The organism is Micromonospora sp. NPDC005298 (assembly GCF_040607375.1).
Classification (GTDB): domain Bacteria; phylum Actinomycetota; class Actinomycetes; order Mycobacteriales; family Micromonosporaceae; genus Micromonospora.
Genome location: NZ_JBEXGP010000025.1, coordinates 1 through 55,339, shown reverse-complemented (window position 1 = coordinate 55,339; position 55,339 = coordinate 1). Strand labels below are relative to the sequence as shown.

Sequence of the window (55,339 nt, the reverse complement as noted above, 5' to 3'; positions counted from 1 at the left end):
GAGCTGAGCGGGCAGCGGCCACCCGGACCGGACCCCGATCTGCGGATCTTCACCGACGAGCCGGCCGAGGCGAACGCCGTGGCCGCGCGCTGCCGGTCCCTGATCGACGCGGGCACGCCGGCCAAGGAGATCGCCGTGCTGTTCCGGGTCAACGCGCAGTCCGAGGCGTACGAGAAGGCGCTCACCGAGGCTGAGGTGCCGTACGTGGTGCAGGGCGCGGAGCGCTTCTTCGAGCGGGTCGAGGTGCGCCAGGCGATGGTGGCGCTGCGTTCGGCCACCCGCTCCATCCCGGGGGAGACGCCGCTGCCGACCGCCGTCGTCGAGGCGCTCACCGCCGTCGGGTGGTCCCCGGACGCGCCCCCGGCCGGCGGCGCGGCCCGCGAACGCTGGGAGGCGCTGGCCGCGCTGGTCCAGCTCGCCGAGGAGTACGCGGCAACCCCCGAGGTGGTGCCGATCGGCGAGGCCGCCTCGGTGGAACGCCCGGTCACCCTCACCGACTTCACCGAGGAGCTGGCCAACCGTGCCGCCCAGCAGCACGTGCCGACCGTGGACGGGGTGACGCTGGCGTCGCTGCACTCGGCCAAGGGTCTGGAGTGGGACGCGGTCTTCCTGGTCGGTCTCGCCGAGGGCACCCTCCCCACCACGTACGCCAAGACCGTCGAGCAGGTCGAGGAGGAACGCCGGCTGCTCTATGTCGGCATCACCCGGGCGCGGCAGTGGCTCTGGTTGTCGTACGCCGCCGCGCGCTCGCCGGGCGGGCGGGCCCGGCGTCCGTCGCGGTTCCTGCCCCAGTTGGACCGTTCCGGCGGCACCGAGCGGGCGGCCGGCGGCGCCGGTCCCGCCCGCCGCCCCGAGCGGCGGCGCACGCAGATCGTGTCCTGCCGGATCTGCGGCGCCACCCTGCTCGCCGGCCCGGACCGCAAGCTGGGCCGCTGCCCCACCTGCCCGTCCGACATCGACGACGAGCTGCACGAACGGCTGCGCGAGTGGCGGCAGCGGGTGGCCGGGGCGCAGAAGGTCCCGGCGTACGTGGTCTTCACCGATGCGACGCTCACCGCGCTGGCCGAGCGGCGTCCCGGCCGGCCGGAAGAGTTGATCGCCATCGCCGGCATCGGCCCGCGCAAGTTGGGGCTGTACGGGGAGTCGGTGCTGGCGCTCGTGGGAGGCGCCGGGGTGGACGATGTCTGCCCGGAGAAAACTTTCGAAATCCAGTCGTAAATTCGTTTGCCCTCGCCCCCAGGCGAGGAATAGCCTCAGAACACACCACGCGAGCGGCGCCATTCCGGCTGCTCACGGGGGTTGGTCCAGTCGATTCGAGGAACGTGAGGGAGGTGGCCACCGTGGAGATCTTCACCTATGAGCGTCTGACGGCGATGCCGTCTGTCCACGCTCCGCTGTCGGCTGTCCGGGTGGCCCTCGCGGCCGCACGACCGTCGGTTCCGCAGGTGCACCAGGTTCAGGCCGAGCTGACCCTGGCCGTCGCGCCCACCGGATTCAACGGGACCAGTGGCATCACGGGCATGGACATCAATGGCGTCAAGCGGCGCACGGATGTCCGCGGCGTTCCACCTCGAGGTAAACCGGTCTGATCATCAGACACCGGCTCACCTCGAGGCCGCGGAACCCGCTTACCGGGATCCGCGGCCTCAGTTTTTTGCCCCGCCGAAGTACGTCGGAATGCGATCCACGAGATCGAAGTGAGAGAGAGGTGACCGGGAGATGAGTCTGGCGTTGGCCCCCCTCGATGTGAGCGTCGAGCTGGAGGCGAACCTGCCCTGCCGGAAGTTCGACCCCGACCTGTGGTTCTCCGACTCGCCTGCCGAGCTCGAGCTGGCCAAGTCGCTCTGCGGGGACTGCCCGCTGCGCGTCGAGTGCCTGGCCGGGGCGGTGGAGCGGGCGGAGCCGTGGGGCGTCTGGGGCGGCGAGATCTTCGAGCGTGGCGCGGTCGTCCCGCGCAAGCGGCCCCGTGGCCGCCCGCGCAAGGAGGACGTCGCCCGTGACGCCGCGCTCCGGGTCGAGGCCGAGGCGCGCCTGGCGGCCAGTGGGCTGTCCGAGGTGCGTGGCGCGGTCCGGCTGGCAGCCTGACATGTTCCCGTTCCGTACCAACGACGCCGGTGGCACACCGGCAGTTAGTGAGAAGACGATGTTGAACGTCCCGACTGGAGCCTTCGAGATGCAACTACTCCACGAAGCGTTGTCCCGGGCTCGAATGCGCCGGCCTCAGGCCGGTCGTACCACCACGAGCACTGAGGCAACCCGATCCGCCCGTACCGTCGCCTTGAACGGCCGTAACCAGTCGGCACGCGACCTGGGCGTTCTCTAGTACCACTCCGCGAAGAAGGGCGGGTGCCGACCGGCACCCGCCCTTCGTGACGTTCAGGCCACCGGGGCGAAGCCGGGCAGCCAGCGTTCCAGGATGCCCCGGTACGGGGCCTTCGCCTCCAACTGGCAGAGCACACCGATCGACCCGAGGGTCACCCGGTGGATGAGCAGGTACGACGGTGGCAGGTTGAGCTGCCGGCTCAGCTGGTACGTGGGGGAGCGGGGGCTGGCCAGTCGTGCCGCCTCGCCGCGCAGCCACGCCCTGGTGAAGCGGAACCCGTCGGTGGCGATCGGCTCCAGCATCGGGCGGATGAACTCCAGCACCCCCTCGGCGTCGATGTCGTCGGTGGCGCCGATGAAGCCCTCGGACCGCAGGCCCTGCACCACGCCGGCGGCGTCGTTGCGCAGCGCCAGCGCCGCGATGCGGCCGATCGGCTCGGGTGTGCCCTCCGGCATCCGGGCCACCGCGCCGAAGTCGATCACCCCGAGCCGGCCGTCCGGCAGCAGCCGGAAGTTGCCCGGGTGCGGGTCGGCGTGCAGCAGCCCGGCCCGCTGCGGGGCGGAGAGGTGCAGGGTGGCCATCAGCCGGCCCGCCTCGTCCCGCTGCTCCTCGGTGCCCTCCCGGATGATGTCGGCCATCGGCGTGCCCGTGACCCACTCGGTGACCAGCACCCGGGGCGCCGCGTGCACCACCGCCGGGATGTAGATCTCCGGGTCGTCGGCGTACGCGGCGGCGAAGGCGCGCTGGGACTCGGCCTCCAGTTCGTAGTCCAGTTCCTCGGTGATCCGTTCGCGCAGCTCGACCAGGAGCGGTTTGACGTCCAGGCCGGGCTGGATGGCCCGGAACATCCCGCCCAGACGGGAGAGTTGCTTGAGGTCGGCGAGGAGCGCGTCGCCGGCCCCCGGATACTGGATCTTGACGGCCACGTCACGGCCGTTGGGCGCACCGGAGGCGTCGGAGCCCGGTTCCCGCCACCGAGCCCGGTGCACCTGGCCGATGCTGGCGGCGGCGGCCGGGGTGTCGTCGAACTCGACGAACCGGTCCCGCCAGTTGGGGCCGAGCTGCTCGGCCAGCACCTTGTGCACACTGGCGGCCGGCAGCGGCGGCGCCGCCTCCTGGAGCTTGGTCAACGCCTGGCGGTACGGCGCGGCGATCTCCTCCGGAAGGGCCGCCTCGAAGACCGACAGCGCCTGGCCGAACTTCATGGCACCGCCCTTGAGCTGGCCAAGGACGCTGAACAGCTGCTCGGCGGTGCGTTGCTGGATCTCCGCCGAGATCACGTCGGAGGCGAGCCCGGTGACACGCTTTCCCATGCCGAGGACGGTCCGGCCGGCGAAGCCGAGCGGCAGAGCGGCGAGCTTGGCGGTCCGGGACACGGCCCGGCGCGGGATGTCGGTCACCCGGTCATTGTTACCGACCGGAGGGGTCCGCTGCTGCCGTGCGGCCGGGCTGGTGCACACACTCGGCGCTCTGAGCACCCGCACGCCGGATGTGGTGGCCAGCCCCGACGGCGGAACCGGCCGGCGCCGGCGATCTCCATCGCGCCGCCGAGCGTCTCCGGGCTGCCGCCGTCGAGATGCGTCAGCGCCTCGGTGAGCGCGTACCCGGTCGCCGCGAGCAGTGTGCCGGTCGCACCGGCGGGGGCCGGCGCGGCGGTGGCGAGTTGGGCGGCGAGCCGGGGCCAGGCCGGGTCGCGGTCGGCCCGGTGCAACTCGACGCAGTGCAGGCAGGGGCCGACGGGCGGGCGGACCAGCGGCCCGACGACCGGTACGCCTTCGCGCAGGGTGACCAGCAGGTGCGGCTGGCGGCGCTGGGCGAGACCGGCGGCGAGCAGCGCGGGAGGACGATCGGTGCCCAGTTGGATCACCAGGTCGACACGGGCGGCGCGGCCGGGGTGGGTGCCGGTGCCCGGTGCGACCCGGTCGAGCGCGGCCCGTACCGCCGGGGCCAGCGGGCGGCCCAACTCGCTGGCCGGGATGCCGGTGCCGACCAGGTCGACGGGGCGTACCGGGCCGGTGAGGTGCGGAATCACCTGCCCGACGCCGGACTGGGCAAGCCCGACGGCCAGCGCCGCGCCGAGCGCGCCGGCACCGGTGAGCAGCACCCGCGCGGTTCGTCTGCGTCGCAGCACCTGCGCCGGGGTGCCGGGCAGTCGGGCCGCGGCCAGGGCCAGCGCACCCGCCTCGGCGGCGAGCCGGGCTCGGAGCGGGCCGGCCAGGTCGCGGGGCAGCAGGCTGTGCGCGGGCACGAGCAGGCCCGCGGCCCGCAGAGCGGCCAGCAGGGTACGGGCATCGTCGGCGGCGACCTGTGCGGTGGCCGCCTGTGCCAGCACCTGCCGCTCGCTACGGGTGCCGTCGAGCAGGTCGAGCAGACCGGCGGCCCGGGGGTTGGCCAGCTCCAGCAGCACGGCGGGCCGGGGACCGACGCCGAGTTGCAGGGTGTGCCTGTCGCGCCAGAGCCGGTGCAGGCCGGGCAGCAGGGTCGGGCGGGGCAGCGCGGTACGACTCATGATGACTGATCGTGACCGCGTCTCTGCTCTCGGTCGATCGTTGTCCACAGGTGGCCGGGCTGCTGTCCAGCGTTGTCCACAGGATTTGGCGGGTTATCCACAACTCGTCGGTAGTGATGTCCTGGACCCGACAGTGTGTCCACGCCCGAACGGCGGACGGGGGCGGGGTGGCCGTCGGCCACCCCGCCCCCGTCCGCCCGAACGGGTCAGACCTTGGCCTTGCCCAGGATGCGGTTCACTGTTGTGCCGCACACCGGACACTTGCCCTTGGCCATGTTCATACCGGTCTTCGAGACCTCGACGTGTCCCTCGAAGTCCCGCTTCTCCTTGCACTTCACGCAGTAACCGTTGTAGCTCTGGGCCTGGTCGGCCACGGTGCCCCTCCTCGTCTCGTCCACCGGTCTATACGATCCCGGCGGGGTGCCCTGCGGCGGACCACACGGGGCGCCGGCGCTGGGTTTCACTCCACGGCCACCCTCGTGACCGCTGGTCCGCGGACCCTACCCAGGTCTGGGCAGTTCCATGTCAGCTGTGCATCGACACTGTGAGCAAGTCGACGTCGAGAGTGTGCATGGCGAAATAGGTCGGATAAGTCAGTTTGGCGGGGACACGCCGACCAAACCCTCTCAGCCACCCGTGCGGGTGCCCCCGCGCGCGTCCACGACGGTGATCACCTACGGTGGAGGCGGTACGCGCCCGCCCGGTGTTCACGAAGGGTGACGGGTGCGCGGGACGGCGCCCGGTCAAGAAATTTTCAGGACGCTGGACGACCAATCACCATTTTCTGGGCGCGTGTCGTGCGGTTGACTCTTGCGGACCCCTGGTCAGTACGCATTAGCTTTCTGTCGTGACACGTAGCCGAGGCTGCGCGGGCCAGTGATGGCGGGGACGCGCAAGCCGGTCGTCGAGGTACGGCGCAGCCAGCGCCGACGACGCACGGTGTCCGCGTACCGCGACGGTGAGCGTGTCGTCGTCCTCATCCCCGACCAGTTCTCCCGCGCGGAGGAGAGCGAGTGGGTCGACCGGATGCTCGCCCGGCTCGCCGCCCGGGAGGGCCGGCTGGCCCGCTCCGACGCCGAGCTGCTGGCCCGGGCCACCCGACTGATCGACCTCTACCTCGGCGGGTACGGGGCGCGTGCGGTGCCGGCGAGCGTGCGGTGGGTCACCAACCAGAACGGCCGATGGGGCTCCTGCACGCCCGCCGACCGCAGCATCCGGATCTCCCACCGGGTGCAGGACATGCCCGAGTGGGTGATCGACTACGTGCTGCTGCACGAGTTGGCGCACCTCATCGTGCCGAGCCACAACGCCCGGTTCTGGGCGTTGGTGGGTCGCTACCCCAAGGCGGAACGCGCCCGCGGCTACCTCGAGGGCGTGGCCGCCGCGTCCTGCGCCCCCGTACCCTCCTGACCCCCGGCCCGACGACGCCGGGTGGGCGCGGTGTCCGGCTCCGGTGGGGCGCTAGGGTCGGAGCATGGCGCGGCGAGTGGTGGTGGCGTTGCTCGGGCCGGTCCACTGGTCGCCCCCCGGCGTCGACCTGGCGGACTGGCGGGCCGCGCTCGCCGAGGACGTCGTCGACCTGATCGCCACCCTCAACGAGGTGGAGGTCGCCGTCGCCGTGACCCCGGCCGACCGCGCCCTCGCGGACGCGCTGGTCTGGCCGGGCACCACCGTGTACGAGGTGCCCGAGCCGACGCCGAACGCGGTGTTCGCCGCGCTGGACGGCTACGACCAGGCGGCGGTCCTCGCCGCCGACGTGCCCGACGTTCCCGCGCTGACCATCGGCAAGTTGCTGCGCCCGCTCACCACCCGGCCGGTGGCGGTGGCCCCGGTCGAGGGCGGCGGTCCAGGGCTGCTCGGAGTGGCCGTACGGCTGCCGGCGCCGGCCTGGCTGCCCCCGCTTGACCTGGACACGGCCACACCCGCCGACGCGCGCTCGGGCGCGCCCCGCCCAGCGGACGTCGCCGTCACGGCCGGCTGGCGGCGGATGCGCGGCGCGGCCGACCTCGCCACCCTGGACCCGGCCTTCGAGGGCTGGGAGGCCACCCGGGCCCTGCTCTCCGGCTCGGGCCGTCCCGCCTGACCGGTCCGGGTGCCCAGCGCCGGACGGCGCGGGCACCCGGTCGAGGCGTCAGGGCTTGGCGTCGCCCTCGTCGTCGGTCTCGTCGGGCTGACCGGGAGCCTTCTCCTCGACCCCGCCCGGAGCGGTGAAGTCGAAGCTGTCCAGCTCGCTCAGGTCCATGTCGTTCATCGCGAAGGCGACCGGGTCGGCGAAGTCGTCGTCCGACGGGAGCAGGTCGGGGTGCCCCCAGACGGCGTCACGGCCCTCGATGCCCCGGTGCGTGGTGAGCGCGGCCCACAGCGCCGCGGCCTCGCGCAGCCGGCGCGGACGCAGTTCCAGGCCGACGAGCGCGGCGAAGGTCTGCTCGGCGGGACCACCGGCGGCCCGGCGACGACGGAACGCCTCGCCCAGCCGCACGACGTTCGGCAGCCGGTCGCTGGCGGCGCTGTCCACCACGTGGCACACCCAGCCCTCGACCAGGGCCAACGCGGTCTCCAGGCGGGCCAGGGAGGCCTTCTGCGCCGGCGTGTCCTCCGGCGTGAAGATGCCCTCCAGGGCGATGGCCTGCATCGACTCCGGGTCGGTCGGGTCGACCCGGCCCATCGCCTCCTCGATCGCCTCCCGGTTGACCCGGATGCCCGAGGCGTACGTCTCCACCGCGTTGAGCACGTGCCCGCGCAGCCACGGGACGTGCTGGAACAGCCGCTGGTGGGCGGCCTCACGCAGGGCGACGTAGAGGCGTACCTCGTCCTCGGGCAGCTCCAGGCCCTCGCCGTACGCCCGGATGTTGGCCGGGATCAGCGCGGCCGTGCCGGCCGGGCCGAGCGGCAGGCCGATGTCGCCGGCGGAGAGCACCTCCGCGGCGAGCGACCCGAGGGCCTGACCCAGTTGACCGCCGAAGAGCGCCCCACCGAGGGTGGCGACCATCGACTGCATCGGGCCGAGCTGGGCGCGCGCCTCCGGCGGCACCAAATCACCCATCGCGCCGACCATCCGGCTGGCCACCGGGTCGCAGAGCTTGCGCCACACGTCGAGCGTCTTGAAGATCCACTCATTGCGGTTCCAGGCGACCGGGGTCTGGATGCCCGACGGCCACGCGGAGGCCGGCTCCAGCCACAGGTCGGCCAGGCGTAGCGCCTCCTCGACCGCGTGGCGCTCGTACGGCGACACCGCCGGGTCGCCGGCGGCCGCGAGCTGGCTGGCCGCGACCTGACGGGCCAGGTCCCAGTTGACCGGCCCACTGCCCGGCGCGGACAGCAGGTGCTGCAACTGCGACATGAACTGCTGCATCTGCGCGGGATCGTTGGGGTCTGGTGGCTGCCCACCCGGGAGCGCGAAACCGAACGGAATATCAGGCACGACGTCTACGGTACGCGCGCCACGCCCCAGGTCGTCGCCGCTGGCGTTGCGCTGAGGGCGAAGTCGCGTGGCGCATCCGGCAGGCGGGCGTCGACCGGTCGGTACGCTCTGCCGCATGAGACGTCGTGGCCTGACGGTCCTGCTCGGTGCCCTGTTCACCGCCCTGCTGAGCATCGGCGTGCTCCGGGTGCCGATCCCGTACGTGGTTCTCGGGCCTGGTCCGACGGTCAACACCCTTGGCACGGCCGACGGCAAGGAGGTCATCAAGGTCTCCGGAAGGGACACGTCCACCTCCGCCGGCCAGCTCCGGTTGACCACGGTGGGCGTGCAGCCGACGGTACGGCTCCGGTCGGCGATCGCCGGTTGGTTCTCCGACGACGAGGCGGTGGTGCCGCGCGAGCTGGTCTACCCGCCCGGCGAGTCGACGGAGCAGGTCGAGCAGCGCAACGCCGAGGACTTCAAGGTGTCGCAGACCAGCGCGGAGACCGCCGCGCTCCGCGAGCTGGGTTTCCCGGTGCAGGTGGTGGTCAAGACCGTCGCCGCGGACGGGCCGTCCGCCGGTGCGCTCAAGGCCGGTGACGTGGTCACCTCGGTCGACGGTCAACCGGTGCCGGTGGGCGCGAAGGTCACCGAGCTGGTCCGGGCCAAGCCGGCCGGTACGGCGTTGACCATCGGCTACACCCGCGACGGCGCGCCGGCCACCGCGACGGTGACGAGCCGCGAGCAGGACGGCCGGCCGCGGATCGGCGTCGAGATCGACCAGCAGCAGCCGCACCCGTTCACGCTCGACATCGAGTTGGAGGACATCGGCGGGCCGAGCGCCGGGCTGATGTTCGCCCTGGGCATCGTCGACAAGCTCACCCCGGCCGACCTCACCGGCGGGAAGGTCATCGCCGGCACCGGCACCATCGACGACGAGGGCGCGGTCGGCCCGATCGGCGGGATCGCGCAGAAGCTCGTGGGCGCGAAGCGCGCCGGGGCGAAGGTCTTCCTCGTTCCGGCCGACAACTGCGCCGAGGCCGTACGCAATCCGCAGCCCGACCTGCCGCTGCTGCGGGTGGGCTCGTTGGACGAGGCATTGACCGCCCTGGACACCCTTCGTTCGGGGGGCCAGCCGACCCGCTGCTGACCGGTGTGACCGTGCCCCGACACGTTCAGGAAGACCCCGTACTCTGGGTGCCTGGTCGGAGCCGATCACATCGAGCGTGCGGAGCCAACAGTGGTAATGCGTAGCAGCAGCCCCCTCCCGAGGATGAGTCGGCGCGGCCGCGTCACCATCGCTGTCCTGGTCGGGGTGTTCGTGCTCTTCACCCTGCTGGGCTGGGGCGTCCAGGCCTGGACGGACTGGCTCTGGTTCGAGGAGGTCCGCTACACCGAGGTCTTCACCGGTGTGCTGCTGACCCGGCTGCTGCTCTTCCTGGTCATCGGCCTCGGCATGGCGCTGGTCGTCGGCGGCAACCTGTGGCTGGCGTACCGGCTGCGGCCCCGGCTGCGGCCGCACTCGGTCGAGCAGGCCACCCTGGAGCGGTACCGGATGGCGCTCACCCCGCGCCTCGGCACCTGGATCGCGCTGGCCTCCACCGTGATCGGGCTGTTCGCCGGCCTGTCCGCGCAGAACCGGTGGAACCAGTGGCTGCTGTTCCGCAACGGCGGCGACTTCGGGATCAAGGACCCGGAGTTCGGGGTGGACCTCGGCTTCTACGTCTTCCAGCTGCCGTTCTGGCGCTACCTGCTCGGGGTCGCCTTCACCGCCGTGGTGCTGGCCGTGATCGGCGCGCTGGCGGTGCACTACCTGTTCGGCGGGGTCCGCCTCCAGGGCGTCGGGGACCGGATGAGCAACGCGGCCCGCGCCCACCTGAGCAGCCTCGTCGCGGTCTTCGTGCTGCTCAAGGCCGTCGCGTACGTCCTCGACCGGCGCGCGATGCTGCTGGAGTACAACGAGGGCGCCAAGCTGTACGGGGCCGGCTACGCCGACGTCAACGCGCTGCTGCCGGCGAAGGAGATCCTGGCGTACATCTCGATCGTCGTGGCGATCGCGATCATCGTGTTCTCGAACGCCTGGATGCGGAACCTGGTCTGGCCGGGCATCTCGCTGGCCCTGCTCGGTGTGTCCGCGGTGGCCATCGGCGGCATCTACCCCTGGGCGGTGCAGACCTTCGAGGTCAAGCCGAGCGCCAAGGACAAGGAGGCCCCGTACATCCAGCGCAGCATCGACGCGACGCGCGAGGCGTTCGGGTTGGCGGTCACCGAGACCACCCCGTACGCGGCGAACAACCTCACCCCACCGGCGAACCTGGCCACCGACACGTCGGTGGTGTCGAACGTGCGGCTGCTCGACCCGCAGTTGGTGAGCGAGACGTACACCCAGCTCCAGCAGGTGCGGGGCTTCTACGACTTCGGCCCCAAGCTGGACATCGACCGGTACGGGGTGAACGGCAAGACCTCCGACTACGTGGTGGGCGTACGCGAGATCAACTACGGCGAGCTGACCGACCAGCAGAACACCTGGATCAACCGGCACACCGTCTACACCCACGGGTACGGCCTGGTGGCCGCCCCGGCGAACCAGGTGGTCTGCGGCGGGCAGCCGTTCTTCGTGTCCGGCTTCCTGGGCGAGCGGACCCAGGAGGCGTGCTCGTCGCAGACCGAGCAGATCCCGGCCAAGCAGCCGCGCATCTACTACGGCGAGCGGATGGCGGCCGACGACTACGCGATCGTCGGGCAGTCCGACCCGAACAAGAAGGCCGAGTTCGACAGGCCGGTCGGTGAGGGTGGCGGCGAGTCCTACACCTACACCGGCGAGGGCGGCGTCAAGATCGGTTCCTTCGCCCGGCGGCTGCTGTACGCCATCAAGGAGCAGGAGTCGAACTTCCTGCTCTCCGAGGCGGTCAACAAGGACTCCAAGCTGCTGTACGTGCGTAACCCGCGGGACCGGGTGGAGAAGGTCGCGCCGTTCCTCACCCTGGACGGCGACCCGTACCCGGCGGTGGTCGACGGCCGGGTGCAGTGGATCGTCGACGGCTACACCACGGCGGCCACCTACCCGTACGCCGAGCGGGTCAACCTCCAGACCGAGACCACCGACGAGCTGACCAACCGGGGCACCTTCCAGCTGGCCCGGGAGAACGTCAACTACATGCGCAACTCGGTGAAGGCCACCGTCGACGCGTACGACGGCACGGTGAAGCTGTACGAGTACGACGACACCGACCCGGTGCTCAAGGCGTGGAACAAGGCGTTCGGCGGTGACCTGGTGCTGCCGAAGGCGGAGATCCCGGTCGAGCTGACCGAGCACCTGCGCTACCCGGCCGACATGTTCAAGGTGCAGCGCAACCTGCTCACCAAGTTCCACGTGACCAACCCGGGCGACTTCTACTCCGCGCAGGACTTCTGGCAGGTGCCGAACGTGCCGGACGCGCCGGACAGCGGCCAGAAGCAGCCCCCGTACTACCTGTTCACACAGTTCCCCGGGCAGGAGGGGCCGCGCTTCCAGCTCACCTCCGCGGTCACCCCGAACGGTCGGCAGAACCTCGCCGCGCTGATCTCCGGGTCGTACGTCGACGGCAAGCCCCGGCTGGAGGTGCTGGAGCTGCCGGACCAGACCCGGATCTCCGGCCCGGTGCAGGTGCACCAGCAGATGACCAACAACGCGAACATCCGCCAGCAGCTCAACCTGCTCTCCAGCAACCAGGCGCAGGTGCAGTACGGCAACCTGCTGTCGCTGCCCTTCGCCGACGGCATGCTCTACGTCGAGCCGGTCTATGTGAAGAGCAACCAGCAGGACGCGTACCCGCTGTTGCAGAAGGTGCTGCTCTCGTACGGTGACGGCGGCTCCTTCGTGGCGCTGGCCGACAACATCAACGACGGCATCAAGCAGTTGGTCGAGCAGGGCAAGCGGGCAGGGGCAGCGACACCGCCCCCGACCACCGGGGGCAACCCGACCACGCCGACGCCGACCGGCACGCCGTCGCCCACGCCGACGCCGAGTGGCACCACCGCGCCGGCGCCGACCGGTGAGCTGGCCACCGCCGCGGACCGGGTGCAGGCCGCCATCACCGAGGTCCGCGCCGCGCAGGCCTCCGGCGACTTCGAGCGGTACGGTCGCGCGCTCAAGGCGCTGGACGAGGCGCTTACCGCGTTCCAGCAGGCGCAGCAGGCCGCCAATCCGGCGGGCGCGCCGAGCGGCGGGCCGACGCCGAGCCCCGGCGGCTGACCCGCCAACGGGAGCATCCTCGGAGCCCCCGCCGTACGGACCGCATCGGTCCGTACGGCGGGGGCTCCGCCGTTTCCTCGCCTGTCGCGTCCCCGACAGCGGCGGCGGGCCCGCAACCTGCGGCAACGGCCCGCCGTCCTCCTTGCGACGGGGCGCGGACGAGGGGGACCAGTCGTGAGGGACGCGCAGAGCTTCGACGAGTTCTACCGCAGCACGGCCCGGCGGACGATGCGGTACGCCTACGCGGTGGCCGGTGACCACACCGAGGCGCAGGACCTGGTGCAGGAGGCCTTCACCCGGGCCTGGCGGCAGTGGGGGCGACTGTCGGAGCATCCGGCGCCGGAGGCGTGGCTGCGTCTCGTGGTGGCCCGGCTGGCGACCGACCGCTGGCGGCGTCTGCACCGCTGGCGCTCGGTGCTGAGCCGTACCGGGCCGCAGCCGGACGCTCCGCCGCCGAGCGAGGACGGCGTGCTCCTGGTTCGCGCGCTGCGCCAGCTGCCGGCCACCCACCGGCAGGCGTTGGCCCTGCACTACCTCTTCGACATGTCGGTGGAGGAGATCGCCCGGGAGACCGGCGTCCCGGTCGGCACCGTCAAGTCCTGGCTGTCCCGGGGGCGGTCCCGACTGGCCGCGCTGCTACCCGACCTCTCCGTCGAGGCGCTGGAGGCGAACGATGTCAGCTGAAATCTCCGACCTGTACCGGTCGCTCACCGTCGACGCCGACGGCGTGCAGGTGGCCCGCCCCGAGCTGGTCCGGCGGCGTGCCGACCGGCGGGCGCGGCTCCGGATCGCCGGCACGGCGGTCGCGGTGGCGGTGCTGCTCGGCGGGGTGGCCGTCGGTGGACGGCTCGCGTTCCCGGCGGACGGGTCCGCGCCGTTGCCCCCGCCCGCGGACACCCCCGGGCCGCTGCCGACCCCCTCGACTCCCCGGCCGTCGCCGTCCGTTTCCTCGACCCTGCCGTCGGCAGAGTCGCCGACTGCGGCGAACAGCCCGTCGGGCGGCGGGCCGCCCGCCTCGGCGACCGGCGCGGCGGCGCCCCGGCAGCCCACCTCGATCCCCGATCGAGCCTTCTTCACGCTGGCCCCGGCCAACGACAGAGACATGGAATCGTGGGCGAAGTCGGCGATGTTGCCGGCGCTCTGCGGGGCCCGCTATCCCAGCGACTCGGCCGTGGTCCAGCGGCGCGGCCGGTTCCTGGCCTACAAGACGCCGCAGGCGCCGGCGGGGAGTGTGCCGGACGGCAGCTACCGGCACACCATCACCATCTACCGCACCGGCCGCGCCGACGACGCGCTGCGCGAGCTGCGGCAGGCCGTACGCGACTGTCCCACCCAGAAACTGTCCGACGACGCCCGGACGTGGCGGCAGCGGCTGTTGACCTCGGGGGAGTACGGGGACGAGTCGGTGCTGTTCGAGATGCGGTCTCCGTACCCGGACGGGATGGGCGAGCCGGGAGCGGACGAGGTGCGGCTGGTCCGGGCCGTCCGGATCGGCGACGTGGTGACGGTGCTCTGGGAGCAGGGTTGGGAGTACACCACGGCCCAGCGCGCGCAGGTCGACGCCGACAGCCGCCGGGCGGTGACGGCGATCGAGAACTGGCTCGACTGAGAGCGGAATCGGAGTCGCTTTGCGGTGTCCCGGGTCGGTGCGCTACGGTTAGCGAACCGACGCGGGGTGGAGCAGCTCGGTAGCTCGCTGGGCTCATAACCCAGAGGTCGCAGGTTCAAATCCTGTCCCCGCTACGAGAACGAAAAGCCCGTCTCCGGTTCGCCGGAGGCGGGCTTTCGACATTCCGGAATTCGACGTCCGGCCGGGTCGACCCCGCCCGATCATCGTCGAAAGGGATGGGTTAGGGTTAACCAGTCGACGCGGGGTGGAGCAGCTCGGTAGCTCGCTGGGCTCATAACCCAGAGGTCGCAGGTTCAAATCCTGTCCCCGCTACGAGAACGAAAAGCCCGTCTCCGGTTCGCCGGGGGCGGGCTTTTCCGCTTTCCGCCCGGTCCCGCCGTCAGCGGTGACGATCAGGGGTACGCCGGCGCGCGCTCGACGTCCACTGTGAGTCACCGTCACCGCGTCGTGGCCCGCCCGGTCCCGTGAATTCGGCAGCGACCGACGTGCCGAGGTTGCGCCCTTCGGCGAGGATGGGCACATGTCTTCATTCGGTAGGTGGTGGGGCCGGCTCAGCGCGGTCCTCGGTACGGTCGTGCTGGCGGTCTTCGTGCCCGTCGCGGCCTGGGCGTCCACGGGCACCGGCGAGCTGGTGGTGGAGGCGGCCCGGCGGCGGTCCCGCGGCGGCGGCTTCGGATTCCTCGGACTGCTCTGCTGCCTGGTGGTGGTGGGGTTGATCGTGTTCCTGGTGCTGCGCCTGACGCGCAACCGCCGGGGTGGCCCGCCGCGCTGACCGGCCCGGTGCTCAGTCGGCGAGTGCCGCGATGGCCTGGGACAGGAAACGCGCGGTGGCCTCGCGGGTGCCGTCACGCTTGACGCGGATGCGTTCGGCGGCGGTGACCAGCAGGGTGCGTACCCGGGCGTGTCCCTTGGGCGGGGGCGCCGGCGCCGGCCCGAGCTGGTCGGCGAGGCTGGCGCCGAACGTGGCGGCCCGCCGCTGGGCGGGGTCGGTGATGCTGCCGTCGGCGTAGCGGCGGACGGCGAGGCTGGGGTTCAGGCCACGCTCGTGGCCGAGGACGGTGCCGGCCTCGCCGTTCGTGGTCAGGAAGTTGATGACGTCGGCGACGGTGTCCGGGTGGCGGGTGCCCCGGAACGCCGTCCAGTACATCGACGCTCTCGCCCACTGCGCTCCCGGCGGGCCGGGGAAGCCGACCACGCCCAACTCGGCCCCGGTGAGTCGTTGCAGCTCCGGCAGCTGGTGCGACCAGGCGAAGGACGCGGCGGTCAGTCCGGTGACGACCAGTTGCCGGGCCAGCTCGCCGCTGTCGGCCTGCTCGATCAGCGCCGCGCCGGGCGTCGCCCGGTCGGTGCGGGCCCGCTGCCAGAGTTCGAACCAGCTGATCAGCTCGTCCGCGCCGAAGCCCAACTGCCGCCCCCGGTAGAACTCGCCGCCCTGGGAGCGCAGCCACAGCCAGAGCGCCCGGTAGTCGCCGGACGCGTCCATGGTGCCGGCCACCCGGCCGTCACCCGCCTCGGTGACCTGCGCCGCCCAGGAGATGTACTCGGGCCAGCTCATCGCCGCGCGCGGCTCCGGCACCCGCAACTCCCGCAGCAGGTCCCGGTTGAAGACCACCGCCGCCAGGGTCTGCCCAGCGGCGACGGCGGTCGTCCGGCCGTCCACCGTGCCGTAGCGGATCAGGCCCTCCGGCAGGCCACTCAGGTCCACCCGGTGGTCGGCGACGCGGTCGGTGAGGTCGAGGATGATCTGGCGCTGGGTGTACTCGGTCAGCACCGAGTCGTCGATCTGGATCAGGTCGGGCACGTTGCCGCCGGCCGCCTGGGTGGCCAGCCGCTCGTAGTAGCCGTCGGCGCCCTGCCAGGTGACCCGGAAGGTGACCCGGGGGTTGCGCGCCGAGTAGAGCCGCAGCGCCTTCTCGGTGAGTTCCGCCCGCCTCGCGCCGCCCCACCAGAAGACCGACAGCTCGACCGGCCCGTCCTGGCTGGACGTGGTGGCGCCGTCGCTGCACCCGGCCAGCCCGCCGGACGCCAGCAGGGGAGCGCCGGCCAGCGCGGCGAGCAGGCGGCGTCGGCCCGGGTCGGCGCCGAGCGGGGGTCGAACAACGGGCACGGGGGTCTCCTGGCACCTGCGTGGGCGGCGGTCGGACCATTCACGCAGGCGGCGCAGGAGGGTGTCAACGTCCGTCCGGTCACCCCGGGCGTCGACCCCGGCGCGGGTGGTCGAATCAGCCTCCCCGATGCCGCGTGGTGTACTAGGGCGCGTGGAACTTCTGCACTCGGGCAAGGTTCGGGACGTCTACGCCGACGGCGACGACCTGATCCTGGTCGCCTCGGACCGCATCTCGATCTACGACGTGGCGCTGCCGACGCCGATCCCGGACAAGGGTCGCCTGCTCACCGCGCTCTCGCTCTGGTGGTTCGAGCAGCTCGCCGACCTGGTGCCGAACCACGTCATCTCCGCCACCGACGTGCCCGCCGAGTTCGCCGGGCGGGCCATCCGCTGCCAGCGGCTGGAGATGGTCCCGGTCGAGTGCGTCGCCCGGGGCTACCTCACCGGCGGCGGCCTGCGGGAGTACGAGCGCACCGGCGCGGTGTCCGGCGTGACTCTGCCCCGAGGGCTCGACGAGGCGTCGATCCTGCCCGAGCCGATCTTCACGCCGTCGAGCAAGGCGCCGATGGGCGAGCACGACGAGCCGATCACGTTCGAGGACGTGGTGGCGAAGGTCGGTCAGGACACCGCCGAGCGGCTGCGGGAGATCACCATCGACATCTACCGGCGCGGCGCCGAGCTGGCCGCCGACCGGGGCATCCTCATCGCCGACACCAAGATCGAGCTGGGCTGGGCGCCGGACGGCACCCTGGTCCTCGCCGACGAGCTGCTCACCTCCGACTCGTCGCGGTTCTGGCCGGCCGAGTCGTACCAGCCGGGCCGGGTGCAGTTCTCCTACGACAAGCAGTACGTGCGGGACTGGGCCACCGGCAGCGGCTGGGACAAGCAGCCCCCGGCCCCGGACGTGCCGGACGAGGTGGTCCAGGCGACCCGCGCCCGCTACGTCGAGGTGTACGAGAAGCTCACCGGCAACCGCTGGGAGTGACCCCGCCCTCAGTCCACCCAGTCGAGGGTCCGCTGTACGGCCTTGCGCCACTGGCGGAGCTCCTGCTCGCGTAGCTCCGGGGCCATGGCTGGCGTCCACTGCGCGTCCGAGCGCCACTTCGCGCGCAGGGTGGCCAGGTCGGGCCAGAAGCCGACCGCCAGGCCGGCCGCGTACGCCGCGCCGAGGCAGGTGGTCTCGGTGATCCGGGAGCGGATGACCGGTACGTCGAGCACGTCGGCGAGGAACTGCATGAGCAGGACGTTCGCGGTCATCCCGCCGTCGACCCGGAGTCGGCGCAGCGCCACGTCGGAGTCGGCGTCCATGGCGTCGACCACCTCGCGGGTCTGCCACGCCGACGCCTCCAGCACCGCCCGCGCCAGATGCCCCTTGGTGATGTAGCCGGTCAGGCCGGCGATGACGCCGCGCGCGTCGCTGCGCCAGTGCGGGGCGAACAGCCCGGAGAACGCCGGCACCACGTAGCAGCCGCCGTTGTCGTCCACGGTGCGGGCCAGGGCCTCCACCTCGGCCGCGGAGGAGATCAACCCGAGGTTGTCCCGCAGCCACTGCACCAGCGAGCCGGTGACGGCGATGGCGCCCTCCAGGGCGTACGCCGGGGGTTGGCCCTTGATCTGGTAGGCGACCGTGGTGAGCAGGCCGTGCGTCGAGGGGACCGGGGTGGCGCCGGTGTTGAGCAGCAGGAAGCTGCCGGTGCCGTAGGTGCACTTCGCCTCACCCGGCTGGAAGCAGGTCTGCCCGAACAGGGCGGCCTGCTGGTCGCCGAGCGCGCTGGCCACCGGCACCCCGGCGAGCACGCCGTTGGCCGTGCCGTACACCTCGGCGGAGCAGCGGATCTCCGGGAGCATCGCCGCCGGTACGCCCATCGCGTCCAGCAGTTCCGGGTCCCAGTCGAGGGTCGTGAGGTCCATCAGCATGGTCCGGCTGGCGTTCGTCACGTCGGTGACGTGCGCGCCGGTCAGCTTCCAGATCAGCCAGCTGTCCATGGTGCCGAACAGCACCTCGCCGCGTTCGGCGCGCTCCCGCAGGCCGTCGATCTCGTCGAGCAGCCAGCGCAGCTTCGGCCCGGCGAAGTAGGTGGCCATCGGCAGGCCGGTGCGGGCCCGGAACCGCTCCTCGCCGTACGTCGAGGCCAGCTCGCGCAGCAGCGGCCCGGTGCGGGTGTCCTGCCAGACGATGGCGTTGGCCACCGGGCGGCCGGTGGCCCGGTCCCAGACGACAGTGGTCTCCCGCTGGTTGGTGATGCCCACGGCGGCGAGCCGGGCCGCGTCGGTGCCGGCGGCCCGCAGCGCCTCGGAGACCACCTGCTGGACGTTGTCCCAGATCTCCTCGGCGTCGTGCTCCACCCAACCGGGGCGGGGGAAGATCTGCCGGTGTTCCCGTTGGGCCACGGCGACGATGTCCCCGGCGGAGTCGAACACGATGCACCGCGATGAGGTGGTGCCCTGGTCGATGGCGGCGACGTACTCGGGGGTCACCGCAGCACCGTACCCGGACCGGCGGTGCGGTGCGACCGCCGTCACGTCGGCCGACGCGTCGCCTACGATGTGCGAACGTGCGTGACATCGCCGTTTTCAGTGGAACCGCCCATCCCGACCTCGCCGCCGAGATCTGCGCCCATCTGGGGGTACCGCTGCATCCGGTGCGGGTCTCCCGGTTCGCGAACGACTGCCTGGAAGTCCAGTTGCAGGCCAACTGCCGGGAGCGGGACGTGTTCCTGATCCAGCCGCTGGTGCCGCCGGTGCAGGAGAACCTGGTCGAGCTGCTGCTCATGATCGACGCTGCCCGGGGCGCCTCCGCGGGCCGGATCACCGTGGTGCTGCCGCACTACGCGTACGCCCGCTCGGACAAGAAGGACGCACCCCGGATCTCGATCGGCGCCCGGCTCGTCGCCGACCTGCTCACCTCGGCCGGCGCGGACCGGGTTCTCGCGATGACCCTGCACTCGCCGCAGGTGCACGGCTTCTTCAGCGTCCCGGTGGACCACCTGCACGCGCTGCGGGAGCTGGCCACCCACTTCCGCCGCTACGACCTGAGCGACACCGTGGTGGTCTCGCCCGACCTGGGCAACGCCAAGGAGGCCGCCGCCTTCGCCCGGTTGCTGGGCACGCCTGTGGCGGCCGGGGCGAAACAGCGGTTCAGCGACGATCTCGTCAAGATCAGTGCGGTGATCGGCGAGGTGGCCGACCGGGACGTCATCGTTCTGGACGACGAGATCGCCAAGGGCAGCACGGTGGTCGAGCTGATGGAGCACCTGCGCGGTCTGAAGGTCCGCTCGATCCGGCTGGCCTGTACGCACGGCCTCTTCTCCGGCGACGCCCTGCACCGGCTCAGCGACCAGGACGGCGTACTGGAGATCGTCTGCACCAACACGGTTCCCATCGCCGCCGACAAGCGGGTGCCGAAGCTCCAGGTGCTCTCGGTCGCTCCCGCGCTGGCCGAGGCCATGCGGCGGATACACAACGGGGAGTCCGTCTCGGCGCTGTTCGCCTGACCCGCCCTCGCCCCTCGCCCGTCAGCGGGCGGGGGGTGGCGGTCGGTCAGCGCGAGGTGCGGTCGTGGTTGGTGAGGCCGGCCATGATGCGGACCGTCGTGCCCGCGGTGCCGGTGGCGACCTCCATGGCGTCGGTCAGCTCACGGGCCAGCCAGAGGCCCCAGCCGCCGGCGGTGTCCGGGGCCGGCCGGCTGCGGTCGCCCAGCCGTTGCGGGCTGATCCCCTGCCCGTGGTCGGCGACCTCGCAGACCAGTGCCCCCGGCTCCTGCCAGAGCCGCAGCCAGCCCCGCCCGCCGCCGTGCCGCACCGCGTTGGTGATCAGTTCGTTGATCGCCAGCACGAAGTCGTCAAGGCGTTGGCCGGTCAGCCCGCAGGCGTGTGCGCAGGAGGTGACCGAGTGTCGAATCTCGGTCACCTGGGCCTGGTCGAAGGCCTCGGCGATAAGGACGGCGGGTTCGATGGGCACAACCGTACGCGGTGCGTGCGGATCTGCGTTCGTCATGGGCCCGTCCCGACGGCGAATCTCGGAGTATTTCGCGGCATTTCCACCGTACGTCAGGGTTTCCCGAACCGCACTCGCCGGCTGCCGCGCGCCCGGCCCCGCTATGGCATCCTGACCGCCATGTCGTCACCGCCGGGTGGTTTCGAGGTGCCGCTCTGGCGTGCCCTCGCGGTGTTCCGGGTGGCGTCCCTCGGGTACGTCTGCGTGCTCTCGGTACGCGACGCCGACCGCTACGCCCACCCGTACGCCGCCGGCGCCCTGGTCCTGCTCATGATCGCCTGGACCACCGCGACCGCAGTCGGCTACGCCCGCCCGGCCTGGCGGCGCTGGCCACTGCTGCTGGCCGACCTCGCGGTGGTGGTCGCCATCGTGCTCTCCACCCCGTGGGTGGTCGGCCGGACGGCGCTCGCACACGGCGTACCCACCCTGGGGGTGGCCTGGATGGCCGGCCCGGTGCTGGCCTGGGCCGTCTCCGGCGGCCGGCGGCGCGGCACGGTGGCGGCGCTGGTCGTCGCCGGCGCGGACCTGGCGACCAGGGAACGGATCGGCCAGTCCTCGTTCACCGGCGTGATCCTGATGCTGCTCGCCGGTGTGGTGGTCGGGCATGTGGCCCGGCTGGCGGTGGCCGCCGAGGAGCGGCTGCAACGCGCGGTCGAGCTGGAGGCGGCCACCCGCGAGCGGGAGCGGCTGGCCCGGGACATCCACGACTCGGTGCTCCAGGTGCTGGCGCTGGTGCAGCGACGCGGCGCGGCCCTGCCCGGCGAGGCCGGCGAGCTGGCCCGGCTCGCCGGCGAGCAGGAAGCCGCGCTGCGCGCGCTCATCGCGGGCGCCGCCACCCCCGGCGGATCGGACAGCGACGCGGTGGACCTGCGGAGCCTGCTCGGGCGGTACGCCTCGTCGGCGGTGTCGCTCTCGGCCCCCGCCACGCCGGTGTCGCTGCCCCGCCAGGTGGCCGGGGAGCTGGCGGCGGCGACCGGAGCGGCCCTGGACAATGTCGGACGCCACGCCGGTGGGCGGGCCTGGGTGCTGATCGAGGACGAGGGGACGACGGTGACCGTGTCGATCCGGGACGAGGGGCCGGGCATCCCGGACGGCCGGCTGACCGAGGCCGCCGAACAGGGCCGGCTCGGCGTGAGCCAGTCGATCCGGGGGCGGGTCACCGACCTGGGCGGGACGGTCCGGATCATCTCGGCGCCGGAGGCCGGCACCGAGATCGAACTGACCGTGCCGAGGGCGCGGCGATGACGCAGGTGCGGGTGATGGTCGTCGACGACCATCCGATGTGGCGCGAGGGGGTGGCCCGCGACCTGACCGAGGCCGGCTTCCTGGTGGTGGCGACAAGCGGCGAGGGGCGGCAGGCGGTCCGGGTGGCCGCCGCCGCCCGCCCCGACGTGGTCGTCCTCGACCTGCAACTGCCGGACATCTCCGGGGTCGAGGTGATCCTCGGGCTGCGCGCGGCGCTGCCCGACGTGCGGGTGCTCATGCTCAGCGCCAGCGGCGAACATCAGAGCGTGCTGGACGCGGTCAAGGCGGGAGCCACCGGTTACCTGGTGAAGTCGACCGCGCCGGCCGAGTTCCTCGACGCCGTCCGCCGCACCGCGGCCGGCGACCCGGTCTTCACCCCCGGCCTGGCCGGGCTCGTCCTCGGCGAGTACCGCCGGCTGGCCGCCGGGCCGGTGGCCGAGCCCGGCGACGGTACGGCCGAACCGGGCGCACCCCGGCTCACCGACCGGGAGACCGAGGTGCTGCGACTGGTGGCGAAGGGGATGTCGTACAAGCAGATCGCCCAGCGGCTCGGGCTCTCGCACCGCACCGTGCAGAACCACGTGCAGAACACGCTGGGCAAGCTGCAACTGCACAACCGGGTCGAGCTGACCCGGTACGCCATCGAACGCGGACTGGACGACTGACCCGGCCTCACACCGAGCGCGGCGGCTCCGTCTCGTGGATCGCCAGCTCCTCGGCGCTCGCCCCGCCACCGGCCGAGCCGGCGTCGTACGCCACCGAGTCGGTCTCCTGGTCGGTGTGCGCCCCCTCGTCCGGTTCGACGAGCCGGCCCACCGTCGCGTCGGCCACCGTGCCGAGCTGACCGTGGTCGTAGAGGGAGACCGGCGAGTTCGGGTCGGAGGTGGGCCCCGGGTCCATCACGTCGGCGTCGAGCTGGGCCTCCGCCGCGGCTTCCAGATTGTCCGCCTCGAAGGCGATCTTCGGGTCGATCGTCCCGGCCAGCGGGTCGTCCGCCGGCCGCTCGTAGACCTCCCGGTCGAGCTTGTAGTCCAACGACTCGCCGTCGAGCTGCTCCTCGGCGGTGGTCCCGAACCGGTCCACCGCGACCGGCGTCCGGTCACCGGGTAGCTGGGCCGGGTCCGGGCCGTCCGCCTCGCGCCCGGTGAGGACGTCGTCGTTGGCGGTCGAGTCGTCATCGGCGGTGTCCGGCAGCCCCTGGGACTCGGTGTCGGACACGGGGGTCGGGTACTCGTTGTCGCGCATGTCTGATCACTACCCGCTGCCCTCCCGCCGTAACCGGGGCAGGTCAGCCGGCCTCGTCGTCGGGGTGCAGCACACACCAGACGACCTTGCCGTCCGGTATGGCGCTGCTGCCCCACCGGCGGGCCACCGTGTCGATCAGCAGCAGACCCCGGCCGCCCACCCGGTCCGGCGGGGACAGCCCGGCGAACGTCGGCCGCCGCGGGGAGTGGTCACGGACCGCCAGGTGCAGGGTGCTGTCGTGCGGGGCCAGCCGTACCGTCATCGCGGTCCGGGCGTGCGCCACCACGTTGTTGACCATCTCGGTGACCGCGATGCACGCCGGGTCGACGAGGGTCGGCATGCCCCAGCGCTCGCAGCCGGTGGTGACCAGCTCGCGGGCCTCCCGGGCCGCTCCCACCGCCGGGTCCAGGTCGGCGGTGAGCACCGCCGCCAACGGTGTCGCCGCGAGCGCCGCCAGCGCGCCGTCCAGGGTGGGCCAGGCCGGGACACCCGCCGGCGCGGCGTCCGGCCGGTCGGGACCGGCGACCGTGGGATCGCAGAGCAGCAGGTCGGCGGCCGGCCAGTCGGCGACCTCCCGGCGCACCTCGGCGAAGACCTCCCGGGCGGCCGGATCGGCGATCCGCACTCCGGTCAGGTCGACCACCACCGGGCCGGGACGGTCAGCGAACCGGGTGAGCAGCGCCGCGCGGACCGTTGCCACCGCGCCACCGTCGAGCACACCGGTCAACCGGACCACCGCCGACGACTCGTCGATCTCGACGAGGCAACGCGCAGCGGTCGGCATGATCGCCCCATTGTGCGCGCCGGTGACGAGTGCCGCATCCGGTCGGTCGACGCCCGACATCAGCGGACCAACCGGGACCGGCGGTTGATGGCCGCCATCGTGCCGACCGCGGTGCCCGCGGCGGCCAGGCCGAACGCGGCGGTCATCCGCACCAACTGGCGACGCCGGCCGTGCCAGCCGCCGTCCCGGCGCGCCTCGGCGTCGGCGTGGAACACGTTGCCGCTGCCGTCCATCCGCGCGCCCGGGCCGAACTGGGTGCGGTGGGCGTACCAGGCGAGGGTGCGTTCGACCAGGGCGGGCACCAGCCGCCACTGCAGGCCGATGAGCCGGGCCGCGCCACCCGCGTACGCCTCGCGGCGGGGCCGGCGCAGCAGCCGGACGATCGTCTCGGCGACGACCTCCGGCGGGTACACCGGCGGAGGTGGCGCCAGTTCGCGGCCGGTGTGGTTGGCCGCGTGCCGGAAGAACGGGGTGTCGATGGTGGCGGGCAGAACCGTGCAGACGGAGATCTGACCCCGCCCGGTGACCCGTAGCTCCTGCCGGACCGTGTCGGCGAGCCCCCGGATGCCGTGCTTGGTGGCGTTGTACGCCGACTGGTACGGCATCGCCACCTCGGCCAGCACCGACGCGTTGTTGACGAGGACACCGCCGCCGGCCGCCCCCAGGTACGGAAGCGCGGCCTTGATGCCGTGCACCGCGCCGAGGAGGTTGACCTCCAGCACGCGGCGGAACTCGGCGATCGGGATCTCGTCGAACAGGCCCACCGCGCTCACCGCGGCGTTGTTCACCCAGGCGTCGATCCGCCCGAACTCGGCCGCCGCCCGGTCCGCCATCTGCCGTACCGACTCCAGGTCGGTCACGTCGGTCGGTACGACGAGCGCCCGGCCGCCCAGCTCCTGGCAGCGTATGGCCACCTGCCGCAGCGCTGGTTCACTGCGGGCGGCCAGGACGACGGCGACGCCCCGGCGGGCCAGCGCGTACGCGGTGGCCGTGCCGATTCCGCTGGACGCGCCGGTGATCACCACGATCGATTCGTCGAGACTGCGGGTGAGCGGCATTTCTCAGCGGTACCCCCGGTCGGGCCTGCTCATACCACCGGCCGGCACCTGATCATGCGATGCCCTGTCGACATGCTTGTCGCGGCGCAAGCGTCGGCGGCACCTGCGCGGACTGTTCCCGATCTGCCAGGTTTCGACTCCCGGCCGTTCGGTTAATGGGACGCTCTGACCGGGAGGACCACCGCCGAGGTAAAGAACGCAGGGAGGTGACCCATGCGCGTCGGCCTCGTCTGCGCGCACACCAGCTCGTACCGGCACGCCGACGGCCCGCCGGTCGGTACCCAACAGCACATCGCGCGGGTTGCCGCCGAGCTGGCCGGCCGAGGCCACGACGTCCGGATCTACGAGCGTCGGGACGACCCCGGGCTGCCGGTGGTCACGGACATCGACGGCTACCAGGTGCACCGGGTGTCCGCGGGGCCAGCCACCCCGCTGCCCACCGCCGAGCTGATCCCGCACGTCATGGAATTCGGCCGCTGGCTGACCGACGAGTGGACGGGCGCCTGGCGACCCGAGGTGGTGCACGGGCACTACTGGGTCGGCGGCCTGGCCGCCGCGAACGCCGTCCGGGAGACCGACATCCCGGTGGTGCAGACCTTCCACTCACTCGGGGTCGAGCAGTTGCGCCACCTGGGCGGCCGGTACGACGGCCCGGGGGAGCGCATCCCCCTGGAACGCGCGCTGACCCGGGCGGTGGACATCGCGGTCGCCCAGTGCAACGACGAGGTGGACGAGCTGACCCGGATGGGTCTGCAACGCAGCTCGGTGGCGATGGTGCCGGCCGGAGTGGACACCCGACAGTTCCACCCCGACGGTGAGGCCGCGCCGCGCGAGCAGCGTTCGCGGATCCTCTCCGTCGGCGGGCTCTCCCCGGGCCACGGCCAGGAGGACCTGATCCGGGCGATGCGGCTGGTCGGCGCCGCCGAGCTGGTGATCGCCGGCGGTCCGCCCGCCGAGGCGTTGGCCAACCACGCCGAGGCGCGCCGACTGCGGGAGCTGGCCGAGCAGGTGGGCGTGGCCGACCAGGTACGCCTGGTGGGCGCGGTGCCGCACGACCAGATGGCCACCTGGTACCGGTCGGCGGACGTGGTGGCCTGCACGCCGCACTACTCCTCGGCGGGCCGGGTGTCGCTGGAGGCGATGGCCTGCGGGGTGCCGGTGGTCGGCTACGCGATGGGCGGCCTCGCGGACGCCGTCGTCGACGAGGTCACCGGTCGACTGGTGCCGCCCGGCGACGTGCGGACGCTCGGGGTCTCGCTGCGGCGGCTGCTGTCCGACAACGCCGGCCGTTTCGCGTACGGTCACGCGGCGGTGGACCGGGTCCGCAGCAGCTACACCTGGGATCGGACGGCCGGCGCGTTGGAGCGCCTCTACGAGCGGGTGGTGAGCCGGCGCAAGCCGGTCGAGGCGTGACGCGGACGGGCGCCGGTCAGACAGGCCGGCCGGCGCCAACCATTGCCGGGTCCCGGCGGCGCGGCGCCGCGCGGTGCTGCTGGGGCTGCGCGTACCGGGTCAGCCCGATCACCGCGGCAAGGGTGACCAGAAAACCCGCCGCGGCCAGCCACTCCCGCCCGGGCCAGATCTTGTCGTTGAGCAGCAGCAGACCGACGATCGCCGCCGGCACGGCCCCGGCCGCGTCCATCGCGGCGACCGCGGCGGTCGTCGAGCCCCGCTGCATGGCCAGCCCGAGCAGCAACTGCCCGACGATCGAGTGGACGATCAGCAGGTAGAGCAGCGGGTCGGCGAGGAACGCCTCGGCGGACGGCGCGGAGGCCAGCGGACGGGCCGCCACCGCCGCCGCCGAGAAGGCCAGCCCGGCCAGCGAACCGAGCGCCACCGACCCCGGTGCCCCGTGCAACCGGACGGCGAAGACGCCGAGCACCGCGATGACGCCCAGCGCCACCAGCAGCGCCACCGAACCGGCCGTCCCGAGCTGCTTCGACGGCGCCGGTCGGGCGGACAGCACCAGGGCGGTGATCCCGGCGAAGAGCAGCGCCAGCAACGCCACCTCGGCAACCGGCAACCGCCACTTCAACACCACCACGCCGAGGATCGCGGTCACCCCGAGCCCGGCGGCCACGCTGGCCTGCACCAGGAACAGCGGCAGGTCCCGCCGGGCCAGGAAGGCGAGCACGAAACCGCCGATCTGGCAGGTCAGCCCGACCAGGTACGTCCGGTGCCCGGCCAGCCGCAGCAGCAGGCCCGGATCGAAGGTGTGGTGCACGGTCGTACGGGCCGCGGCCACCGACTGGAGCAGGTTGGCGAAGCCGTACGCGACGATCATCGCCGCGAGGAAGCACCAGCCGGAGGAGACCACCTGGCGAGGATAGAGGTTGCCGGGGGTCAGCGCTCGGCTGGTCGATCCAGCCGGGCGAGGATGTCGGCGTGCAGGGAACCGTTGGTGGCCACCACGCTGCTCTCGGTGCCCGGCGCACCGGTCGGCGACGGTCGACCGTGCAGATCCGTGACCGTGCCACCCGCCTCGGTGATGATCGGCACCAGCGCCGCCACGTCCCACAGCGACAGTTCCGGCTCGACCATCACGTCGAGTGCGCCCTCGGCCAACAGCATGTAGCCGTAGAAGTCGCCGTACGCGCGGCTGCGCCAACTGGCCCGCATCAGATCGAGCATCGCGTCCAGCCGGCCGGCGCTCTCCCATCCGGTCAGCGACGAGTAGCAGACGCTGGCGTCGGCGATCCGACGTACCGCCGACACGCCGATCCGCACGCCAGCGCCCGGCCCCGGACCGGCGTACGCGCCCCCGCCCGCGCTCGCCCACCAGCGTCGGCCCAGCGCCGGCGCGGACACCACACCGACCGCCGGGCGCTCCCCGTCGTACAGCGCGATGAGGGTGGCCCACACCGGCACGCCCCGCACGAAGTTCTTGGTGCCGTCGATCGGGTCGACGATCCACCGGCGGTCACCCGGCCCGCTGGCCGGTTGTGCGCCGTACTCCTCACCGAGCAGCCCGTCGGCCGGCCGGTGCTCGGCCAGCAGCGCGCGGATCTCCCGCTCCACGGCGGTGTCCGCGTCGGAGACCGGGGTCAGGTCAGGTTTCGCCTCGACGCGCAGGTCGAGTGCCCGGAAACGGGCCGTGGCGATGGCGTCGGCCCGGTCGGCGAGCAGATGGGCGAGGGCGAGGTCGTCGGCGTACCCGGTCATGCCGGCAACCTAGCCGACGCCCGGCGGGTCACTCGTCGGGCCCGCGCCGGTCACCCTCGCCGGGGCCGCGCTGGTCGCTCTCGCCGCGCGCGTCGCCGTCGCCGGCACGGGAGGCGAGCAACCGGCGGTACGACGCCAGCCGACGCGGGTCGGCCCTGCCAGCGGCCACCCAGGCGTCCAGCCCGCAGTCGGCCTCGTCGGCCGTGTGCGGACAGTTCGGCGGGCAGTCGACGGTGCCCTCGACCAGGTCGGGGAAGCCGTGCAGCAGGCTGTCGGCCGAGACGTGGGCCAGCCCGAAACTGCGGATCCCCGGAGTGTCGATGATCCAGCCCGGGTCGGTGTCGACGCCCGGCACCGGTGGCAGCCGCAGCGCCACCGCGCTGGTCGAGGTGTGTCGGCCCCGGCCGATCGCGCTGACCACGCCCACCGCGCGCAGCGCGTCCGGGACGAGGCGGTTGACCAGCGTCGACTTGCCCACCCCGGAGTGCCCCACCAGCACCGACACCTTGCCGCTCAGCAGCGCGCGGAGCGCGTCGAGGTCGGAGTCGGGGCGGTTCAGCACGTACGGCAGCTCCAGCTCGGTGTAGTAGCCGAGCACCTCCTCCGGCCCGGCCAGGTCGGCCTTGGTGAGGCAGAGCAGTGGCTCGACGTCCGCGTCGTACGCGGCGACCAGGCAGCGGTCGATGAACCCGGTGCGCGGCGGCGGGTCGGCCAACGCACTGACGATCACCAACTGGTCGGCGTTGGCCACGACCACGCGTTCCAGCCGGCCCTCGGCGGTGGTGTCGTCGTCGTCGGCGGTGCGGCGCAGCACCGAGCGGCGCTCGGCGATCCGGACGATCCGGGCGAGGGCGCCCTCCGCGCCTGACGTGTCCCCGACCAGGCTGACCCGGTCACCCACCACCACCGACTTGCGGCCCAGTTCACGCGCCCGCATGGCGGTGATCGTGGGCAGGTCGGCGCCGACCACGCCGCGCTCGGCCCCGGACAGCACACACTGGTAGCGCCCCCGGTCGACGGCGATGACGAAGCCGTCCACGGCGTCGGCGTGCTGCGGGCGGGTGCGCGTACGCGGGCGCGACGACTTTCCGGGTCGGACCCGTACGTCGTCCTCGTCGTACTCCCGCCGTCTGGTCGCCAGGACCTGTCCCCTTCTCGCGTCAGCTCTTGCCGGTCACCATCGCTGACCATAGTGCCGGGAACTCGGGCATGGTCTTGGAGGTACACCCCACGTCGTCCACCTCGATGCCGGGCACGGCGAGCCCGGCCACCGCGGCGGCGTGCGCCATCCGGTGGTCGTGGTACGTGTGGAACACGCCGCCACGCAGCGGCCGGGGCCGGATCTCCAACCCGTCGGGCGCCTCGGTGATGTCGGCGCCGATCGCGGCGAACTCCCGCGCCAGCGCGGTCAGCCGGTCGGTCTCGTGACCCCGGATGTGCCCGACGCCGGTGAAGACCGACGGCGAGTCGGCAAGCATGGCGAGCGCGGTCAGGGCCGGGGTCAGCTCGCTGACGTCGGACAGGTCGGCGGTCAGGCCGTGCACGACGCCGGTGCCCCGCACGGTGAGACCGTCGGTGGAGAGGGTGACCTCGCCGCCCATGCGTTGCAGCAGCGAGCGGAGCCGCTCGACCGGCTGCGCGCTGCTGTGCGGCCAGCCCGGAAGGGTCACCTCGCCGCCGGTGACCAGGGCGGCGGCGAAGAACGGCACCGCGCCGGAGAGGTCCGGTTCGATCTCCCAGCAGCGGCCGGTGAGCGGGCCGGGCTCGACGGTCCACAGGTCGGGGGTGGTGTCGTCGACCGCCGCGCCGGCGGCCCGCAGCATCTGCACGGTCATCCGCAGGTGTGGCGCGGACGGCACCGGCGGGCCGACGTGGCGTACCACGACACCCCGGTCGAAGCGCGGGGCGGCCAGCAGCAGCCCGGAGACCAGCTGGCTGGAGGCGGACGCGTCGATCACCACCTCGCCGCCGGTGATCCGGCCGGCACCGACCACGGTCAGCGGCAGGCTGCCGGTGCCGGTGACGTCGATCCGGACGCCCAGCGAACGCAGCGCGGCGATCAGCGGGCCGAGGGGCCGGGTGCGGACGTACGGGTCGCCGTCGAAGGTGACCTGCCCGTCGGCCAGCCCCGCCACGGGCGGCACGAACCGCATCACCGTGCCGGCCAGCCCCACGTCGACGTGGGCGGGGCCGACCAGCGGGTGCGGCCGGACCAGCCAGCGTTCGTCGTCACTGATCGACACGTGCGCGCCCATCGCGCGCAGCCCGGCGGCCATCAACTCGGTGTCGCGGGCGCGCAGCGGCCCGACCAGCGTCGACGGGCCGGAGGCGAGGGCACTGAGCACCAGGGCGCGCGCGGTCATCGACTTGGAGCCGGGCAGGCGCAGCGTCGCCACCACCGGGTCGGACGCGGTCGGTGCGGTCCACGGCTGTGGCGGCCGGGTCGCGGTCAGAATCCCCACGGTCACATTCTGCCGTGTCGGCTGGTGGACGGCGTAAACCGGCGTTCGTACTCCCGGTTGGCGGGACAGCCGAACGGGCACCGGACGCACTAGCGTGTGTGCCATGTGTGGCAGGTACGCGACGACCCGGAGTTCCGGCGAGCTGAGCGCGCTGTTCGAGTCGTCCGACGACACCGACGGCGGGGTCGGGCCGGATCACAACGTCGCGCCCACCGACCCGGTGCCGGTGGTGCGGCTCACCGCGGAGGGGCACCGCAGCCTGTGCGTGGGCCGCTGGGGTTTCCTGCCGCACTGGTCCCGGTCGGCGGCCGGGGCGGCCCGCATGATCAACGCGCGGGCGGAGACGGTGGCCACCAGCCGGGCGTACGCCGGGGCGTTCGCGCGTCGGCGCTGCCTGGTCCCGGCCGACGGCTGGTACGAGTGGGTCCGGCTCCCCGACGGTGGCCGGCAGGCGTACTTCATGACGCCCGCCGACGGGTCGGTGCTCGCGCTGGCCGGCATCTGGTCGGTCTGGGAGTCCGGCACGGGCAGCCGGCTCACCTTCAGTGTGCTGACGACGGCGGCGCTCGGTGAGCTGGCCGAGGTGCACGAGCGGATGCCGGTGCTGCTGCCCGCGGAGCGCTGGTCGTCGTGGTTGGCGCCGACGGACGAGCCGGACCGGTTGCTCACATCGCCGTCGGCGGACTGGCTGGCCGGTCTGGAGATCCGTCCGGTGGGTCCGGCGGTCGGAGACGTCCGTAACGACGGTCCGCAGTTGACCGCCCGGGTGCCGGTGGGGCCGGCGCCGCAGGAGCTGACGTTGTTCTGACATTCAGGCATCGTCGGGCGCCGATTTGGCAGGTTTGCGCGCGATTCGTCTCCCCACCGTTCAGTCATGTTCGCGGCAGCCCCTTGTCCCGGCGCGCACAAGTGCGATAGAACACAGCGCCGGTAGTGGGTGCCGATTCGCACGGGGCGGACGATATCCACCGATCTTGCCGGTCCCACGGGGGAGGTGGGTGGATGACACGGGCACGTATGCCCCGCCCGCACGAGGTGGCAGCGGCGCGGCGAGATCCGAGACTGTTGCGAGCCTTGCGCGAACGCCGACAGGACGACGCGTGGCGAACCAGAGGCACCTGCCAGAGCGTCGATCCGGAGACGTTCTTTCCGGCGCCGAACGAACCGGCGGACGCCGCCGTCGCACTGTGCCGTACATGCGACGTGCAGGGGTCCTGTCTGGCCTGGGCGCTGGAGGTCGGTGACTGCCACGGCGTGTGGGGAGGCACCACACCCCGCGAGCGGCGGGCGATGCTCGTCGCGTGGCGGGACGAGGTCGCACCGGACCCGGCCGCCGTCGACGACGCCGGCCCACCGGTACGCGACCGGCTGCTCACCCTGGTGCCGCTGAGCTGACCATCGGCCCGGTCGACGCACGGCCGCCGGCACAGCGGCGCAGAATGGGCCGGTGCCGCTCAGCGAACCGATAGACACCCCGCGCGGCCCGGCGCGGATCGACACCGACCTGCCGGCCGGGCCGGCCGCCGCGCTACTGGTGCTCGGGCACGGTGCGGGCGGCAGCGTGGACGCGCCCGACCTGCTCGCGGTCCGCGACGCGGTGGTCTCCGTCGGCGTGGCGGTGGTCCGGGTGACCCAGCCCTACCGGGTCGCCGGCCGCCGTGCGCCGGCGCCCGCCGGTCACCTCGACGAGGCCTGGACGGCGGTGCTCGCCGCCGTCCGGGACCGGCACCCGGACACTCGGGTGCTGGTGGTCGGTGGCCGATCCAGTGGCGCCCGGGTGGCCTGCCGGACGGCCCACGCGGTGGGCGCGGCCGGTGTCGTCGCGCTGGCGTTCCCGCTGCATCCGCCCGGTCGGCCGGAACGCTCCCGGGCCGCCGAACTGGTCACCGGCCTGCCGACGCTCGTGGTCAACGGCGACCGGGACCCGTTCGGGGTGCCGCAGCCGGGGCCGTCCGTGCACGTGGTGACCCGACCGGGGGAGACGCACGACCTTCGGCGGGATCCGGCCGGCACGGCGGACGTGGTGCGGGACTGGCTGCGCAGCCGGGGCTGGACGGCCCACTGAACCGGCCCGGTGCCACCGCCGGCGGGCGGGAGAACCGTGTCCGGTGCCGGGCGCGGGTCGTTGCATCCGATGGTGCCGCCGGACCGATTCGGACGGGAGGCGCCAACCCTCCCAGGCCCTTCCTGGTCCCAGCGCCGGCCGCCCGTCGGGGCCGGGACCAGGAACGGGGAGAGTCGGGCCGGAATGCCCCACCCGCCATCTCGCGTTACTACCCCCGGACGACTTTTGTGAGGGGGGTGACCGGTGCCGACCGAGACACGGATCCGGGAACGGGACGAACGGGACGCCCGGCAGCTGAAGCGGCTGCTGGACGCTCCGGACTGGCCCGCGACGGTGGAACCGGGCGGGGTGGGAGCGGTGAGCACGGGCACACCAGCCGGAAGTGAATCTGTGGTCAGGTCTGTGCGCGTATCCTCGGCGGGAAAGCATCCGACCCGAGGGGATGTGCGGTTGACCACCGAGAAGACGGACGAGCGCAGGGCCCGTTTCGAGCGGGACGCGATGCCATTCGTCGATCAGCTCTACGCCGCTGGGCTGCGGATGACACGCAACCCGGCGGATGCCGAGGACCTGGTCCAGGAGACGTACCTGAAGGCGTACGCCGCCTTCCACCAGTTCGAGCAGGGCACGAACCTGAAGGCCTGGCTCTACCGGATCCTGACCAACACCTACATCAACTCCTACCGCAAGCGGCAGCGCCAGCCCATCCAGGCGCCCACCGAGGAGATCACCGACTGGCAGCTCGCCGAGGCCGAGTCGCACACCTCCAGCGGTCTGCGCTCGGCGGAGACCGAGGCGCTCGACCGGCTGCCGGACAGCGACGTGAAGGAGGCCCTCCAGCAGTTGCCGGAGGAGTTCCGCCTGGCCGTCTACCTGACCGACGTCGAGGGCTTCTCGTACAAGGAGGTCGCGGACATCATGGGCACGCCGATCGGCACCGTGATGTCGCGTCTGCACCGTGGCCGTCGTAATCTGCGGAAGCTGCTCGAGCGCTACGCCTCGGAGCGGGGCTTCAGCGCCGCGCGGTCGTCCAAGGGCTCGACCGCTGCCGCTGCCGGCCGGGAGGTGTGACGTGAGCTGTGGGGAGCCGCACGAGACGGACTGCCGCGAGGTGCTCGCGGAGGTCTACCTCTACCTGGATCTGGAGTGCGCCGACGAGCGGCGCACGCTGATCCGGCACCACCTCGACGAGTGCGGGCCCTGCCTGCGCGAGTACGGGCTCGAGCAGGAGGTCCGCGCGCTGGTCGCCCGTTGCTGCGGCAACGAGACCGCGCCGGACGAGCTGCGCGAGCGGTTGCGGGTCAAGCTCACCGAGCTGGTGGTCTTCGAGACCAGTGACTCCCGCGAGCTGGCTGACTGAGCGTCGCACCAGTCTGACGGACGAAAACCGGTGGCCCGGGTCGATGTCGACCCGGGCCACCGGCGTACCCGGTGTCCGCCGGGTTCGGGCTGATCGGTGACGGGCCGTGCGGCCCGCCGCGCCGAATCAGGAGTTGGGACGCTTGCCGTGGTTCGCGGCGCTCTTCTTACGGGCCTTCTTCTTGCGGGACTTCTTCGCCATGCTGACCTCCTCGTGATGGGTCGGATCCCCTCGTGCGCACAACCTCGGCGCCCGTGCACCCTCCGGCCGCCCGGCGTCGGGTCCGACCCGCTGATGGTACGGCGGTGGGCGCGCGTGACCTTCCCCAGGGCGGGCCGGCGACCGGGCCGTACCACTCCGCACCCGCGTCCCACCGTCGCATGATTGGATACGTCGGCAGGCACATCGCACAAAGGGAGGGCCCGGACATGGCCGAGGAGATCCGCGCCGAGATGGTGGCGAACGTCTGGAAGGTCGTCGCGTCGACCGGTGACACCGTGTCCGAGGGTGACACCCTGGTGATCCTCGAGTCGATGAAGATGGAGATCCCGGTCATCGCCGAGTCCGACGGCGTGGTCCAGCAGCTCGCCGTCAACGAGGGTGACGTCGTGCAGGACGGCGACCTCATTGCGGTGATCGGTTGACCGGCCTGCTGGTCCGGCGGGCCGAGCCGGCCGACTTCCCGGCGGTGGCCCGGCTGACCGTGGCCGCGTACGAGGCGGACGGTCAGCTCAAGGACGAGGACGGGTACGGGGTGGTGCTGGCCGACGTGTCGACCCGGGCCACCAGTGGCGAGGTGCTCGTCGCGGTGGACGAGGCGACCGGCGCGGTGCTGGGCTCGGTCACGTTCGTGCTGCCGGGCACCCCGTTCGCGGAGCTGTCCGGGCCGGGCGAGGCGGAGTTCCGGATGCTCGCGGTCGACCCGGCCACCCAGGGGCGTGGCGTCGGCGCGGCGCTGGTCCGGGCCTGCGTGGACCGCGCGACCGAGCTGGACTGCGTGGCCGTGGTGATCTGTGTCCGGGCCGGGATGGCCGCCTCGGCGCACCGTCTCTACGAGCGCTTCGGCTTCGTCAGGTTCGCCGAGAAGGACTGGTCGCCGTTCACGGGCGTGGATCTGCTCGGCCTGCGGTTGGAGCTGCCCCGCGGCTGACCGGCCCGGCCGGTCAGCTCTGCGTGCCGCCCGGGCTGGCGGTGGCCGCTGTCCCGTCGGGCTCCCCGCCGATCGCGGCCAGCAGCTCGTCGGCGACGTCCAACGCGAGTAGGCGGCGGTCCGCGTCGGTCAGGTTCGGTGCGCGTACGGCGAACCAGCTGGTGTGTACGGCGAACAGCGACAGGACGGCGCGCAGTTGGGCGGCGGGGGAGTCGTCGCCCCGGCAGAGGGCGTTGGCGAGCTGCATCATCCGGCCGCGCATCTGCTGGCCGGAGGAGAGGCTCTTGAGCACGGTCTGGTTCTGCTCGAAGAAGCGCATCACCGAGGGCATGTCGCCGCCGAACATCGTGTCGGCGTAGCGGGAGATCAGCTCGCGTCGGGTGGCGAGGGTGGGCGGCTGTGACTCGCCCCAGGCGGTCAGGTCGTCCATCTGCTTCAGCCGGTCCTCGACGAAGCTGGCGACGATGTCGTCCTTGCTCTTGAAGTGGTAGTAGAGGGCGGCCTTGGTGACGTTGAGCCGTTCGGCGATCTCCCGGAGCGAGGTCTTCTCGTACCCCTGCTCGGTGAAGAGCTCGAGCGCGACGGCCTTGATGCGCTCTCGCGTCCCGCCTGTGCTCTCCCTCACCCACGACCTCCAATGTGCTTGACCGGTTCTTGCTATTGAACTTACCGTGCGGCTAGTAAGGTGACTAGCCGGGCGGCAAGTAAGTGCGGCAATCCTCGGGGGGAGCTTACCCATGACTCAGGCAACCCAGGCCGGCGCACGACCCAACGTACGGGTCGTGCTGTTCGGGCTGATGATCGCGATGATGCTCGCGATGCTCGACAACATGATCGTCAGCACCGCGCTGCCGCGGATCGTCGGCGAGTTCGGCGGCCTCGACCACTTCACCTGGGTGGTCACCGCGTACGTCCTGGGCACCACCGTCTCCACCCCGATCTGGGGCAAGCTCGGCGACCTCTACGGCCGCAAGTCGGTCTTCCTGACCTCGGTGGTCATCTTCCTGGTCGGCTCCGCGCTGTGCGGCATGGCCGGATCGGGGATGTTCGGCGGCCCGCAGGACGGCATGGTCCAGCTCATCGCCTTCCGGGCGGTGCAGGGCCTCGGCGCCGGCGGTCTCATGGTCGGCGTGATGGCGATCATCGGCGACCTGGTTCCGCCGCGCGAGCGTGGGCGTTACCAGGGCATGATCGCCGGCATCATGGCCATCGCCATGGTGGCCGGCCCGCTGGTCGGCGGCTTCATCACCGACCACCTCTCCTGGCGGTGGGCGTTCTACGTGAACCTGCCGCTGGGCGGTGTCGCGCTGCTCGTGCTGATCACCACGATGCACCTGCCGAAGTACCGCACCGAACACCGGATCGACTGGCTCGGCGCCGGGCTGCTCTCGGTCGGCATCACCGCGATCGTGCTGATCACCACCTGGGGCGGCAGCCAGTACGACTGGTCCTCGCCGCAGATCCTCGGCCTGGCCGTGCTGGCCGTGCTCGCCCTCGTGGCGTTCGGCCTGGTCGAGCGCCGGGTTCCGGAGCCGATCCTGCCGCTGGGGCTGTTCGCCAACCGCAACTTCGCGTTGATCTCGGTGATCGGCTTCCTGCTCGGCTTCGCGATGTTCGGCGCGATGAACTTCCTGCCGCTCTACCAGCAGACCGTGCAGGGGGCCTCGGCGACCAACAGTGGCCTGCTGCTCCTGCCGCTGATGTTCGGCATGCTCGTCGTCTCGCTGGTCATCGGCCGGGCGATCACCAAGAACGGCCGGTACCGGGCGTACCCGATCATCGGCGGCGTGGTCATGACCACGGGCATGGGCCTGCTGACCATGCTCGACACCGACACCAGCAAGCTGGAGTCGTCGCTCTACATGGTCGTGCTCGGCGTCGGCATGGGCTTCCTCATGCAGACCTCCATGCTGATCGCCCAGAACAGCGTGGAGCAGAAGGACCTGGGCGCGGCCAGCGGCGCGGCGACCTTCTTCCGGTCGATCGGCGGCTCGTTCGGCATCTCGCTGTTCGGCGCAATCTTCGCCAACCGGCTGGCCAGCTCCTCCGCCGGTGGTGCGCTCGGAGGCAAGTCCGGCTCGGAGATGGACCTGGAGATGCTCAAGGACCTGCCCGCCCAGGCGCGGGGGCTGGTGCTCGGTGGTCTCGCCGACGCCATCTCGCACGTCTTCCTCTGGGCCGTGGTGTTCACCATCGCGATCCCGGTGCTCGCCTGGTTCATCAAGGAGATCCCGCTGCGGACCGCGAACGAGGCCCCACCGCAGGCCTCCCCGGAGGAGGAGGCCGAGGTCGCCCTCGGCAGGGCCCCCGTGGCCTGACCGTCCAACTCCGGGAGCGCCGCGTCGACCCGCACGGGTCGGCGCGGCGCCCCCTTTCACCCGCGATCGTGCACGCGTCCGTCCCCGCAGAGGGCGGTCAGCGGCGGCGGATGAGGCGGTGCCAGAGGCGGCGTAACGGGCTGCGGGGGCGGGGGAGTGCGGGGTGGGACGAGCTGTCGCCCAACAGTTCGGTGGCCAGGGCGACGGTGGCGGGGTCCAGGGTCGGGGCGGCCAGCGCCAGGTGCGCCAGCGAGACGGCGATCGGGACCGGCCTGACCCGGGCCACGGCGGCGACGTCGGCCAGCCGCTCGGCCACCACGCGCGCCACGTCCGCGCGCACCTCCGGGGCCACCCAGGCGGCGGTGACCAGGGCGAACAGCGCCGCCTCCGTCACCCAGTCCTCCACGCCCCAGACCAGGTCCAGCAGCACCCGGCGTCGCGTCGAGGTGTCCCACGGCTCGTCCGTGCGGTGGTGCAGCAGTCCCAGGCAGGCCCACACCTGCACGCCGCGTACCCAGACCGACGGGTCGTGGGCGGCCAGCAGCCGGCCCACCGCGTTGGCCGGTGCCGCCGGCGGGTGCACCAGCAGACCGAGCAGGTCCGCCAGATCGAGGCCGGCCAGGCCCACCGCCGCGTCGTACGCCGCCGGGGGATGCGGCCACGCCGGGTGGGCGACCTGCCCGATCCGCTCGACCGCCGCCGGCGAGGGCTCCGGCAGTACGGGAGTCGGGACGCTGTCCGCGTAGTCCCACAGCCGCTGGGCGGACGCCCGTCGCGGCTCGCGCGGGTCCGGCTCCGGCGCGCCGGTGATCTCGATCCGCAGCCCGGGTGCCGTCGAGGTGACCGTCCGTACGGCGCTCGGCGGTGCCGCCGCCGCCAACCGGACCGCGCTGCCGACGCCGTTGTCGTCGTCCGCCACCGCCCGGCGCATCGCGTCGATGAGCGGACCGCCGGCCGGTGTGAGCTGCCCGAGCCACGGTCGCCCCCGGCAGCACTGGGCCAGGTCGCCGTGCTCGTGGCTGTCGTCCGGGTGGTCCCGGACGAAGTCGGCGAGCGCGACGAGATGGGCCAGGTCTCCGTCGCGCAGGTGCCGCAGGCGGTGCGCGGTGTGCACCGCGCAGTCGAACGAGGGGTCCCGGGCCAGGGCCCGCTCGGTCCACTCCAGCGCCTCGTCGAGCCGGCCGGTCTCGGCCAGAGTGCCGGCGATGTCCGCGTAGACGGCCAGGTCGTCCGGGTCCAGCGCGACGGCCCGGTTGAGGGCCGCGAGGGCGTCGCGGGTGCGGCCCGCGCTGCGGTACGCGTACCCGAGCCAGACCTCGCCCATCTTCGACGGTTGGGCGCGTACGCCCCGGGCGGCCCACCGGATCGCCAGCGCGACCTCGCCGAGCCGGCGGGCCAGCGATGACGCCGCGCCCAGCAGGAGACCGTGTTCGGGGCGGACGGTGACCGCGTTGCGGGCCAGCGTGAGGTACGGCGCCAGGGGTGCCCGGCCGATCCGGGGCACCGGGTCGGGAAGCGCGGAGCAGATCTGCATGAGGATCCGGGCGATGTGGTCCGGGTCGAGCCGTTCGGGCAGGTCGGGTGCGGTCACCCAGGGCACGGCGGCCCATTCGGTGCCGGGGGCGTACCCGGTGGCGGCGGCCAGCAGTTCGAGCCCTTCGGCGGGACGGCCGGTGGCGGCGAGCAGGTGGGCCCGGGCGACGACCGCGCCGACGAAGGTGTGGTGGTTGATCGGGAAGAGGTCGAGCCCGCCGCCGCTGGCGGCGGCCAGCCGGGCCAGCGTCTCGTGCACCTCCGGCAGGGTGGGCGCCTGGGCCAGCGCGCCGGCGAGGTGGCCGGCGGCGTGGTGCAGGTCGCCCTCGTCCAGTGCCAGCCGGGCAAGGGCCAGCTCCTCCGTGGCGGAGAGCGCGGGGTCGTCCCTTCCCTCGGGCACGGTGTCCTCTCGTCGCAGCTACAGCGGATGGAGCGGGCCAACTGTAGTTGATATTGGGATGATTAGGTGATCAACTGCGCACTACTGCTCGTTCAATTGCTTAGCCGCTTCGAAAGGTGCAAGACTGAGCAGGAAACGCGCGGCAACCGCGCAGGAGGGGAGTGTCCGTGACACGTGCAGGGGCCGGAATGGCCGCCGACATCGACGAGCAGCCGGCCGGCTACGAGCGTCTGCTGTCCGCCGCCAACGCCCGGGAGATCGCCCGCGTCGCGGCGGTCGTGGCCGAACGCCGCCCGCGGCACGTGGTCTTCACCGCCCGCGGCACCTCCGACCACGCCGCCCTCTACGGGGCGTATCTCACCGAGATCCGGCTCGGCCTGCCCGCCGGGCTCGCCTCGCCCAGCGCGGTCACCCTCTTCGGCGCCCGCCCCGACCTCTCCGACGCGCTCGTCGTCGGGGTCAGCCAGAGCGGCGGCTCACCCGACCTGGCCGAGGTGCTGCGCACCGCCAGGGACTCGGGCGCGCTCACCCTCGCGGTGACCAACGCCCCCGACTCGCCGCTGGCCGGGGTGGCGGAACTCAGCATCGACATCGCCGCCGGGCACGAGCGGGCGGTGGCCGCCACCAAGACGTACACCGCCGAGCTGCTCGCCCTGCTGATGCTCGTGGAGGGCGTCCGGGCCGGCGACGGCGTGCTCCCGGCGGCCGAACGGGAGGCGCTCGCCGCGCTACCCGACCTGGCCGCCCGCACCCTCGCCGACGACACCCCGGCCCGGCTCGCGCCGCGCTACCGCTTCGCCCGGCAACTGGTCACCACCGGCCGGGGGTACGCGTACCCGACCGCCCGGGAGGCCGCGCTGAAGCTGATGGAGACGTCGTACCTGCCGGCGCTCGCCTTCTCCGGCGCCGACCTGCTGCACGGGCCGCTCGCGATGACCGATCCGGAGGTGCCGGTGCTCGCCGTGGTCGGCTCCGGCCCCGGCGGCCGGTCGATGGGGGAGGTGCTGCCCCGCCTCGGTGAACGCCGCGCCGACGTGGTGGTGGTGGGTTCCGCCGACGTGCCGGGTGCCACCCGGCTCGCCGTTCCCGAGGTCGACGAGCGGTACGCCCCGATGCTGGACATCCTGCCGTTGCAGCGCCTGGCGCTGTCGCTGGCGCTCACCCGGGGCGAGGATCCGGACGCGCCGCGCGGGCTGAAGAAGGTCACCGCGACGATGTGAGGCGTGGCGTGGCACCCTGGTCACCGTGTCCACGCTGCGCGACCTCGCCGAGGAGCACACCCATCTCCGTCCGGCCGACATCGACCACCTGCACCGGATCGCCGGCGACTGGCAGCTGCTCTCCGACCTGTCCTTCGCCGACCTGCTGCTCTGGGTGCCGGTCGACGCCGACGGCACGTTCCTCTGCGTCGCCCAGGTCCGCCCGACGACCGCCCCCACCGCGTACCAGGACGACCAGGTGGGGCGGATCGTCGGCGGGCCGGAGGTGGCGCACCTGGGGGTGGCGTACTCCCAGGGCCGGATCTGGCGCGAGGGCGACCCGGTCTGGTACGGCGACGTGCCGGCCCGGCACGAGGCGATCCCGGTCCGGCTGCGGACCGCCGAGGGCGAGGCCGGCGAGGTGATCGCCGTGGTGGGGCGGGACACCAACCTCTCCACCGCGCGTACCCCCAGCCAGCTGGAACTCAACTACCTGACCACCGCCGACGACCTGGCCCAGATGATCGCGGACGGCACCTTCCCGCCGCCCCGGCACCCGGGCGAGACCACCTCCGCGCCCCGGGTCGGTGACGGCCTCGTCCGGCTGGACGCCGGCGGCAAGGTCACCTACGCGAGCCCGAACGCGCAGTCCGCGTACCGCCGGTTGGGCTACGCCTCCCACCTCGTGGGCGAGGATCTGGCCGCACTGCACCGCAGGCTGGCCGGTGACCCGTTGGACGGCACCGAGGCGGCCAACGGCATCCTGGCCGCGCTGCGCGGTGAGGCGCCGCCCCGGCGGGAGATCGACGCGCGCGGCGCCACGATGCTCACCCGGGCGCTGCCGCTGATGCCCGCCGGGGTGCCGATCGGCGCGCTGGTCCTGGTCCGGGACATCACCGAGGTACGCCGCCGGGACCGGGCGCTGATCACGAAGGACGCCACCATCCGGGAGATCCACCACCGGGTGAAGAACAACCTCCAGACGGTGGCCGCCCTGCTGCGGTTGCAGGCCCGCCGGGTGTCCATGCCGGAGGCCCGCGTCGCGCTTGAGGAGTCGGTCCGTCGGGTCGCCTCGATCGCCCTGGTGCACGAGACGCTCTCCATGTCCAGCGACGAGGCTGTCGAGTTCGACGGCATCGTCGACCGGGTGGCGAGCGCGGCCACCGAGGTCGCGGCGACCGAGGTGAGCGTCGGCATGCGCCGGCGGGGCAGCTTCGGTGTGCTGCCGGCGGAGATCGCCACCTCGCTGGTGATGGTCCTCAACGAGTTGCTGCTCAACGCCGTCGAGCACGGCTTCCCGCCGTCGGACGAGGCGGACGAGCCGGCCGGGTCCGCCGCGTCGGGCGTGGTGCCGGCCGTCGTCCCCGAGACCGACCCGTCGGTGCGGCCGGAGGTGGTGGTCTCGGCGCACCGGTTCCGCAAGATGCTGCACGTCTCCGTCACCGACAACGGGCGTGGGCTGCCCCCGGACTTCGACGCCGAACGTGGCAGCCGACTCGGCCTCCAGATCGTCCGGGCACTGGTCACCGGGGAGCTGCGCGGCACCATCGAGCTGCGCGCGGGCGCCAACGGTGGCACCGAGGCGGTGCTCGTCGTCCCGCTGGCCCGCAACGCCCACGACGGCCGCTCGCAGCCCTGACCGCCGCACCCGGCGCTGGCGAGCGGTCGGGTCAGCGGTCGGGGCGGCTGGTCAGCAGGGCGACGGTCAGGCCGGGGCGCTGCCACACCTGCGTGACGGTGAAGTCCGTGCGGAGCGCGTCACCCTTCGCATCCGGCACGGCGGCCAGCGGCTCGGCGTGCCGGCCGGAGACGACGAGCCACACACGTGTCGTAGCGGCCAGGCACTGTGCCGGCTGGGGGCACTCGGCGGCCCACAGGTCGCCGCGGCGCACCTCGTCCTCGGTGACCAGCACGTCGCGTGGTGGGTCGCCGAGGTGGTACTCGATGCCGAGGTCGAGGAAGAGCCAGCTGTGCCGGGGCGAGTAGACCACCGCGTCCCCCGGTCGTTGACCGTCGGCGATCACCCGGGCCGCCCCGGCGTAGTCCACCGGCGCGCTGCGCGGCCACTCGTGGGTCCGTCGCAGCGCGGCCTGGTCGGGTAGGCCGAGCAGCCCGGCCAGGACCACCACGACGAGCGCGGCCGGCGCGGTGACGGCGGCCAGCGCCGCGCCCGCCAGCAGACACGCGAAGGGCACCACGAAGACCAGGTACCGGGGCACCCACAGTGGTACGACCGTGCCGGCGGCGAAGAGCAGCAGCACCGGCAGCAGCACCGCGCTCACCGGCAGCAGGGCGCGCCGCCCGAGCCGGGCCGCCCCCAGCGCGGCGACCCCGACCAGCAGGCCACCGACCACACTGCTCTGGGCGACGCCGCCGGGCAGCGCGGTCAGGTCGTCCAGCCGGGCCAGGTGGACCCAGTTCAACTGCCGGGACTGCTGGCTCCGAGCCTTGACCAGCAGCGGGCCGGCCAGCAGCGCGACCGGCACCACGGCGACCAGCCACCGCCACACCCGCCGGTCCCGCTCCGCGTCGAGATGCGCGGGGGTGGCGATGCCGGCCGCGGCCGGGCCACGCCACCAGGCGATGAGGACGACCAGCGTGTGGGCGGCTAGCAGGGTGAGCGCGATCAGGTGGATGAGCCCGAGAGCGGCGACGGCGGCGGCGTAACCGGCCCAACGGGCCCAGCTCGGTCGACGCAGCGCGGTCACCAGCAGCAGGGTGGCGAGCACGGCGAGCATGGTGGCCAGCGCGTACGGGCGAGCCTCCTGCCCGTAGCGGGAGGTCCCGGGGAGCACCGCGAACAGCAGCCCGGCGAGGAGGCCGCCACGTCTGTCGACGAGCCGCGCGCCGAGCACGGCGAGCAGCCCGGCGGCCACGGTCATCGCCACCACGGCCGGGATGCGCAGGGCGATCGTGGAGTCGCCGACGACAGTCGTCCAGACGTGCATCAGCAGGTAGTACGGCCCGGTGGCGGCGTCGATGGTGCCGGCCAGCCGGGCCAGGTCGCCGGGCGACCGGGTGGCCGCGCTCCACGTCGCCAGCTCGTCGCGCCAGAGTTGGGCGGAGCCCAGCCCGGTCAGGGTCACCGCCAGGGTCAACAGCGCCGGGGGGAGCCAGACCGGCAGGCGGCGCAGGCGCTCCCACGCCGCCCCGGCCGACCTCTCGGACAATTGCCCCACGGTCCGAGCCTGCCACGGCCACCCCCTCCGTGGGCGTCAGCTGGCGGCAGGCGGTGGACGCCAGGCGGGCATCACGTCGTTCGGTCGGGCGGTCTTCGCCGGATCACGCTCCACGAGCTCGTCCAGCACGGCGTCGATCCGGGCGATCAGCTCGTCGTCGAGCCGTACCGTGGCGGCCTTGGCCGTCTCGGCGAGCTGCTCGGGCCGCGAGGCGCCGACGATGGCGCTCGCCACGGTCGGGCGGCGCAGCACCCACGCCACCGCCAACTGGGCCATCGTGCAGCCGGCCGCCGCGGCGATCGGTCGGAGCTGGCGTACCCGGGTGAGCAGCAGCTCCGAGGAGTAGCGGGCGATGAACGAGCCACCGAAGCCGTCGGTGGCCCGGGAGCCGGCGGGCGGACGTCGGCCGGGCTCATACCGACCGGCCAGCACGCCCATCGCCAGTGGCGCCCAGGCGAGCTGGCCCAAGCCGAGGTCGGCGCAGGCGGGCGACACCTCGGCCTCCACCACCCGCCACAACATCGAGTACTGCGGCTGGTTGGCGATGAACGGGATGTGCAGCTCGGCGGCGAGCCGCAGGCCCGCGCGCAGCTGCGGGGCGGTCCACTCGGAGGCGCCGACGTAGAGCACCTTGCCCTCGCGGACCAGGTCGGCGAAGGCGAGCATCGTCTCCTCCAGCGGCACGCTGTCGTCGTACCGGTGCGCCTGATAGAGGTCGACGTAGTCGGTGCCCAGCCGGTTCAGCGAGGCGTGACACCCCTCGATGATGTGCTTGCGAGACAGCCCGGCGTCGTTGGCCCCCGGCCCGACCGGGAGGAACACCTTGGTGCACAACTCGATCGAGCTGCGCTGCATGCCGCTCAGCGCCTTGCCCAACGCCTCCTCGGCCCGCTCCTGGGCGTATCGGTCGGCGGTGTCGAACGTCGTGATGCCCGCGTCCAGGGCGGCGGCCACGCACGCGGCCGCCGCGTCGTCGTCGAGTTGGTTGCCGTGGGTTACCCAGTTGCCGTACGCGACCGCGCTGACGCGCAGGCCCGACCGGCCCAGTTGCCTGTACTCCATCCGAGAATCGTCGGGCCGCCTGGTGCTGTCGCCGAACCGTTCGAACGTGGTCGAATCCGTGGGTGATCGAGGTTCGGTTCTCACCCGACGACCTCAGCCGGGTCCGGTTCGTGCACTCGCCGCTGGCCGAGCTGGTGGCCAGCTCCTGGGCGTTACGCAAGCCGGAGAAGTACTGGATGCACCGCCCGTGGCGGGAACGCGCGGAGCGGCTGCTGCCGGACGCCGGCCTGGAACCACTGTTGGCGGTGCTCAGGTCGTCCAACGGTTACGTGCCGGATTTCCTCACCCCGATCGGAGTGGCACCGAACCTGGCCGCCGAGCTGCGGGCGGTCGCCAGCACCGACCCGTCCCGGATGCGCCGGCAACTGGAGCGGGCCGGCGCACCCCAGCTGGCCCCGGACGAGCTGGTCGCGCAGCTCCACCGGTACTTCACAGTGCTGATCGCGCCGGACTGGCCCCGGCTGAGGGCGCTCGCGCTGGCCGACATCCGGCGTCGGACGCTGCTCGCCGCCGAGCAGGGCGGGCGCACTCTGCTCCGCGAGCTGCACCCGTTGATCAGGTGGGACGGCGCGGCGCTGCGGGTCGCCGTCGGCACGATCCGCCCGGCCGGTCTGGACGGACGCCCGTGGACGCTGCTGCCCACCTCGTTCTCCGGACCGACGGTGCACGCGATCATGGAGGGCGACGCCGGGCCCGCCCTCTGCTATCCGCCGACCGGGCTGGGCGGGCTGTGGGATTCGCCGGGCCCAGCGCGGCGCTGGGCGCACTGCTCGGCGGTACCCGGGCGGCGGCGCTCTCCCTGCTCGACTCGCCGCTGAGCACCGGTGAGTTGGCCGCGCTGCTGGGTCTGGCGCCAGCGACCGCGTCGCACCACCTCACCACGCTGCGGGACAACGGCCTGATCGCCGGCGTACGGCAGGGGCGGGTGGTGCGTTATGCCCGAACTGTCCTTGGTGACCAGCTGGTCGGCTAACCCTCGGCCCGTGATGTGGGATCCCGCACGCGGACATTGGCCGGCCCCCATGGGGTGTGGCAGCATGGGCCACATGACCGCCGCAGTCGTCCGCCGCTTCGTGGCACGTCGCCACGTCGATTACGGCCGCGTGCGCAGCGCGATCTGTCCGGCCCACTGACGACGCCCGACCAATCTGTCTCGGGCGCGCTCCGCGCCGGCTGTCTCAGACACCGTTGTCCGCCCGCCTCGCCGGGCCGGCCGCCGCGCCCCGCGCGTGCCCCGAGGCACAGCAGACAACGGAGGACGCCGCGATGGCGGTCAGCAGCATCCCGGCCCGTTCCGAGGACCCGACGGCCCGCCCGGCCCGGGCACCGCGCCGGCCACGCGGCGAGGGTCAGTGGGCGCTCGGACACCGCGAGCCGCTCAACCCCAACGAGCGGATCAAGAAGGACGACGACCCGCTCAACGTCCGTGCCCGGATCGAGACCATCTACGCGCACCGCGGCTTCGCCTCCATCGACCCCCAGGATCTGCGCGGTCGGTTCCGCTGGTGGGGCCTCTACACCCAGCGCAAGGCGGGCATCGACGGCGGGCGTACGGCCGTGCTGGAGCCGCACGAGCTGGAGGACGAGTTCTTCATGCTCCGCGTCCGCATCGACGGCGGGCAGCTCAGCCTGGCCCAGCTGCGGGTGATCGCGGACATCTCCCGGGAGTTCGCCCGGGACACCGCCGACATCACCGACCGGCAGAACATCCAGTACCACTGGATCCGGGTCGAGGACATGCCGGAGATCTGGCGGCGGCTGGAGTCGGTCGGCCTCCAGACGACCGAGGCGTGCGGCGACTGCCCCCGGATCGTGCTGGGCAGCCCGGTTGCCGGGGTGGCCCGCGACGAGGTGCTCGACCCGACGCCGGCGATCGACGAGATCGTCGCCCGGTACGTCGGTGACAAGCAGTTCTCCAACCTGCCCCGCAAGTTCAAGACGTCGATCTCCTGGCTGGTGGACACCCCGTACGAGTCGAACGACATCGCCCTGCTCGGTGTCGAGCACCCCGAGCACGGCCCCGGCTTCGACGTCTGGGTCGGCGGTGGCCTCTCCACCAACCCGATGCTCGCCCAGCGGCTCGGCGTCTGGGTGCCGATGGCCGAGATCCCGGATGTGTGGGCCGGTGTCGTCGGGATCTTCCGCGACTACGGCTACCGCCGGCTGCGCAACCGGGCCCGGCTGAAGTTCCTGGTTGCCGACTGGGGCGTGGAGCGCTTCCGGGAGGTCCTGGAGAAGGAGTACCTGGGCCGGACGCTGCTCGACGGCCCGCCGGCCGAGCTGCCGGCGAAGCCGATCGACCACGTCGGCGTGCACGAGCAGGCCGACGGACGGAACTACGTGGGTGCCGCGCCGGTGGTCGGGCGGGTCTCCGGCGGGCAGCTCGCCCAACTCGCCGACGTGGTCGAGGCGCACGGCAGCGACCGGGTGCGGCTGACCCCGTACCAGAAGCTGCTGGTGCTCGACGTGCCGTCGGAGCGGACGGAGTCGCTCGTCGACGCGCTGCGCGGGATCGGCCTGGAGGCCCGGCCGTCGGCCTGGCGACGCGGCACCATGGCGTGCACCGGCATCGAGTACTGCAAGCTCGCCATCGTCGAGACGAAGGCCCGCGGCGAGGAACTGGTGGCCCGGCTGGAGCAGCGGCTGCGTGACTTCGACGCGGACATCTCGATCCACATCAACGGCTGCCCGAACGCGTGCGCCCGCACGCAGGTGGCCGACATCGGGCTCAAGGGCCAGCTGGTGGTCGGCCCGGACGGCCGCCAGGTGGAGGGCTTCCAGGTGCACCTCGGTGGCGGCCTGGGGATGGCGCAGGGGCAGACGGCCGGTTTCGGCCGCAAGCTGCGCGGCCTGAAGACCACCGCCGACGAGCTTCCGGAGTACGTGGAACGACTGGCCCGCCGCTACCTGGCCGGGCGGAGCGAGGGCGAGACGTTCGCCAACTGGGTGATCAGAGTCGACGAGGAGGAACTGCGGTGAGCAGCGAGAACCGAGCGGCACCTCTGTACTGCCCCTACTGCGGCGAGGAGGACCTGCGGCCGCACGAGGCGGGTCACGGCGCCTGGGAGTGCCACGCCTGCACCCGGGTCTTCTCGGTGAAGTTCACCGGGCTGCTGTCACGGGCGGTGACCCGATGAGCCTCGTCTCCGCCGCCGGCCTGGGCCTGGTCGGCCCGAATGGCCCGAAGCCGGCCGACCCGACCCGGCGCAGCCCCGACGAGCTGCGCACGCTGGCTGTGGAGGCCGGACGGGACCTGGAGGGCGCCCCGGCGCTGGAGATCGCCCGGTGGGCGGCGCAGACGTTCGGCGACCGGTTCTGCGTCACCAGCTCGATGGCCGACGCGGTGCTGGCGCACCTGGTGTCCCGGGTGGCCCCCGGGGTGGACGTGGTGTTCCTCGACACCGGGCTGCACTTCCCCGAGACGCTGCGGGTGCGCGACGAGGTGGCGCGGACGCTCCCGGTCAACGTCAGGTCGATCCGGCCGCGGCTCACCGTGGGCCAGCAGGACGGCGAGTACGGCCCGCGGCTGTTCAACAAGTCGCCGGACGACTGCTGCCAGTTGCGCAAGGTGGAACCGCTGGAGCGGGCGCTGTCCGGGTACGACGCGTGGGCCGCCGGTCTGCGTCGGGACGAGTCGCCGACCCGTGCCAACACGCCTGTGGTGACGTTCGACGCGCGGCGCGGCAGGGTCAAGGTCAACCCGATCGCGGCCTGGTCGCAGGGGGACGTGGACGCGTACATCGCCAGGTGGAACGTGCCGGTCAACGAGCTGTTCAAGCAGGGGTACGGCTCGATCGGCTGCTGGCCCTGCACCCGCCGGACGAAGGCTGGCGAGGACCCGCGGGCGGGCCGGTGGGCCATGTTCGAGAAGACCGAGTGCGGACTGCACGTCTGACCTCCCCGGAGTCGACCGGCCCCGACGCGGCCGGCGGGGCGTACCCGGTGGTGCTGGTGGCGCACGGCAGCCGCGATCCGCGTGCCGCCGAGGCCACCCGGGCGTTGGCCCGGGCGGTGTCGGCGGCCCGCCCCGGCGTCGACGTGCGGCCGAGTTGGCTGGACCACACCGAGCCGGGGCCGACCGAGGTGCTGCGCGCCCTGGCGGTCGCCGGTCACCGGCGGGCGGTGCTGGTGCCGCTGCTGCTGACCGCCGCGTACCACCGTCGGGTGGACATCCCGGCGGCCGTCGCCGCCGCCACGGCGTCCGGGCCACCGATTGAGGTACGGGTCACCGACGTGCTCGGCCCGGCGGACGGGTCGGTGGATCCGGTGCTGCTGGCCGGGTTGCGCCGTCGCCTCGGTGAGGTGTGCCCGGGTCGTTTCGACGCGCTGGTGCTGGCCGCCGCAGGCACCCGGGACGCGCGGGCGCGTGGCTCGGTGGGCCGGGTGGCGGACGCGCTGGGCGCCGAGTTCGAGGTGCCCTGCCGCGTGTCGTACGCCTCCGCTGCCCCGCCGCTGACCGGGGTGGCGGTGTCCCGATTGCGGGCGGCCGGTGCCCGTCGGGTGGCGGTGGCCGGTTATTTCCTGGCGCCGGGTCTGTTCCACGATGCGGTGGCCGAGTCGGCTCGGGCGGCTGGCGCGGTGGCGGTGTCCGCCCCGTTGACCGACGCGCCGGAGATGGCCGATCTGGTGCTGCGGCGGGTGGACGGCCGGTCCGGCCGCGTCGTGGCGCCGACGGGGTGATTCCGGCCCGTCATCGGCGGGTCGAATTCGTCTGCGGACAGCGGAACGCCCCGGTGGGCGGACCCACCGGGGCGTGCAGCTGTGTCGTTGGGATCAGGCGGAGTGAGCGCGCAGCACCCGGAGGCCGCCGCGCCGCTTCACAGCGCGCCGTTCCTCTTCGCTCATCCCGCCCCAGACGCCGGCGTCCTGACCCGACTCGAGCGCCCACTGCAGGCACTGGTCGGTCACGGAGCAGCGCCTGCAGACGGCCTTGGCCTGCTCGACCTGCAGGAGAGCCGGTCCGGACGTCCCGATAGGGAAGAACAGCTCCGGGTCCTCGTCGCGGCAGACAGCATGGTGACGCCAGTCCATGGCGGCAACACTCCTCATTCTGGATGGGTGGCAATTATTGCGTGGTCGTGCTTTTCCTATATGCATCCGCAATGCCGACGGTGACAGTTCGCGTCCATCCATTCGGCAGTGCGTGAGCAGGCAGTTAGCTCCGGGGACCTGCTGGAACAGCTCAACCTGACGAGCATATCCAGGCAATGTCCCGGTAACTCAAGTTCGCTTGTGAATACTTTCACGAACATTGGCGATGTCAAGGGTGACGCTCGGAAAAACTCCGGGCGGTGAGCAAGCCCACAACCCATTTGTCCGGGTTCAGGTGCGTTCCCGGTTACCCGCCGTGCCACAGCCGAGGATCAATATAGTACAGTCCGCGTGACATTGCTGACATTTCCGGCACCTGCCCCTCGGTGTGGCGACGCCGTCGCCGATGCGGTGTGGCGCCGCGTCGACCTACTGCAGTACCCGAGACCTAGCAGATTACTCTCAGTGCGGCGGGAACGGATGTGAATCTGACTTTTTCCCGCTCGCCAAGATAGTCGCCGTCCAGCTGGAACGCCTGCGGACGGGCGGAGACCAGGGTGAACTCCGCTGTGTCATGGAGACGTAACACCTGACGGCCTCGAGGATCGGGGCGCCGGGACAGGAACTGCGTCACTGTCCGTGTTGTGCTAGCCACCCGGAGCTGACGCAATGCCAGCACATCCAACCCGAGGTCGAACGACGCCTCCGGATTCGGGTTGACCTCCCGGTCGCCCAGATAGGTCCACGGCGCCGTGTTCTGGATGATGACGGTGCCCAGCTCGCCCTCCGGCGCCTCACCCGGGCGCTCCAACGTGATCGCGGGATGCCGCCGGTCCGAGGCGAGGAAGTACTGGTTCATGATCGAGCGCAGGTAGAGCCCCGGCGTCGAGACACGCCCCCGCCGGCGGGCCTGCTCCACCCGGTGGATGACCGCCGCGTCCAGGCCGAACCCGGCGCAGAACGTGAAGTAGCGGTCGTCCGCCAGGCCCAGCCCGACCGTCCGGTGCCGGCCCAGCCGGAGCCCCTCCAGGATCATGCTGGTCGCCTCCGGCCAGTCCCGGGGCAGACCCACGGCGCGGGCGAAGACGTTCGTCGAGCCACCGGGGACGGTCGCCAGCGCGGGAAGCCGGTCCGCCATCGCCGCACCCGCCGCGCCGGCCGGCGGTTCGGCCGCCATCAGGCCGTTCACCACCTCGTTCACCGTGCCGTCGCCACCCAGGGTGACGACGAGGTCGACCCCCTCCACGGCGGCCTCCCGGGCCAGCGCCATGGCGTGCCCGCGTCGGCGGGTGTAGCGCACACTCAGATCGACTTCACTGCGCAGCGCCCGGACGAGCACGTCCCGGCTGCGTTCGCTGGTGGTGGTGGCCTTCGGATTGACCACCAGGACGGCCCGCATGGGCGGCACTGTACCTCCCGGTAGCCCGGGTATCGTGGCGCGCGTGACCATCGACTCGGCCCCGATTCCCGTCACGCTCCGCTGGGCGGTCCGGCTGCTGTGGGCGGAGGCGGCCGTCGTCGGGCTGATCGCCGCCTGGCTGATCTGGGCCGACCTCACGGCCACCACCACCGACCTGCTGTCGGCGGTGCTGGTGACGGTGTTCGCCATCGGTGCGGCGGTCGCGCTCTGGGCTCTGGGCCGGGCGCTGCTGCGCCGCCAGGCCGGTGCGCGTGCGCCCGCCATCGTGCTCCAGCTGATGCTGCTGCCGATCGGCTGGTTCATGATCCAGGGCGGGTTGGGGTGGCTGGGTGTGCCGCTGATGGCACTCGGCCTGGGCGTGGCGTGGCTGCTGGTCAGCCCGCCGACGACCCGGGCTCTCGGCTTCGAGTGACCGCTCGACCCGGCGGGGTCGGTCAGAAGCCGCCCGAGCGGCGGGTCAGCAGCGAAATCGTGGCCCGGCCGTCGGTGGCCGTGGCGGACGCCGACGTGGTCAGCGCGGTGAGCACCTTCCAGGCGAAGGACGACTCGGCGGGCAGGGTGGCGCCCCGTACGGTCGGCACGGTCACCTCGACGGTCAGCGCGTCCTCGGTGACCGCGAAGCGGCACTCCAACTCGGCGTCGCGGGTGGCGATGGCGAGCAGCATCGCGCACGCCTCGTCGACCGCGATCCGCAGATCCTCGATCTCGTCGAGTGCGAACTGCAGCCGGGCCGCGAGGCCGGCGGTAGCGGTACGGAGCACGCCGAGGTAGCCGCCGTCGGCGGGCACCGTGAGGTGCACCACATCGTCGTCGGTCGCTGGCTGGCCGGTCAGTTGAGTCACGCCTCATCCCCCCGGTCGGGGACTCTACCCGGTCGGTCGCCGGAGCGCGTGTCGGCGGCCGTGGCCTGACCGGCCGACCCGAAAGCGACCCCTCGGCGGCGGTGAAACGACGACGGCCGGCACGTCCTCGGGACGTACCGGCCGGAGCGTCGGGATGACCGCGGTGGTCACGCCTTCTTGGTCTCCCAGAAGATCTTCGAGATCTCGTCGATCTTCGCGAGGAGCTTGTCGGCGGTGGCCGGGTCGAGGCTGCCCTTGACGCCACCGGCGCCGGCGAGCTTGGTGGCCTCGTTGAACAGGGTGTGCAGGTTCGGGTACTTCTCGAAGTGCGGCGCCTTGAAGTAGTCGGTCCAGAGCACCCACAGGTGGTGCTTGACCAGCTCGGCGCGCTGCTCCTTGATGATGATCGCCCGGGTGCGGAACTCCGGGTCGGTGTTCGCCTGGTACTTCTCGCAGATCATTTTGACCGATTCGGCCTCGATCCGGGCCTGGGCCGGGTCGTAGACGCCGCACGGCAGGTCGCAGTGAGCGCTCGCGGTGACGCGGGGCGCAAGGATGCGGGGAAGTCGCATCGGGATCCTCCATGGGAAGTTTGCGATGATCAAAGGCGACATTACTCCTGGGAATGCTCCCCGGACGGGGTGGAGGTGAAACCAGTGCACGCCGACCACCCGGCCGAGGCGCCGCACCTGCGCGGTCCGCTGACGGCCGTGTCGGTGGCCGGTCCATCCATGGCACCGACCCTGCGACACGGCGACGCGCTGCTGGTCCGTACGGGTGGACGCCCGATCCGACCCGGTGACGTGGTGGTCGCCGTGTTCCGCACGCGCCCGGAGTTGCTGGTGGTGAAGCGGGCGGTCCGGCCGCAGGACGGCGGCTGGTGGCTGCGCGGGGACAACGACCTCGTCACCGACGACTCCCGGGCGTACGGGGTGGCCGACGTGCGGGGCAGGGTCGTGGCGCGCTACTGGCCGCGCCCCGGACGGGTACCCCGCCTCCCGTTATGACCCTGCTCACATCCGAGCGGGGGTGACGACACTATGCTCGGAAAGTGCCCGGGTGACCCCCCGCACCGCGTGCCACCGCTCGCCGCCCACCTCGCGGCGAGGCCCGGCCGCCCCGTCTGCTCGACAGATCCTGGAGTCACCGCCATGTCTTCGTCCACCGTGGACCCCGCTGATCCCGTCTTCCAGCTGCACGTCGGCGGCAAGATGGCCGTCGCCTCGACGGTGCCGCTGACCAGCCGGGAGGACCTCTCCCTGGCGTACACCCCGGGGGTTGCCCGGGTGTGTGAGGCGATCGCCGCCAACCCCGAGCTGGCCGACGACTACACCTGGGCGGCGCACGCCGTCGCGGTGGTCACCGACGGTTCGGCGGTGCTCGGGCTCGGCAACATCGGCCCGCGAGCCGCGCTGCCGGTGATGGAGGGCAAGGCGGTGCTGTTCAAGCAGTTCGCCGGCGTGGACGCCGTGCCGGTCTGCCTGGACACCCAGGACGTGGACGAGATCGTCGCGGTGGTGCGGGCGCTGGCGCCCTCGTTCGGCGGGATCAACCTGGAGGACATCAGCGCGCCACGCTGCTTCGAGGTGGAGCGTCGGCTCGACGAGGCGTTGGACATCCCGGTCTTCCACGACGACCAGCACGGCACCGCCATCGTGGTGCTGGCCGCGCTGCGCAACGCCGCCACCCTGCTCAACCGCAAGCTCGGTGACCTGCGGGTCACCGTGAGCGGCGCGGGCGCGGCCGGGGTGGCCGTGACGAAGATGCTGGTCGCCGGCGGCGTCAACCCCGACCAGGTGGTCGTCTGCGACTCCAAGGGGATCATCGGCCGGCACCGCACCGAACTGACCGGCACCAAGGCCGAGCTGGCGGCCACAACGAACGCCGACGGCCGCCAGGGCGACATCACCGAGGCGCTGCGCGGCGCGGACGTGCTGATCGGCGTCTCCGGCGGGCAGATCCCGGAGGCCGCCGTCGCCGCGATGGCGCCCGGCGGGATCGTGTTCGCGCTGGCCAACCCGACCCCGGAGGTGCACCCGGAGGTGGCCGCCCGGCACGTCGCGGTGGTCGCCACCGGGCGCAGCGACTACCCCAACCAGATCAACAACGTGCTGGCGTTTCCCGGCGTCTTCCGGGGTGCGTTGGACGCCCGCGCCACCCGGATCACCGAGGGGATGAAGGTCGCCGCGGCGGACGCCATCGCCGGTGTGGTGGCCGAGTCGCTGACCGCCGAAGCGATCGTCCCGTCGCCGCTCGACCCTCGTGTCGCCCCGGCCGTCGCCGAGGCGGTCGCCGAGGCCGCCCGCCGCGACGGAGTCGCCCGCCGGTAAGGAAGGGCACCTTATTAACGCCTGGTGCATAAGAAGGTGCCCTTCCTTACATCTCGCGCCTTCTTAACGAGCGCTCAGCTTGTTACCGTGCCGATCATGCGTGCTGCCTTCGCCTCCCGTCTCGACGACACCGACCCCCTCGCCGCGCTGACGGTCGGTGAGCGGCCCGAGCCGACCCACCCCGAAGACGACTGGGTGACGGTGCAGGTCAGGGCCACCTCGCTCAACCACCACGACCTCTGGTCCCTGCGCGGGGTCGGGCTCACCGAGGCCCAACTGCCGATGATCCTCGGCTGCGACGCGGTCGGCGTGGACCCTGACGGCAACGAGGTGGTCGTGTACCCGGTGGTGGTCACCCCAGGTGACCCACGCGGAGTGTCGATCCTCTCCGAGCACTACGCCGGAACGCTCGCCGAGCGGGTGGCCGTACCCCGGTCGAACCTCATCCCGCTGCCCGACGGCCTGGCGGCGACCGACGCGGCGTGCCTGCCCACGGCCTGGCTCACCGCGTGGCGGATGCTGACCACCAAGGGCCGCGCCGAGGACGCCGACAGCGTGCTCGTGCAGGGCGCGGGCGGTGGCGTCGCCACCGCGGCCGTCGCGCTCGCCGTCGCCATGGGCAAGCGGGTGTACGCGACCAGCCGCGACGCCGCGAAGCGGGAACGGATCGCCGCGCTCGGCGCCACCGCCGTGGAACCCGGTGCCCGGCTGCCGGAACGGGTCGACGTGGTGATCGAGACGGTCGGCGCGGCGACCTTCGACCACTCGCTGAAGTCGGCCGCGCCGATGGCCCGGATCGTGGTCTCCGGCGCCACCGCCGGGCACGAACCGACGGTCAACCTGCGTCGGGTCTTCGCGATGCAGTTGGAGATCCTGGGCACCTCGATGGGCACCCCGGGCGAGCTGTACGAGCTGCTGGCGTTCTGCGCCGACAACTCGGTGCGGCCCGTGGTCGACACCGTGGTCCCGTTCAGCCAGGTCGAGAAGGCCTTCGCCCGCCTGCACTCCGGCGACGCCTTCGGCAAGATCGTCATCGACCACATGGCCTGACGCGCACCGCACGCCGCGCCGCCGGGCGCCGCGCCGCCGCGCACCGCGCGCCGTGCGTCGGCCTCGTCGGCCGCAAGATCGCACAACTTCATGGAAATAGTGGTCTCCGCGGCCTGGGAGGCCACCATTTCCTGGTTCGTGCGCGATCTTGACCGCGCGGAGCACGCGGACCGCGCGGAGCACGCGGACCGCGCGGAGCACGCGGACCGCGCGGAGCACGCGGACCGCGCGGAGCACGCGGACCG

The 55,339-nt window shown here is 72.6% G+C and carries 57 protein-coding genes and 2 tRNA genes (1 of these 59 cut by a window edge); 37 read left to right on the top strand and 22 right to left on the bottom strand.

The annotated features are described in order from the left end of the window. From ABZS77_RS25675 to ABZS77_RS25665, 3 genes are all read left to right on the top strand, one after another. Positions 1-1,218, top strand: partial view of an ATP-dependent DNA helicase UvrD2 gene (locus ABZS77_RS25675; RefSeq protein ID WP_354827693.1) — the 3' portion only. Its footprint begins 948 nt before the window's first position; 1,218 of the gene's 2,166 nt are visible here — the last part of the coding sequence; the start codon falls outside the window, past its left edge; it ends in the stop codon at positions 1,216-1,218. 122 nt (positions 1,219-1,340) lie between these two features. Next, positions 1,341-1,589 carry a hypothetical protein gene (locus tag ABZS77_RS25670; protein ID WP_354827689.1) on the top strand — a complete coding sequence of 83 codons (249 nt, stop codon included), beginning with the start codon at positions 1,341-1,343 and terminating at the stop codon, positions 1,587-1,589. Between the two features lie 130 nt (positions 1,590-1,719). Beyond that, positions 1,720-2,085 carry a WhiB family transcriptional regulator gene (locus tag ABZS77_RS25665; RefSeq protein ID WP_139582271.1) on the top strand — a complete coding sequence of 122 codons (366 nt, stop codon included), beginning with the start codon at positions 1,720-1,722 and terminating at the stop codon, positions 2,083-2,085. A 291-nt stretch (positions 2,086-2,376) separates the two neighbouring features. Here the strand turns inward: ABZS77_RS25665 and ABZS77_RS25660 are convergent, their stop codons facing one another. The 3 genes from ABZS77_RS25660 to ABZS77_RS25650 all read right to left on the bottom strand — a co-directional run bounded on the left by ABZS77_RS25660 (position 2,377) and on the right by ABZS77_RS25650 (position 5,206). Continuing rightward, a complete protein-coding gene (locus tag ABZS77_RS25660) occupies positions 2,377-3,723 on the bottom strand; it encodes an AarF/ABC1/UbiB kinase family protein (RefSeq protein WP_354827686.1) in 1,347 nt (448 codons plus the stop codon). Further along, positions 3,720-4,832 (bottom strand): hypothetical protein, encoded by a 1,113-nt coding sequence (locus ABZS77_RS25655; protein WP_354827683.1) that lies wholly within the window; start codon positions 4,830-4,832, stop codon positions 3,720-3,722. Before ABZS77_RS25655 ends, ABZS77_RS25660 begins: the two co-directional genes overlap by 4 nt. 206 nt (positions 4,833-5,038) lie before the next feature. Then, the gene (locus ABZS77_RS25650; protein ID WP_167517324.1) at positions 5,039-5,206 is read right to left on the bottom strand and encodes a DUF5679 domain-containing protein; all 168 of its coding nucleotides are present in this window, start codon (positions 5,204-5,206) and stop codon (positions 5,039-5,041) included. 505 nt (positions 5,207-5,711) lie between these two features. On the opposite strand from ABZS77_RS25650, the gene ABZS77_RS25645 reads away from it, so the two are divergent. Both ABZS77_RS25645 and ABZS77_RS25640 read left to right on the top strand, forming a co-directional pair. Further along, the gene (locus ABZS77_RS25645) at positions 5,712-6,242 is read left to right on the top strand and encodes a M48 family metallopeptidase (RefSeq protein ID WP_354827680.1); all 531 of its coding nucleotides are present in this window, start codon (positions 5,712-5,714) and stop codon (positions 6,240-6,242) included. A gap of 64 nt (positions 6,243-6,306) precedes the next feature. Then, entirely contained in the window at positions 6,307-6,915 is a 609-nt protein-coding gene (locus ABZS77_RS25640) for a hypothetical protein (protein WP_354827677.1), read from the top strand. Between the two features lie 48 nt (positions 6,916-6,963). On the opposite strand, the gene ABZS77_RS25635 is transcribed toward ABZS77_RS25640, so the two are convergent. Then, positions 6,964-8,253, bottom strand: coding sequence for a zinc-dependent metalloprotease (locus ABZS77_RS25635; protein WP_354827674.1), 1,290 nt, complete (start codon positions 8,251-8,253; stop codon positions 6,964-6,966). A 115-nt stretch (positions 8,254-8,368) separates the two neighbouring features. On the opposite strand from ABZS77_RS25635, the gene ABZS77_RS25630 reads away from it, so the two are divergent. From ABZS77_RS25630 to ABZS77_RS25600, 7 genes are all read left to right on the top strand, one after another. Then, positions 8,369-9,382 (top strand): PDZ domain-containing protein, encoded by a 1,014-nt coding sequence (locus tag ABZS77_RS25630; RefSeq protein WP_354827672.1) that lies wholly within the window; start codon positions 8,369-8,371, stop codon positions 9,380-9,382. Positions 9,383-9,478: 96 nt separating this feature from the next. Beyond that, complete coding sequence (locus ABZS77_RS25625; RefSeq protein ID WP_354827669.1) at positions 9,479-12,466, top strand: UPF0182 family protein; 2,988 nt, start codon at positions 9,479-9,481, stop codon at positions 12,464-12,466. 174 nt (positions 12,467-12,640) lie between these two features. Continuing rightward, on the top strand, positions 12,641-13,150 hold the full coding sequence (locus ABZS77_RS25620) for a SigE family RNA polymerase sigma factor (protein WP_354827666.1): 510 nt from the start codon (positions 12,641-12,643) through the stop codon (positions 13,148-13,150). Continuing rightward, entirely contained in the window at positions 13,140-14,075 is a 936-nt protein-coding gene (locus ABZS77_RS25615) for a hypothetical protein (RefSeq protein ID WP_354827663.1), read from the top strand. The genes ABZS77_RS25620 and ABZS77_RS25615 overlap by 11 nt, the downstream gene beginning before the upstream one ends. 60 nt (positions 14,076-14,135) lie before the next feature. After that, positions 14,136-14,209, top strand: a tRNA-Met gene (locus tag ABZS77_RS25610). 125 nt (positions 14,210-14,334) lie between these two features. After that, positions 14,335-14,408, top strand: a tRNA-Met gene (locus ABZS77_RS25605). A 208-nt stretch (positions 14,409-14,616) separates the two neighbouring features. After that, positions 14,617-14,868: a hypothetical protein gene (locus ABZS77_RS25600; protein WP_354827660.1), complete on the top strand. Its 252-nt coding sequence runs from the start codon at positions 14,617-14,619 to the stop codon at positions 14,866-14,868. Between the two features lie 12 nt (positions 14,869-14,880). Here ABZS77_RS25600 and ABZS77_RS25595 read toward each other — a convergent pair whose 3' ends face one another. Beyond that, positions 14,881-16,203 (bottom strand): extracellular solute-binding protein, encoded by a 1,323-nt coding sequence (locus ABZS77_RS25595; protein WP_354827657.1) that lies wholly within the window; start codon positions 16,201-16,203, stop codon positions 14,881-14,883. A gap of 151 nt (positions 16,204-16,354) precedes the next feature. Between ABZS77_RS25595 and ABZS77_RS25590 the strand changes: the two genes are divergently transcribed. Then, complete coding sequence (locus ABZS77_RS25590) at positions 16,355-17,188, top strand: phosphoribosylaminoimidazolesuccinocarboxamide synthase (RefSeq protein WP_354827654.1); 834 nt, start codon at positions 16,355-16,357, stop codon at positions 17,186-17,188. Positions 17,189-17,196: 8 nt separating this feature from the next. On the opposite strand, the gene glpK is transcribed toward ABZS77_RS25590, so the two are convergent. Beyond that, positions 17,197-18,681: a glycerol kinase GlpK gene (gene glpK, locus ABZS77_RS25585; RefSeq protein ID WP_354827651.1), complete on the bottom strand. Its 1,485-nt coding sequence runs from the start codon at positions 18,679-18,681 to the stop codon at positions 17,197-17,199. 77 nt (positions 18,682-18,758) lie between these two features. Here glpK and ABZS77_RS25580 point away from each other — a divergent pair, with 77 nt between their 5' ends. Next, positions 18,759-19,697 carry a ribose-phosphate pyrophosphokinase gene (locus tag ABZS77_RS25580; protein ID WP_354827649.1) on the top strand — a complete coding sequence of 313 codons (939 nt, stop codon included), beginning with the start codon at positions 18,759-18,761 and terminating at the stop codon, positions 19,695-19,697. Between the two features lie 46 nt (positions 19,698-19,743). Here ABZS77_RS25580 and ABZS77_RS25575 read toward each other — a convergent pair whose 3' ends face one another. Further along, entirely contained in the window at positions 19,744-20,199 is a 456-nt protein-coding gene (locus ABZS77_RS25575) for an ATP-binding protein (RefSeq protein WP_354827646.1), read from the bottom strand. 120 nt (positions 20,200-20,319) lie between these two features. On the opposite strand from ABZS77_RS25575, the gene ABZS77_RS25570 reads away from it, so the two are divergent. Next, a complete protein-coding gene (locus ABZS77_RS25570; RefSeq protein WP_354827644.1) occupies positions 20,320-21,444 on the top strand; it encodes a DUF5931 domain-containing protein in 1,125 nt (374 codons plus the stop codon). Next, entirely contained in the window at positions 21,441-22,109 is a 669-nt protein-coding gene (locus tag ABZS77_RS25565; RefSeq protein WP_354827641.1) for a response regulator transcription factor, read from the top strand. The genes ABZS77_RS25570 and ABZS77_RS25565 overlap by 4 nt, the downstream gene beginning before the upstream one ends. A 7-nt stretch (positions 22,110-22,116) precedes the next feature. Here the strand turns inward: ABZS77_RS25565 and ABZS77_RS25560 are convergent, their stop codons facing one another. Genes ABZS77_RS25560 through ABZS77_RS25550 form a run of 3 tightly spaced genes read right to left on the bottom strand, consistent with a single transcriptional unit; the run spans position 22,117 to position 24,531 of the window. Then, complete coding sequence (locus tag ABZS77_RS25560; protein WP_203175605.1) at positions 22,117-22,689, bottom strand: DUF5709 domain-containing protein; 573 nt, start codon at positions 22,687-22,689, stop codon at positions 22,117-22,119. A gap of 43 nt (positions 22,690-22,732) precedes the next feature. Next, on the bottom strand, positions 22,733-23,473 hold the full coding sequence (locus tag ABZS77_RS25555; protein ID WP_354827638.1) for an ATP-binding protein: 741 nt from the start codon (positions 23,471-23,473) through the stop codon (positions 22,733-22,735). Between the two features lie 59 nt (positions 23,474-23,532). After that, on the bottom strand, positions 23,533-24,531 hold the full coding sequence (locus tag ABZS77_RS25550) for an SDR family oxidoreductase (protein WP_354827636.1): 999 nt from the start codon (positions 24,529-24,531) through the stop codon (positions 23,533-23,535). Positions 24,532-24,744: 213 nt separating this feature from the next. On the opposite strand from ABZS77_RS25550, the gene ABZS77_RS25545 reads away from it, so the two are divergent. Continuing rightward, a complete protein-coding gene (locus tag ABZS77_RS25545) occupies positions 24,745-25,944 on the top strand; it encodes a glycosyltransferase (protein WP_354827634.1) in 1,200 nt (399 codons plus the stop codon). 16 nt (positions 25,945-25,960) lie between these two features. Here the strand turns inward: ABZS77_RS25545 and ABZS77_RS25540 are convergent, their stop codons facing one another. The 4 genes from ABZS77_RS25540 to aroA all read right to left on the bottom strand — a co-directional run bounded on the left by ABZS77_RS25540 (position 25,961) and on the right by aroA (position 30,155). After that, the gene (locus tag ABZS77_RS25540) at positions 25,961-26,815 is read right to left on the bottom strand and encodes a hypothetical protein (RefSeq protein WP_354827744.1); all 855 of its coding nucleotides are present in this window, start codon (positions 26,813-26,815) and stop codon (positions 25,961-25,963) included. Positions 26,816-26,874: 59 nt separating this feature from the next. After that, the gene (gene hisN, locus ABZS77_RS25535; RefSeq protein ID WP_354827631.1) at positions 26,875-27,693 is read right to left on the bottom strand and encodes a histidinol-phosphatase; all 819 of its coding nucleotides are present in this window, start codon (positions 27,691-27,693) and stop codon (positions 26,875-26,877) included. A gap of 28 nt (positions 27,694-27,721) precedes the next feature. After that, the gene (rsgA, locus tag ABZS77_RS25530) at positions 27,722-28,732 is read right to left on the bottom strand and encodes a ribosome small subunit-dependent GTPase A (protein WP_354827628.1); all 1,011 of its coding nucleotides are present in this window, start codon (positions 28,730-28,732) and stop codon (positions 27,722-27,724) included. A 121-nt stretch (positions 28,733-28,853) separates the two neighbouring features. After that, the gene (aroA, locus tag ABZS77_RS25525; protein WP_354827626.1) at positions 28,854-30,155 is read right to left on the bottom strand and encodes a 3-phosphoshikimate 1-carboxyvinyltransferase; all 1,302 of its coding nucleotides are present in this window, start codon (positions 30,153-30,155) and stop codon (positions 28,854-28,856) included. Between the two features lie 103 nt (positions 30,156-30,258). Between aroA and ABZS77_RS25520 the strand changes: the two genes are divergently transcribed. The 7 genes from ABZS77_RS25520 (at position 30,259) to ABZS77_RS25490 (ending at position 34,730) form a co-directional block, all read left to right on the top strand. Then, positions 30,259-30,963, top strand: a complete 705-nt coding sequence (locus ABZS77_RS25520; protein WP_354827623.1) for an SOS response-associated peptidase — start codon at positions 30,259-30,261, stop codon at positions 30,961-30,963. Between the two features lie 194 nt (positions 30,964-31,157). Beyond that, on the top strand, positions 31,158-31,550 hold the full coding sequence (locus ABZS77_RS25515) for a WhiB family transcriptional regulator (protein ID WP_354827620.1): 393 nt from the start codon (positions 31,158-31,160) through the stop codon (positions 31,548-31,550). Between the two features lie 52 nt (positions 31,551-31,602). Beyond that, positions 31,603-32,220, top strand: coding sequence for an alpha/beta family hydrolase (locus tag ABZS77_RS25510; protein ID WP_354827617.1), 618 nt, complete (start codon positions 31,603-31,605; stop codon positions 32,218-32,220). 243 nt (positions 32,221-32,463) lie between these two features. Continuing rightward, positions 32,464-33,291: a sigma-70 family RNA polymerase sigma factor gene (locus ABZS77_RS25505; protein WP_354827614.1), complete on the top strand. Its 828-nt coding sequence runs from the start codon at positions 32,464-32,466 to the stop codon at positions 33,289-33,291. A 1-nt stretch (position 33,292) separates the two neighbouring features. Continuing rightward, positions 33,293-33,580 carry a mycothiol system anti-sigma-R factor gene (gene rsrA / locus ABZS77_RS25500; protein ID WP_089019138.1) on the top strand — a complete coding sequence of 96 codons (288 nt, stop codon included), beginning with the start codon at positions 33,293-33,295 and terminating at the stop codon, positions 33,578-33,580. Between the two features lie 428 nt (positions 33,581-34,008). Then, positions 34,009-34,224: a biotin/lipoyl-binding carrier protein gene (locus ABZS77_RS25495; protein ID WP_139582225.1), complete on the top strand. Its 216-nt coding sequence runs from the start codon at positions 34,009-34,011 to the stop codon at positions 34,222-34,224. Next, positions 34,221-34,730: a GNAT family N-acetyltransferase gene (locus ABZS77_RS25490; RefSeq protein ID WP_354827611.1), complete on the top strand. Its 510-nt coding sequence runs from the start codon at positions 34,221-34,223 to the stop codon at positions 34,728-34,730. The genes ABZS77_RS25495 and ABZS77_RS25490 overlap by 4 nt, the downstream gene beginning before the upstream one ends. 13 nt (positions 34,731-34,743) lie before the next feature. On the opposite strand, the gene ABZS77_RS25485 is transcribed toward ABZS77_RS25490, so the two are convergent. Beyond that, entirely contained in the window at positions 34,744-35,355 is a 612-nt protein-coding gene (locus ABZS77_RS25485) for a TetR/AcrR family transcriptional regulator (RefSeq protein WP_354827608.1), read from the bottom strand. Positions 35,356-35,467: 112 nt separating this feature from the next. Between ABZS77_RS25485 and ABZS77_RS25480 the strand changes: the two genes are divergently transcribed. Further along, positions 35,468-37,048, top strand: coding sequence for an MDR family MFS transporter (locus ABZS77_RS25480; protein WP_354827604.1), 1,581 nt, complete (start codon positions 35,468-35,470; stop codon positions 37,046-37,048). Positions 37,049-37,145: 97 nt separating this feature from the next. Here the strand turns inward: ABZS77_RS25480 and ABZS77_RS25475 are convergent, their stop codons facing one another. After that, positions 37,146-38,981, bottom strand: a complete 1,836-nt coding sequence (locus tag ABZS77_RS25475) for a tetratricopeptide repeat protein (protein ID WP_354827601.1) — start codon at positions 38,979-38,981, stop codon at positions 37,146-37,148. Between the two features lie 188 nt (positions 38,982-39,169). On the opposite strand from ABZS77_RS25475, the gene ABZS77_RS25470 reads away from it, so the two are divergent. Then, positions 39,170-40,201, top strand: a complete 1,032-nt coding sequence (locus ABZS77_RS25470; protein WP_354827741.1) for an SIS domain-containing protein — start codon at positions 39,170-39,172, stop codon at positions 40,199-40,201. Positions 40,202-40,226: 25 nt separating this feature from the next. Then, on the top strand, positions 40,227-41,819 hold the full coding sequence (locus ABZS77_RS25465; RefSeq protein ID WP_354827598.1) for a histidine kinase N-terminal domain-containing protein: 1,593 nt from the start codon (positions 40,227-40,229) through the stop codon (positions 41,817-41,819). 31 nt (positions 41,820-41,850) lie between these two features. On the opposite strand, the gene ABZS77_RS25460 is transcribed toward ABZS77_RS25465, so the two are convergent. Beyond that, the gene (locus ABZS77_RS25460) at positions 41,851-43,359 is read right to left on the bottom strand and encodes a glycosyltransferase family 39 protein (RefSeq protein ID WP_354827596.1); all 1,509 of its coding nucleotides are present in this window, start codon (positions 43,357-43,359) and stop codon (positions 41,851-41,853) included. Between the two features lie 36 nt (positions 43,360-43,395). Next, positions 43,396-44,421 carry an aldo/keto reductase family protein gene (locus tag ABZS77_RS25455; RefSeq protein WP_354827592.1) on the bottom strand — a complete coding sequence of 342 codons (1,026 nt, stop codon included), beginning with the start codon at positions 44,419-44,421 and terminating at the stop codon, positions 43,396-43,398. Positions 44,422-44,483: 62 nt separating this feature from the next. On the opposite strand from ABZS77_RS25455, the gene ABZS77_RS25450 reads away from it, so the two are divergent. The 6 genes from ABZS77_RS25450 to ABZS77_RS25425 all read left to right on the top strand — a co-directional run bounded on the left by ABZS77_RS25450 (position 44,484) and on the right by ABZS77_RS25425 (position 49,101). Beyond that, a complete protein-coding gene (locus ABZS77_RS25450) occupies positions 44,484-45,239 on the top strand; it encodes a hypothetical protein (RefSeq protein WP_354827590.1) in 756 nt (251 codons plus the stop codon). Beyond that, positions 45,152-45,394: a helix-turn-helix transcriptional regulator gene (locus ABZS77_RS25445; protein WP_354827587.1), complete on the top strand. Its 243-nt coding sequence runs from the start codon at positions 45,152-45,154 to the stop codon at positions 45,392-45,394. Before ABZS77_RS25450 ends, ABZS77_RS25445 begins: the two co-directional genes overlap by 88 nt. Before the next feature lie 293 nt (positions 45,395-45,687). Beyond that, on the top strand, positions 45,688-47,400 hold the full coding sequence (locus ABZS77_RS25440; protein ID WP_354827584.1) for a nitrite/sulfite reductase: 1,713 nt from the start codon (positions 45,688-45,690) through the stop codon (positions 47,398-47,400). Next, complete coding sequence (locus tag ABZS77_RS25435) at positions 47,397-47,558, top strand: hypothetical protein (RefSeq protein WP_167393614.1); 162 nt, start codon at positions 47,397-47,399, stop codon at positions 47,556-47,558. Before ABZS77_RS25440 ends, ABZS77_RS25435 begins: the two co-directional genes overlap by 4 nt. Continuing rightward, entirely contained in the window at positions 47,555-48,316 is a 762-nt protein-coding gene (locus tag ABZS77_RS25430; RefSeq protein ID WP_354827581.1) for a phosphoadenylyl-sulfate reductase, read from the top strand. The genes ABZS77_RS25435 and ABZS77_RS25430 overlap by 4 nt, the downstream gene beginning before the upstream one ends. Beyond that, the gene (locus ABZS77_RS25425) at positions 48,313-49,101 is read left to right on the top strand and encodes a CbiX/SirB N-terminal domain-containing protein (protein ID WP_354827738.1); all 789 of its coding nucleotides are present in this window, start codon (positions 48,313-48,315) and stop codon (positions 49,099-49,101) included. The genes ABZS77_RS25430 and ABZS77_RS25425 overlap by 4 nt, the downstream gene beginning before the upstream one ends. A gap of 93 nt (positions 49,102-49,194) precedes the next feature. On the opposite strand, the gene ABZS77_RS25420 is transcribed toward ABZS77_RS25425, so the two are convergent. Together ABZS77_RS25420 and ABZS77_RS25415 are read right to left on the bottom strand one after the other, a co-directional pair. Continuing rightward, positions 49,195-49,452, bottom strand: a complete 258-nt coding sequence (locus tag ABZS77_RS25420) for a WhiB family transcriptional regulator (protein WP_007072794.1) — start codon at positions 49,450-49,452, stop codon at positions 49,195-49,197. Positions 49,453-49,900: 448 nt separating this feature from the next. Further along, positions 49,901-50,851, bottom strand: coding sequence for a diacylglycerol kinase family protein (locus ABZS77_RS25415; protein ID WP_354827578.1), 951 nt, complete (start codon positions 50,849-50,851; stop codon positions 49,901-49,903). A gap of 43 nt (positions 50,852-50,894) precedes the next feature. On the opposite strand from ABZS77_RS25415, the gene ABZS77_RS25410 reads away from it, so the two are divergent. Further along, the gene (locus tag ABZS77_RS25410; RefSeq protein ID WP_354827575.1) at positions 50,895-51,284 is read left to right on the top strand and encodes a hypothetical protein; all 390 of its coding nucleotides are present in this window, start codon (positions 50,895-50,897) and stop codon (positions 51,282-51,284) included. A gap of 22 nt (positions 51,285-51,306) precedes the next feature. Here ABZS77_RS25410 and ABZS77_RS25405 read toward each other — a convergent pair whose 3' ends face one another. After that, complete coding sequence (locus ABZS77_RS25405; RefSeq protein WP_354827572.1) at positions 51,307-51,714, bottom strand: ATP-binding protein; 408 nt, start codon at positions 51,712-51,714, stop codon at positions 51,307-51,309. Positions 51,715-51,881: 167 nt separating this feature from the next. After that, entirely contained in the window at positions 51,882-52,286 is a 405-nt protein-coding gene (gene sodN, locus ABZS77_RS25400) for a superoxide dismutase, Ni (RefSeq protein ID WP_334630723.1), read from the bottom strand. A gap of 84 nt (positions 52,287-52,370) precedes the next feature. On the opposite strand from sodN, the gene ABZS77_RS25395 reads away from it, so the two are divergent. The 3 genes from ABZS77_RS25395 (at position 52,371) to ABZS77_RS25385 (ending at position 55,094) form a co-directional block, all read left to right on the top strand. After that, positions 52,371-52,721, top strand: a complete 351-nt coding sequence (locus ABZS77_RS25395) for a S24/S26 family peptidase (RefSeq protein WP_354827736.1) — start codon at positions 52,371-52,373, stop codon at positions 52,719-52,721. Positions 52,722-52,865: 144 nt separating this feature from the next. After that, complete coding sequence (locus tag ABZS77_RS25390) at positions 52,866-54,044, top strand: NADP-dependent malic enzyme (RefSeq protein WP_354827569.1); 1,179 nt, start codon at positions 52,866-52,868, stop codon at positions 54,042-54,044. 87 nt (positions 54,045-54,131) lie between these two features. After that, positions 54,132-55,094 (top strand): zinc-binding dehydrogenase, encoded by a 963-nt coding sequence (locus ABZS77_RS25385; RefSeq protein WP_354827566.1) that lies wholly within the window; start codon positions 54,132-54,134, stop codon positions 55,092-55,094. Positions 55,095-55,339 lie beyond the last annotated feature (245 nt).

Bases quoted from the DNA above. Each gene is read 5' to 3' on its own strand.
- ABZS77_RS25665 (WP_139582271.1), top strand. From the start codon at position 1,720: ATGAGTCTGGCGTTGGCCCCCCTCGATGTGAGCGTCGAGCTGGAGGCG.
- ABZS77_RS25655 (WP_354827683.1), bottom strand. From the start codon at position 4,832: ATGAGTCGTACCGCGCTGCCCCGCCCGACCCTGCTGCCCGGCCTGCAC.
- ABZS77_RS25645 (WP_354827680.1), top strand. From the start codon at position 5,712: ATGGCGGGGACGCGCAAGCCGGTCGTCGAGGTACGGCGCAGCCAGCGC.
- ABZS77_RS25640 (WP_354827677.1), top strand. From the start codon at position 6,307: ATGGCGCGGCGAGTGGTGGTGGCGTTGCTCGGGCCGGTCCACTGGTCG.
- ABZS77_RS25630 (WP_354827672.1), top strand. From the start codon at position 8,369: ATGAGACGTCGTGGCCTGACGGTCCTGCTCGGTGCCCTGTTCACCGCC.
- ABZS77_RS25625 (WP_354827669.1), top strand. From the start codon at position 9,479: ATGCGTAGCAGCAGCCCCCTCCCGAGGATGAGTCGGCGCGGCCGCGTC.
- ABZS77_RS25615 (WP_354827663.1), top strand. From the start codon at position 13,140: ATGTCAGCTGAAATCTCCGACCTGTACCGGTCGCTCACCGTCGACGCC.
- ABZS77_RS25600 (WP_354827660.1), top strand. From the start codon at position 14,617: ATGTCTTCATTCGGTAGGTGGTGGGGCCGGCTCAGCGCGGTCCTCGGT.
- ABZS77_RS25575 (WP_354827646.1), bottom strand. From the start codon at position 20,199: ATGACGAACGCAGATCCGCACGCACCGCGTACGGTTGTGCCCATCGAA.
- ABZS77_RS25570 (WP_354827644.1), top strand. From the start codon at position 20,320: ATGTCGTCACCGCCGGGTGGTTTCGAGGTGCCGCTCTGGCGTGCCCTC.
- ABZS77_RS25565 (WP_354827641.1), top strand. From the start codon at position 21,441: ATGACGCAGGTGCGGGTGATGGTCGTCGACGACCATCCGATGTGGCGC.
- ABZS77_RS25560 (WP_203175605.1), bottom strand. From the start codon at position 22,689: ATGCGCGACAACGAGTACCCGACCCCCGTGTCCGACACCGAGTCCCAG.
- ABZS77_RS25555 (WP_354827638.1), bottom strand. From the start codon at position 23,473: ATGCCGACCGCTGCGCGTTGCCTCGTCGAGATCGACGAGTCGTCGGCG.
- ABZS77_RS25550 (WP_354827636.1), bottom strand. From the start codon at position 24,531: ATGCCGCTCACCCGCAGTCTCGACGAATCGATCGTGGTGATCACCGGC.
- ABZS77_RS25545 (WP_354827634.1), top strand. From the start codon at position 24,745: ATGCGCGTCGGCCTCGTCTGCGCGCACACCAGCTCGTACCGGCACGCC.
- ABZS77_RS25540 (WP_354827744.1), bottom strand. From the start codon at position 26,815: ATGATCGTCGCGTACGGCTTCGCCAACCTGCTCCAGTCGGTGGCCGCG.
- hisN (WP_354827631.1), bottom strand. From the start codon at position 27,693: ATGACCGGGTACGCCGACGACCTCGCCCTCGCCCATCTGCTCGCCGAC.
- ABZS77_RS25520 (WP_354827623.1), top strand. From the start codon at position 30,259: ATGTGTGGCAGGTACGCGACGACCCGGAGTTCCGGCGAGCTGAGCGCG.
- ABZS77_RS25515 (WP_354827620.1), top strand. From the start codon at position 31,158: ATGACACGGGCACGTATGCCCCGCCCGCACGAGGTGGCAGCGGCGCGG.
- ABZS77_RS25495 (WP_139582225.1), top strand. From the start codon at position 34,009: ATGGCCGAGGAGATCCGCGCCGAGATGGTGGCGAACGTCTGGAAGGTC.
- ABZS77_RS25480 (WP_354827604.1), top strand. From the start codon at position 35,468: ATGACTCAGGCAACCCAGGCCGGCGCACGACCCAACGTACGGGTCGTG.
- ABZS77_RS25470 (WP_354827741.1), top strand. From the start codon at position 39,170: ATGGCCGCCGACATCGACGAGCAGCCGGCCGGCTACGAGCGTCTGCTG.
- ABZS77_RS25455 (WP_354827592.1), bottom strand. From the start codon at position 44,421: ATGGAGTACAGGCAACTGGGCCGGTCGGGCCTGCGCGTCAGCGCGGTC.
- ABZS77_RS25440 (WP_354827584.1), top strand. From the start codon at position 45,688: ATGGCGGTCAGCAGCATCCCGGCCCGTTCCGAGGACCCGACGGCCCGC.
- ABZS77_RS25430 (WP_354827581.1), top strand. From the start codon at position 47,555: ATGAGCCTCGTCTCCGCCGCCGGCCTGGGCCTGGTCGGCCCGAATGGC.
- ABZS77_RS25420 (WP_007072794.1), bottom strand. From the start codon at position 49,452: ATGGACTGGCGTCACCATGCTGTCTGCCGCGACGAGGACCCGGAGCTG.
- ABZS77_RS25415 (WP_354827578.1), bottom strand. From the start codon at position 50,851: ATGCGGGCCGTCCTGGTGGTCAATCCGAAGGCCACCACCACCAGCGAA.
- sodN (WP_334630723.1), bottom strand. From the start codon at position 52,286: ATGCGACTTCCCCGCATCCTTGCGCCCCGCGTCACCGCGAGCGCTCAC.
- ABZS77_RS25390 (WP_354827569.1), top strand. From the start codon at position 52,866: ATGTCTTCGTCCACCGTGGACCCCGCTGATCCCGTCTTCCAGCTGCAC.